The organism is Agromyces sp. GXS1127, assembly GCF_050565425.1.
In the GTDB taxonomy this organism is placed as follows: Bacteria; Actinomycetota; Actinomycetes; order Actinomycetales; family Microbacteriaceae; genus Agromyces.
Genome location: NZ_JBOCIG010000009.1, coordinates 1 through 57671 on the forward strand (window position 1 = coordinate 1; position 57671 = coordinate 57671).

At 71.5% G+C, this 57671-nt stretch carries 47 protein-coding genes and 3 tRNA genes (1 of these 50 running past the window's edge); 40 read left to right on the forward strand and 10 right to left on the reverse strand.

Translation table 11 applies throughout. The features are described from left to right. Positions 1-525 precede the first annotated feature (525 nt). A complete protein-coding gene (gene mobF, locus ACQ393_RS15470) occupies positions 526-3159 on the reverse strand; it encodes a MobF family relaxase (RefSeq protein WP_430647770.1) in 2634 nt (877 codons plus the stop codon). A 188-nt stretch (positions 3160-3347) separates the two neighbouring features. Between mobF and ACQ393_RS15475 the strand changes: the two genes are divergently transcribed. Together ACQ393_RS15475 and ACQ393_RS15480 are read left to right on the forward strand one after the other, a co-directional pair. Continuing rightward, positions 3348-4196, forward strand: coding sequence for a hypothetical protein (locus ACQ393_RS15475; RefSeq protein ID WP_430647771.1), 849 nt, complete (start codon positions 3348-3350; stop codon positions 4194-4196). A 233-nt stretch (positions 4197-4429) separates the two neighbouring features. Continuing rightward, positions 4430-6412, forward strand: coding sequence for a UvrD-helicase domain-containing protein (locus tag ACQ393_RS15480; RefSeq protein ID WP_430647772.1), 1983 nt, complete (start codon positions 4430-4432; stop codon positions 6410-6412). A gap of 44 nt (positions 6413-6456) precedes the next feature. Here ACQ393_RS15480 and ACQ393_RS15485 read toward each other — a convergent pair whose 3' ends face one another. Then, positions 6457-7170 carry a hypothetical protein gene (locus tag ACQ393_RS15485; RefSeq protein WP_430647773.1) on the reverse strand — a complete coding sequence of 238 codons (714 nt, stop codon included), beginning with the start codon at positions 7168-7170 and terminating at the stop codon, positions 6457-6459. Positions 7171-7308: 138 nt separating this feature from the next. Between ACQ393_RS15485 and ACQ393_RS15490 the strand changes: the two genes are divergently transcribed. Beyond that, positions 7309-7506, forward strand: coding sequence for a hypothetical protein (locus ACQ393_RS15490; protein WP_386898437.1), 198 nt, complete (start codon positions 7309-7311; stop codon positions 7504-7506). Next, positions 7506-8693: a tyrosine-type recombinase/integrase gene (locus ACQ393_RS15495; RefSeq protein WP_430647775.1), complete on the forward strand. Its 1188-nt coding sequence runs from the start codon at positions 7506-7508 to the stop codon at positions 8691-8693. Before ACQ393_RS15490 ends, ACQ393_RS15495 begins: the two co-directional genes overlap by 1 nt. 89 nt (positions 8694-8782) lie before the next feature. Here ACQ393_RS15495 and ACQ393_RS15500 read toward each other — a convergent pair. The 3 genes from ACQ393_RS15500 to ACQ393_RS15510 all read right to left on the reverse strand — a co-directional run bounded on the left by ACQ393_RS15500 (position 8783) and on the right by ACQ393_RS15510 (position 9114). Continuing rightward, positions 8783-8855, reverse strand: a tRNA-Phe gene (locus ACQ393_RS15500). Between the two features lie 73 nt (positions 8856-8928). Beyond that, positions 8929-9002 (reverse strand) — tRNA-Asp (locus ACQ393_RS15505). A gap of 39 nt (positions 9003-9041) precedes the next feature. Continuing rightward, positions 9042-9114: transfer RNA gene (locus ACQ393_RS15510), tRNA-Glu, on the reverse strand. Between the two features lie 245 nt (positions 9115-9359). On the opposite strand from ACQ393_RS15510, the gene ACQ393_RS15515 reads away from it, so the two are divergent. Continuing rightward, entirely contained in the window at positions 9360-10682 is a 1323-nt protein-coding gene (locus ACQ393_RS15515; protein WP_430647776.1) for a peptidoglycan DD-metalloendopeptidase family protein, read from the forward strand. Positions 10683-10800: 118 nt separating this feature from the next. Here ACQ393_RS15515 and ppa read toward each other — a convergent pair whose 3' ends face one another. Beyond that, entirely contained in the window at positions 10801-11286 is a 486-nt protein-coding gene (gene ppa / locus ACQ393_RS15520; protein ID WP_430647777.1) for an inorganic diphosphatase, read from the reverse strand. A 110-nt stretch (positions 11287-11396) separates the two neighbouring features. Between ppa and tilS the strand changes: the two genes are divergently transcribed. The 21 genes from tilS to ACQ393_RS15625 all read left to right on the forward strand — a co-directional run bounded on the left by tilS (position 11397) and on the right by ACQ393_RS15625 (position 34023). Beyond that, positions 11397-12452 (forward strand): tRNA lysidine(34) synthetase TilS, encoded by a 1056-nt coding sequence (tilS, locus tag ACQ393_RS15525; protein ID WP_430647778.1) that lies wholly within the window; start codon positions 11397-11399, stop codon positions 12450-12452. Positions 12453-12509: 57 nt separating this feature from the next. Continuing rightward, positions 12510-13061 (forward strand): hypoxanthine phosphoribosyltransferase, encoded by a 552-nt coding sequence (gene hpt / locus ACQ393_RS15530; RefSeq protein ID WP_430647779.1) that lies wholly within the window; start codon positions 12510-12512, stop codon positions 13059-13061. Positions 13062-13092: 31 nt separating this feature from the next. Beyond that, positions 13093-14772 carry an MFS transporter gene (locus ACQ393_RS15535; RefSeq protein WP_430647780.1) on the forward strand — a complete coding sequence of 560 codons (1680 nt, stop codon included), beginning with the start codon at positions 13093-13095 and terminating at the stop codon, positions 14770-14772. A gap of 149 nt (positions 14773-14921) precedes the next feature. Beyond that, a complete protein-coding gene (ftsH, locus tag ACQ393_RS15540; RefSeq protein WP_430647781.1) occupies positions 14922-16937 on the forward strand; it encodes an ATP-dependent zinc metalloprotease FtsH in 2016 nt (671 codons plus the stop codon). Between the two features lie 29 nt (positions 16938-16966). Next, entirely contained in the window at positions 16967-17563 is a 597-nt protein-coding gene (gene folE / locus ACQ393_RS15545) for a GTP cyclohydrolase I (RefSeq protein ID WP_430647782.1), read from the forward strand. A gap of 64 nt (positions 17564-17627) precedes the next feature. Then, positions 17628-18428: a dihydropteroate synthase gene (gene folP, locus ACQ393_RS15550; RefSeq protein ID WP_430647894.1), complete on the forward strand. Its 801-nt coding sequence runs from the start codon at positions 17628-17630 to the stop codon at positions 18426-18428. Then, positions 18412-18783, forward strand: coding sequence for a dihydroneopterin aldolase (folB, locus tag ACQ393_RS15555; RefSeq protein WP_430647783.1), 372 nt, complete (start codon positions 18412-18414; stop codon positions 18781-18783). The genes folP and folB overlap by 17 nt, the downstream gene beginning before the upstream one ends. Continuing rightward, positions 18780-19265, forward strand: coding sequence for a 2-amino-4-hydroxy-6-hydroxymethyldihydropteridine diphosphokinase (gene folK, locus ACQ393_RS15560; RefSeq protein ID WP_430647784.1), 486 nt, complete (start codon positions 18780-18782; stop codon positions 19263-19265). Before folB ends, folK begins: the two co-directional genes overlap by 4 nt. Beyond that, a complete protein-coding gene (locus ACQ393_RS15565; protein WP_430647785.1) occupies positions 19262-19729 on the forward strand; it encodes a DUF3180 domain-containing protein in 468 nt (155 codons plus the stop codon). Before folK ends, ACQ393_RS15565 begins: the two co-directional genes overlap by 4 nt. Positions 19730-19898: 169 nt before the next feature. Then, positions 19899-20381 (forward strand): PH domain-containing protein, encoded by a 483-nt coding sequence (locus ACQ393_RS15570; protein ID WP_430647895.1) that lies wholly within the window; start codon positions 19899-19901, stop codon positions 20379-20381. Then, on the forward strand, positions 20378-22018 hold the full coding sequence (locus ACQ393_RS15575) for a PH domain-containing protein (protein ID WP_430647786.1): 1641 nt from the start codon (positions 20378-20380) through the stop codon (positions 22016-22018). Before ACQ393_RS15570 ends, ACQ393_RS15575 begins: the two co-directional genes overlap by 4 nt. Further along, positions 22008-22769 carry a Rossmann-like and DUF2520 domain-containing protein gene (locus ACQ393_RS15580; protein ID WP_430647787.1) on the forward strand — a complete coding sequence of 254 codons (762 nt, stop codon included), beginning with the start codon at positions 22008-22010 and terminating at the stop codon, positions 22767-22769. The genes ACQ393_RS15575 and ACQ393_RS15580 overlap by 11 nt, the downstream gene beginning before the upstream one ends. Positions 22770-22894: 125 nt before the next feature. Next, entirely contained in the window at positions 22895-23722 is an 828-nt protein-coding gene (gene panC / locus ACQ393_RS15585; protein WP_430647896.1) for a pantoate--beta-alanine ligase, read from the forward strand. A 110-nt stretch (positions 23723-23832) separates the two neighbouring features. After that, complete coding sequence (gene lysS / locus ACQ393_RS15590; RefSeq protein WP_430647788.1) at positions 23833-25341, forward strand: lysine--tRNA ligase; 1509 nt, start codon at positions 23833-23835, stop codon at positions 25339-25341. 43 nt (positions 25342-25384) lie between these two features. After that, complete coding sequence (locus tag ACQ393_RS15595; RefSeq protein WP_430647789.1) at positions 25385-25534, forward strand: hypothetical protein; 150 nt, start codon at positions 25385-25387, stop codon at positions 25532-25534. Positions 25535-25561: 27 nt separating this feature from the next. Continuing rightward, positions 25562-25741, forward strand: coding sequence for a hypothetical protein (locus ACQ393_RS15600; RefSeq protein WP_430647790.1), 180 nt, complete (start codon positions 25562-25564; stop codon positions 25739-25741). A 6-nt stretch (positions 25742-25747) separates the two neighbouring features. Beyond that, positions 25748-27214: a cardiolipin synthase gene (gene cls, locus ACQ393_RS15605; protein WP_430647791.1), complete on the forward strand. Its 1467-nt coding sequence runs from the start codon at positions 25748-25750 to the stop codon at positions 27212-27214. Positions 27215-27449: 235 nt separating this feature from the next. After that, positions 27450-30035 (forward strand): M14 family zinc carboxypeptidase, encoded by a 2586-nt coding sequence (locus tag ACQ393_RS15610; protein ID WP_430647792.1) that lies wholly within the window; start codon positions 27450-27452, stop codon positions 30033-30035. Positions 30036-30220: 185 nt separating this feature from the next. Continuing rightward, the gene (locus ACQ393_RS15615) at positions 30221-31009 is read left to right on the forward strand and encodes a DeoR/GlpR family DNA-binding transcription regulator (RefSeq protein ID WP_430647793.1); all 789 of its coding nucleotides are present in this window, start codon (positions 30221-30223) and stop codon (positions 31007-31009) included. Continuing rightward, positions 31006-31977, forward strand: coding sequence for a 1-phosphofructokinase family hexose kinase (locus ACQ393_RS15620; RefSeq protein ID WP_430647794.1), 972 nt, complete (start codon positions 31006-31008; stop codon positions 31975-31977). The genes ACQ393_RS15615 and ACQ393_RS15620 overlap by 4 nt, the downstream gene beginning before the upstream one ends. Positions 31978-31986: 9 nt before the next feature. Further along, positions 31987-34023: a PTS fructose transporter subunit IIABC gene (locus ACQ393_RS15625; RefSeq protein ID WP_430647795.1), complete on the forward strand. Its 2037-nt coding sequence runs from the start codon at positions 31987-31989 to the stop codon at positions 34021-34023. 139 nt (positions 34024-34162) lie between these two features. Here ACQ393_RS15625 and ACQ393_RS15630 read toward each other — a convergent pair whose 3' ends face one another. Beyond that, positions 34163-35179, reverse strand: a complete 1017-nt coding sequence (locus tag ACQ393_RS15630; RefSeq protein WP_430647796.1) for a pirin family protein — start codon at positions 35177-35179, stop codon at positions 34163-34165. 71 nt (positions 35180-35250) lie between these two features. Between ACQ393_RS15630 and ACQ393_RS15635 the strand changes: the two genes are divergently transcribed. After that, on the forward strand, positions 35251-35772 hold the full coding sequence (locus tag ACQ393_RS15635) for a hypothetical protein (protein WP_430647797.1): 522 nt from the start codon (positions 35251-35253) through the stop codon (positions 35770-35772). Between the two features lie 47 nt (positions 35773-35819). Here ACQ393_RS15635 and ACQ393_RS15640 read toward each other — a convergent pair whose 3' ends face one another. Next, positions 35820-36347 (reverse strand): glycine cleavage system protein R, encoded by a 528-nt coding sequence (locus ACQ393_RS15640; protein ID WP_430647798.1) that lies wholly within the window; start codon positions 36345-36347, stop codon positions 35820-35822. 202 nt (positions 36348-36549) lie between these two features. Between ACQ393_RS15640 and ACQ393_RS15645 the strand changes: the two genes are divergently transcribed. Beyond that, positions 36550-39072 carry an ATP-dependent Clp protease ATP-binding subunit gene (locus ACQ393_RS15645; protein WP_430647799.1) on the forward strand — a complete coding sequence of 841 codons (2523 nt, stop codon included), beginning with the start codon at positions 36550-36552 and terminating at the stop codon, positions 39070-39072. A 231-nt stretch (positions 39073-39303) separates the two neighbouring features. Further along, positions 39304-41016 (forward strand): PucR family transcriptional regulator, encoded by a 1713-nt coding sequence (locus ACQ393_RS15650; RefSeq protein ID WP_430647800.1) that lies wholly within the window; start codon positions 39304-39306, stop codon positions 41014-41016. Positions 41017-41034: 18 nt separating this feature from the next. Here ACQ393_RS15650 and menC read toward each other — a convergent pair whose 3' ends face one another. Next, a complete protein-coding gene (gene menC, locus ACQ393_RS15655) occupies positions 41035-42159 on the reverse strand; it encodes an o-succinylbenzoate synthase (RefSeq protein WP_430647801.1) in 1125 nt (374 codons plus the stop codon). Next, positions 42156-43127, reverse strand: a complete 972-nt coding sequence (locus tag ACQ393_RS15660) for a hypothetical protein (protein WP_430647802.1) — start codon at positions 43125-43127, stop codon at positions 42156-42158. Before ACQ393_RS15660 ends, menC begins: the two co-directional genes overlap by 4 nt. 116 nt (positions 43128-43243) lie before the next feature. Here ACQ393_RS15660 and ACQ393_RS15665 point away from each other — a divergent pair, with 116 nt between their 5' ends. From ACQ393_RS15665 to ACQ393_RS15715, 11 genes are all read left to right on the forward strand, one after another. After that, entirely contained in the window at positions 43244-44674 is a 1431-nt protein-coding gene (locus ACQ393_RS15665; protein ID WP_430647803.1) for a serine hydrolase domain-containing protein, read from the forward strand. Between the two features lie 87 nt (positions 44675-44761). Continuing rightward, complete coding sequence (locus ACQ393_RS15670) at positions 44762-46357, forward strand: ABC transporter substrate-binding protein (RefSeq protein ID WP_430647804.1); 1596 nt, start codon at positions 44762-44764, stop codon at positions 46355-46357. Positions 46358-46443: 86 nt separating this feature from the next. Then, on the forward strand, positions 46444-47490 hold the full coding sequence (locus ACQ393_RS15675) for an ABC transporter permease (protein ID WP_430647805.1): 1047 nt from the start codon (positions 46444-46446) through the stop codon (positions 47488-47490). After that, entirely contained in the window at positions 47490-49508 is a 2019-nt protein-coding gene (locus ACQ393_RS15680) for a dipeptide/oligopeptide/nickel ABC transporter permease/ATP-binding protein (protein ID WP_430647806.1), read from the forward strand. Before ACQ393_RS15675 ends, ACQ393_RS15680 begins: the two co-directional genes overlap by 1 nt. Further along, positions 49505-50254, forward strand: a complete 750-nt coding sequence (locus ACQ393_RS15685) for an ABC transporter ATP-binding protein (RefSeq protein WP_430647807.1) — start codon at positions 49505-49507, stop codon at positions 50252-50254. The genes ACQ393_RS15680 and ACQ393_RS15685 overlap by 4 nt, the downstream gene beginning before the upstream one ends. Then, positions 50251-51717 carry a serine hydrolase domain-containing protein gene (locus tag ACQ393_RS15690; protein WP_430647808.1) on the forward strand — a complete coding sequence of 489 codons (1467 nt, stop codon included), beginning with the start codon at positions 50251-50253 and terminating at the stop codon, positions 51715-51717. Before ACQ393_RS15685 ends, ACQ393_RS15690 begins: the two co-directional genes overlap by 4 nt. Further along, positions 51714-53231, forward strand: coding sequence for an amidohydrolase family protein (locus ACQ393_RS15695; protein WP_430647809.1), 1518 nt, complete (start codon positions 51714-51716; stop codon positions 53229-53231). The genes ACQ393_RS15690 and ACQ393_RS15695 overlap by 4 nt, the downstream gene beginning before the upstream one ends. Further along, positions 53228-54385 carry a M20 family metallopeptidase gene (locus ACQ393_RS15700; protein ID WP_430647810.1) on the forward strand — a complete coding sequence of 386 codons (1158 nt, stop codon included), beginning with the start codon at positions 53228-53230 and terminating at the stop codon, positions 54383-54385. Before ACQ393_RS15695 ends, ACQ393_RS15700 begins: the two co-directional genes overlap by 4 nt. A gap of 82 nt (positions 54386-54467) precedes the next feature. Continuing rightward, positions 54468-56417 (forward strand): GMC family oxidoreductase N-terminal domain-containing protein, encoded by a 1950-nt coding sequence (locus ACQ393_RS15705; RefSeq protein ID WP_430647811.1) that lies wholly within the window; start codon positions 54468-54470, stop codon positions 56415-56417. Positions 56418-56465: 48 nt separating this feature from the next. Continuing rightward, entirely contained in the window at positions 56466-56975 is a 510-nt protein-coding gene (locus ACQ393_RS15710) for an amino-acid N-acetyltransferase (protein ID WP_430647812.1), read from the forward strand. Positions 56976-57049: 74 nt separating this feature from the next. Next, positions 57050-57671, forward strand: partial view of a hypothetical protein gene (locus tag ACQ393_RS15715; RefSeq protein ID WP_430647814.1) — the 5' portion only. It continues 68 nt past the right edge of the window; the window shows 622 of its 690 coding nt (coding positions 1-622); the start codon lies at positions 57050-57052; the stop codon falls past the right edge of the window.

Sequence of the window (57671 nt, forward strand, 5' to 3'; positions counted from 1 at the left end):
AGTTCGAGGTCATCATGAACACGCCAGCCGCACTGGCTGCGTGACTAAAAACTGTCACCTATCCGTGCAGCAGACCCAATCGCTTCCAGCTCAGCTGATAGTCGACCTTCCAGATAGCCGACGTCTGCCGATGTGAAGCCGTTCGTGGTGTCCCTCTTCACGAGAACGGCGCGGGACCAGTTTGGAACCTGGGAGTTCTTCGACTTGTGCTGGAGCACTCGGCCACGGAGGCCAGTACTCTTCCCCACGTAGACGCTACGAGTGCCATCGTCAGTCACTAGCAAGTAGACGCCTGGCGCGGTCCATTCTGCTTCCGACAGCCGGACGGCATCCCTCCGCGCGACATACGCGACGCGAATCGCATGCTCAGCAAAATCAGCAATGATCGGCGCCGTCGCGGATGACGGTACCTGGACATTGACCGCGGCGATGGCGCTCGTACTCATTGGATAATCATGACGCCGCATGAGTGAATATCGGCTCCGCCGGGATTGCCATGTTGGTGGATCTGGTCGGATCAGTGGGTCACCAACGGCTCAGACCGGCTTCCGGCGATCTTGTGGATGCGCTGCTGCACGCGAGACCGCGCACTGAGGCCCGCGCGGTAGTCGTCGCGTGCGCGAGCCCGCGATCGGCGCGATCCCGATCCGTCGCGACGACGAACTGCTCGCGCGCGTCATCCGTATCCGCCGCCACAAGGTGCACCTGGTTCACGTCTCGCCCGCGCGTCATCCCCACGTACACATTCGCCGCACCCATCGCATCGCCGACCAACGTGTGCGACACGTCAACCGTCATGCCTTGCACCCCGTGTGCCGTCGCGGCGTACGCGAGATGCGTGTGCCCGGCGACGTACTTGGCCGGCAGCCGTACCGATCGCGGCCGATGGCCAGCGGCAAGCTCCGTCGCCCACACGGCGCCATCCTCATCCACGCTCCGCACGACCCACATCTGCCGATTCGCCACCCGCAGCGCAGAGTCGTTCCGCCGCGTCTGAATCACGTCGCCTCGCCCGATGCTGATCCCGTCGCTCCCGATCACCGTGCGGCCGTCGTCGACATCGCCGGCTCGCACTCGCGCTTCACGTATCTGCGCGTTCAGCTCGCGCGCCTCGTCGTTCGTCGCAACGGTCATCGCGCAGCCCTCGCGCCATTCGCGCGCGAGCGCCTCGAGCTGCGCATCCGGGCTCTTATGGATCGCAACGAGGCCGAGCGCGCACAGCCGATCGAAGACCGCCTCCGGATGGTCCCCGCGCCGCATCTGCACAGTGAGTGCGGCGTACTCGGAGTCGACGAATCGGTGCACGGCTGTCAAGCGGTGCACGCGGGGGAGTAGTTGCGCCGCCATGTCGAGCACGCCCCCTCGGCCGACCGCCGCGAGCTGCGCCCGGTCGCCGATCAGAGCAACAGTGGCGGCCGCCTCGTCGGCAACGGTCAGCAACGCGAGCGCGGTGTCCTGATCGAGCATGCCCGCCTCGTCGACGACGATCCGCTCGCCGAGCGTGAGCCGAGCGGATGCCGCAGGGCCGGCGTACGCGGCACCCGTGTCGGGGTCGTGGTCGCCGATGGCGAGCCGCGTCCACACCCCATCGCGATTCCACCGCCACCCGTGCTCGTGCACGAGCTTGGCGACGCTGTCGGCCGCAACCGCGAGCTCCTGATGCGCAACGTCTGCCGCCTTCTTCGTCGGCGTGACCACGCGGGTCTTGCGCCGATATCTGGCGGCCGCCTCGATCGCGGCGGCGAGCATCGTCGTCTTCCCCGCCCCGGCCGCACCCTCCACGACCACGAGCGATTCAGCGGATGCCACGACCGCGGCCGCGCGCGCCTGTTCCGGGTCGAGTCGGAGTCGCTGTGCGATGCGCGATATGTCCGGCGTGCGTTGTAGAGGCCGCTCGGCACGGATGGTCAGCAGATCGCGCAGCCGGGTCTCGACGGCGATGACGTGCACGCTCGTGAGGTGTGGGACGTGCTCGGGATGCGGCCCATCGGGCGGCAGCACCGACAGGCAGTTCTCTTCGGCGAGTTGCGTGGTGACCGTCACGAATTCGCGCAGCGGCTTCGGATCAGCACGCACGCCGGCCTCGGTCAGGAGGTGCGCCACGTGCTCCTGGATGTCATGCACCGTCCACGTCGACGCGGCGGCCGCGCATCGATCGAGCGCGCGGGACGCGACATCCTGCACGCTCAGCTCATCGAGCGCGACGCATCGATCCGTCGGCACGCGCTCGACGTCAGGTCCATAGCCGGATGCCTTGAGCTCGCGTCGCCACGCATCCTCGCTGCCGAGCCGGGTCGGCTTTTTGTGCGGCCGCTCGTGATCCCAGGCCATGGCGATCAGTCGCGACATAGCGGCGGGCCCGGGTTCCTGATTCGGATGCGAGGCGCGCCAGTCCTTCTCGAACTGTGCCAGGTTGCGCGCAACCTGCTCGGCGCGCTTGCTCATCGCCGCGTTGAACGGCTGTAGTTCGGTGACCTCGGCCGTCACAGGATCGAGCGTGAGGCCATGCGCATCGAGCGCGGCCGCGAGCCGAGGGTGTGCCGCGATCACGGCTGTGCCGAGCGCGCGGATCGCGCCCTGCTGCCGGAACAGCGCCGCCGTGTCGAGACCTCGCGATGCGGCATCTGCCCACACTCGAGTGCCGATCTGGAAGTGGATGTGCCGGTGCGGGTCGCCGGCCCGCGAGGTCTTGTGCGAGACGGCGACCGTCTCGAGTTGCTCGACCGGCACCACCCGCTGCGCGCCGCGCGGACCGACACGGGTGACCGAGTGCTGGCCGAGCCAGGTGCGGATCTCGGCGACCGCGTCGCGCTGCGCCGCATCGAGGGCATCGGATACCTCGGAGTGCAGTGCCGCGGCGATCGACAGCGATTTCGGCGCGTTAACGACCATCTCGGCGATCCGCGGTGATCCGTGGCGAGCGCCGCCGGCATGCCGGGGCGTGCCCATCGACTCGCCGGTCAGCGGGTTGATCCAGTCGACCCACTGGGCGTACTGGTCGGGAGTGAGCACGCCTTCGCCGATCAGGTCGCCGTTGCCGTCGACGACGGAGTACTCGGCCAGCGCCGTGCCGCCCTCGAGGTAGTAGTCGTCGGCGCGGGAGCGATCGGACTCGAGGTACCGGCGCGCGTCGGCCCCGGAACCTCGGTACAGGATCACTCCACCGCGCATCGGCTTCCTCCGAGCTAACTCAGGTTCTTGCAACTATCTACGGTAGCATACGTCCATTCGGACTTGACGGGCCATTCCATGGGGACAGAACTTGCAACCAATCACTAGTGGGAGCTGGGCGATCTACTAACGTGTTGCCGAGCGCCAGTGCTCGCCGATGAAGTTGTGGAGGGTGCGTGACGGTCACCATTGACGGCAGCTCTGAGTTCAAGGAGTACCGCCTACTTTCCGCTGGCGAGCCTCTCCGTCAAGGCGATGTCCTCGAGTCTGTGGACACCGAAGTATCCAAGTGGCAACGAAGATTGCTCGTTCTTACTGCCGACTGTGACTTCGCTCACGGAAAACACCAAGGCCGGGTGACCTGCGTTCCCATCCTGGAGAGCCGCGACTATCTCCTTGAGTTTCAGCTCCCTTCCCTCCGCGCGAGCTACTCCAAGAAGCCGCTTGCTGCGATCCAGGCTCAACTGGCTCGGGCAGGCTCCAGTGGAGTCACAACGGATCGGCTCATTGAGTGGATCGGCGAGCAAACGACTACCGAAGTCGTGGCCGGCCTTGGCGTTGCTACGGCCAGTGTTGACGAGATGTCGGCCCACATCGATGCGCTGAGGACTCTGTACTCGTCCTACCCTGCACTGGATGCAGGAATCGCAGCTTTCGCCACCGCAATTGAGAAGACCGGACTCGCAAAGTCGAGGGACGAAGCGCTGGCGCGGGTGAGGAACGACCTTCGCACGCGCTTCAACAGCCTCCCGGGCGACGCGATGTTTCTCGGCTCCGTAGGTCCGGGAAACTCGGACGGCTACTGCGCGTACTTGCGGCACATCGAACAAGTATGGGAAGCAGACGTCGCGATTGCTCCAACGCGGTCTGCAGTTACTCATCGACGGCTGGCGCGACTTGAGGACCGATTCACGGTTGCAGTGGCGCAACAGTTTGGAATGGTCTTCATGTCAATCGGCCTGCCGGCTAGGTATGACGAAGGCCGGAAGCGGCACGGCGAGAAGCTTGGCGAAGGGATCCTTTGATGTTGCACATTACGACTTCTCGAGCGCTCCGGGAGCTAGCGACAGGAATCTCGGCAGAGACCATTTCGACATCCGCTGTGCTTTTCTCCGAGCAGTACGGCGACGTGGTTGTAGTTCTTACGAATGAAGATGCGGTTGACTCGCCTCGAGTTGTAATCGAATCAGGAGGATCCGACCTCTTGTCATTCGTTCCTCGTCATCTTTGGGGGCGCCGCGGCGAGATGCTCAGTCGGATGGCGTCTGCCGCAGACCGCGCCCGGACCTTTCCCGTGACGTTTCCGCGGGGATGGAATCTGTTCAAGCGGGACAACCTGCTCTCTTTCTTTGCGGTACCTCGCTCCGATGATAATTCAACTCGTTGGATCGCCGAGATCGGTGCTCCAAAGTCAAACGACTTCATCTTCCGTAAGCTCACCTCCGCGGCATCGGAAACGAACTTGGACGATTTCGCCGCGGAGCGTCGACCGCTCCCGAGTATCGAAGGCCACTGGACACGAGCGCTGGAAGCGGCGGAACAGCACTTTGCCTTGGCTAAGCGGCCCCCTCTCGCTGACATTGAGATTGACCTTCCGCCGCTCGTTCCCGGCCCGGATCGGGCCCGCAGCTACGAGCAGTGGCTTGAGGCGGTGAGCGCTGATCAACGGGCCTTCATTGAAGCCGACACTGGTCAGGCAATTCGATTGCGGGGACCCGCCGGATCAGGCAAGACCCTTGCGATCACCCTCAAGGCAATCAGGGAGGCGATCCGGGCAGGAGACTCGGGGACCGACGCGGCCATCCTTGTCGTTACACACAGTTGGGCGCTGGCCGCTCAAATCTCCGATGCTGTTGATCTGCTCGGCGCAGGTCGAAACCTACGCATTGATGTCCTGCCGCTACTCGAAGTTGCCGAGAGCATTCTGCCTAGCGAACGGCGGGACCCGAGTGGCCTCGTTCTGATCGGTGATGACAGCTTTAGTGGAAAGCTGGCACAGCTGCGACAGATCCTTGAGGTGCTGGACGATTTCCGTCAAGGTGAATGGATAACGTTCCGAAGCCAAGCAAGCGCGAGCCTTCGAGAGCGCTTGGATGCAGAAGACGACGAGGCGCGGTTCGCGCTTGCCTGGGACCTCCTTATCGAGTTCGGTTCGGTGATAGGCGCGTCGGGCATCTTCCCCGGGGCGGGCGCCGAGCTCCGATACATGCAGCACTCACGTGCGCAATGGATGCTTCCCCTTGAAGCGCCGGGCGATCTTCGCATTGTGTATCGGGTCTACATGAAGTACATGGCGGCGCTCGATGATCGCTCTCTGATGACCTCCGATCAGCTACTCGCGGACTTCTTGAACTACCTCGAGACACATGCGTGGAACCGCCAGCGTCGACTGGAAGGCTGGGATTTGGTCTTCGTTGACGAGTTTCACCTGTTTAACCCGCTCGAACGCGAGGTCCTGCATTTCCTCAACCGCGACGTCTCGACCTTTCCGCGGGTCTTCATGGCGTTCGATCCTCGTCAATCCCCATCGCAGGCTTTCATCGGTGGGGCAGCTGACGATACGCGCTCAACGGCACCGCAGTTGCAGGACGGTGGGGAGGACGTTCGCAATCTTGAACTGACGACCGTGCACCGATTCACGCCGCAGATCCTGGAGCTCATCAAGCACGTTCATCTTGCATTTCCGACCCTTGACCTTGGGCACGACTGGGACATCGACTTCGCGGCCGTGGAGTCTGCCTCAGAGGATGGGCCTCGGCCAATTTCTTTCACGGCGACGTCCCGCGAGGGCGAGGAGATCGACATTTTCAACTCGATGCAGGAGGTGTACACCAAGGGGCGGGTCGCTCTGGCGGTGGTCGATGCGCGCCAATGGCGGCGATACGACGAGCTTGCAGCACGCATCGCGAGTTCAGGGAAGTACCATGTGACGACAATCACCGGGCGGACTGACATCGAAGGACTCGGTTACCGGAACAAGGGCTTGGTTGTTGCTCAGGCTGAGTATCTCGCCGGACTTCAGTTCGAGACCGTGCTTGTGGCTGGCATGCCCGCGCTGGTTCATGGTGCTGTCAGTGCCAACGACAAGACACGTATTCTGTCGGCCCTCTACCTCGCAATTAGTCGTGCTGAATCGCAGGTTCGGTTGTTCTCGAACGAAGAGGACGGTGGCGCCGCGGAGGTTATCGACTCAGCAATCTCTCGAGGCATCGTGGTTCGGCGTGCGGGAAGCACCTCGTAGGCCCTCTCCCTTGTGCATCACCACTTGCGAGCGATTCGCTGAGTTCATCCCGCCCGGCCGCGCCGCCCTGGCGGCAGCAACCGTCGTTCGCGGGCCTTCGTGATCCAGCCCTGGGCCGTCGACAGCGCGACGCCGTTGATCTGCGCCATGCTCGCGCTCGGGTTGGCGTCGCCCTGCTGCGTGAGCCGGCCGTGCTGCAGGGCGACCCGTTCGTAGAAGTCGGGCACCTTCTTCGGGTCGCCGAGTGGCTTGAGCAGGTCGCGCTCGCTGACCTTGCGCCCTGAGGGCAGCACGATCTTGCCGCCGGTGATCGTCTCGGTGCGCTTCATCGCGAAGAGGCGCTTGTTGATCGCAGCCTCGATGCGTGCGGTCGGGAGCTCGCGCAGGAGCTGGCTCGTGATCGGATCGCCCGGGCGCCAGGGGAGGTAGATCACGCCCGTTATGCGGACCTCCTCGGGCACGGCGAACAGCTGCCGCTGCAGGCGGATCATCACGCGAGTCTGCGTGGCCTCGTGCTCGAGGTATCGCCAGCCTCCGTCGATCGTCTCGTTCTGGTCGGACTCCTGCTGCCCTTGAACTTCTTCCTCGGTATTCGCCCAGTCGTTGTAGCCGAGGAGTTCATCGATCTGCGCGCTCGCGTCGTCGCTCCGCTCGCCGGGGAAGCGGTTCGGGAGGTGCCACCCGTCGGGCAGGTCGGTCGCTTCGAGCAGTCCGTCTTGCGACTGGTTCGCCCATGGGGACGGTTCGGGAAGGCCCATGGCTCGAGTCTAGCCACCCAACTCAGGTACTTGCCGAAACCCGTGACGCGTGATAATCTCAGGTACTTGCAAATAGCCGCGTGTGGATCGGCATGCATGAGATGCCAGCCGGCGGCCGATGAGTCGAGGGGGAGCGTCATGGCCGACACCGCGTGGAGGGTCGAGTACCTGAGCCGAGTCGAGGCGGCCGAACGGTGTCGCATCCCGGTCTCGAGCTTCGACAAGCTGCGCCACGACGGACTCATCCCCGAGCCCGACGCGCGCATGGGCAAGCACCTGCTCTGGAGCACCGACACGATCGACGAGCTGCTCGCGCGGGGTGGAACGGAACACTGATGGCCGGGCGGCCGACGAAGGACACCCCGTCACGGGTCGATCCGCGCACCGGTCGGCCGCTGCCCGAGGGCATTCGCTGGCGAGCCGACCGGCAGCGCTACCAGATCCGGGTCGTCGGCCCGAGCGTCGAGGGCGGCGCCGCCGAGCGCTCTCGAACCTTTCTGACGCTCGCTGAGGCCAAGCGTGAGCTGGCGAAGATGGTCGCCGGCCGCAACCCGAACGGGTCGATGACGCTGGACCAGTGGCATGAGAAGTACTGGCCAGCGATCGAGGCATCCGTCCGACCGGCCACGGCCCGCAGCTACGGCGTCGCCTGGCGAATTCGCGTGAGGCCGAGCCTCGGCCGTCATCGGCTCGAGGACATCACCTCGCCGATGATCGAGTCGGCGATGGTCGCGTGGTCGGGCGGGGCATCGGCCAAGAACGACGCTCTTGCGGTGCTCTCGCGGCTGCTCGACGGTGCCCGCCGCTCTCGGTTCATCGACTACAACCCGGCGCGCGAGGTGAAGCGGCCGAGCATGCGCGAGTCGATTTCGCCAGTCTCACGTGCGCTGACCCTCGACCAGATCCGCATCATGCTCGAGTTGGTGCCCGATGGAGTCTACCGCCGCTACCTCGCGGCGCTGGTGTACACCGGCATGCGAGCGGGGGAGGCCACCGCTCTTCGGGTCGGCGACGTCGACTTCGGCCGCGGTGTCATCCGTGTCAGTCGGTCGTTGAGCCCCGGCATGCGCGGCGAGCTCATCGAGCAATCGCCCAAGAGTCACAAATCGCGGGACGTCCCGCTGATCGACGCGCTGCGCCCGTATGCCGAGGCTGCAGCACGGGGAAAGCGTGAGAGCGCCTTGCTCTTCGACGGGGTCGACGGCGGACGCCTCACGAGCCACAACGTGCGCCGAGCCGTCGACTGGGACGAGCTGCGGGTCGCGATCGGCAAACCCGACCTGCGCATCCATGACCTGCGCCACACGTTCGCGACGATCCTCTTCGACGCCGGCGCGAGTGCACCCGACGTGCAAGCGACGCTCGGCCACTCGAGCCTCCAGGTCACCGAGCGCTACTCGCGCGCTCGCGAGGGTGTCGCCCTCCGCACTGGCGCGGCCCTGAATGCGGCGCTCGGAGCCGAAGATCGTGATCACAGCGGCGAGCCACGAATGGCACAGAAGCGAGCCCTGCGCCGGGGTTAATGGCACAACAATGGCACACGCTCACCGCGCGCCTGACCCTACCGTCTCCTGAAACGACGAAACCCCCGGTCGCCCGGGGGTTTCACTTGTGGCTCCGACCGGCATCGATCCGGTGACCTTTCGATTTTCAGTCGAACGCTCTACCAACTGAGCTACAGAGCCTCGGGGTGCCGAAACACCTCGATGATAAGGAGAAAGCCCCTTCTCTCGAAAGGGAAAGGGCTTGTCGCCTGAGCGACCCTGACGGGACTTGAACCCGCGACCTCCGCCGTGACAGGGCGGCACGCTAACCAACTGCGCCACAGGGCCTCGTAAAGAAGCTGTTCAATTGTAAACCCATCGTCTGGGTGACCCCAACGGGATTCGAACCCGTGCTGCCGCCGTGAAAGGGCGGTGTCCTAGGCCGCTAAACGATGGGGCCGGAAGGTCGTGCCCCGGGGGCTCGACCGCCGAGAAGAAAGCATACGCATACCTCGGCCAGAATCCAAAACGAGCCGGGGAAGACGCGCCACGCGCGGCGGAAATGCCCGATCCGCGGTCGATCCGAACCTAGTGTGACAGGGCCACTGCCCGCACGCCGGGCAGGCGAGCGCGGTGCTGGCCGGCCCGCGCGGATGGGGAATCATGTCGCGAACCACTGGACGCCGAGCCCCCTGGGGGTCGCGCATGCGCGCGCTCGCGGGCGCGCTCGTGATCGTGTTCGCCGCGACCGCCGGCGTGGTCGCGAACCCCGTCGCCGCGACCGCCGCCGACTACCCCACGTGGGACGAGGTGCAGAAGGCCAAGGCGAACACGAAGGCCGCCGCGCAGGCGGTCGACGAGATCATCGGGCTCATCGCCGACCTCGAGGCGAACGTCGAGGCGGCGCGCGCCGAGGCGCAGCGCCGGACCGAGGAGCTCCTCGTCGCGCAGCAGGAGTACGACGACGCCGTCCGCCGGGCCGACGAGATCCAGGCGCAGGCCGACGAGGCGAAGGCGGAGGCCGACGAGGCGGAGCAGAACGCCGGCCAGCTCGCGGCCCAGCTCTACCGGACGGGCGGGTCCGACCTCGGCGTCAACCTGATGTTCGACGCAGGCGATGCGGCGCGCACCGACGAGCTGCTCGCGAAGCTCGGCTCGATGGAGAAGCTCGTCGAGCGCACCGCCGACATCTACGAGCAGGCGAAGGAGGCGGGCAACACGGCCCAGTCGCTCGCCGACCAGGCGGAGGTGGCCCGCGCGGAGCGCGAGAAGCTGCGCGTCGCCGCGGAGCAGGCGCTCGCCGCGGCGCAGGCGGCGCAGGCCGCCGCCGAGGAGGCGCTGGCCGAGTCCGAGCAGAAGAAGATCGAGCTCGACCAGCAGCTCAAGTTCCTGAAGGACAAGGAGGCGAAGACCGCCGCCGCCTACCAGGAGGGCGAGCGCAAGCGCAAGGAAGAGGAGGAGCGTCGACGTCGTGAGGCGGCCGCGCGGGCGGCGGCGGCAGCGGCAGCGGCCGCGGCGGCAGCGGCGGCAGCGGCGGCCGCGGCGGGCGGCGGAGGCGGCGGAGGCGGCGGAGGCGGCGGAGGCGGCGGCGGTGGCCAGACCGTCTCGTCCGGCTGGTCGAAGCCCGCCTACGGCTGGATCTCCGGCAGCTACGGCCCCCGCCAGGTGATCTGCAGCGGCGGCTACTGCTCGAACTCGTTCCACTACGCGACCGACCTCGCCACCGGCTGCTCCGCGCCCATCTACGCGGCGAACTCGGGCACCGTCGTCTACGCCGGCTGGTCGGGCAGCTACGGCAACTTCATCAAGATCGACCACGGCGGCGGCATCTCGACCGGCTACGCGCACATCCGCGAGGGCGGCCTGTTCGTCGGCTACGGCCAGCGGGTGAACTCGGGCCAGGTGATCGCGTCGAGCGGCACGACAGGTGCGTCCACCGGATGCCACCTGCACTTCGAGGTGTACAGCGGCTGGAGCCGCATCGACCCGGTGCCGTTCATGGCGGCCCGCGGCATCTACCTCGGCTGACTCCGGCCGGGCGGCCGCGCGGCCGGACTCAGCCGCGGCGAGACGCGACGAAGGGGGCGAGCCGTCAGGCTCGCCCCCTTCGCTGCGTGCAACGGATGCCGCGGCATCCGCCCGATCGTCAGTGGCCCGGGTACGCCTCGATCGCCTTCGCGATGAGCGACTCGGCCTCGGCGGCGTTCGCCCAGCCCTCGGTCCTGACCCACTTGCCGGGCTCGAGGTCCTTGTAGTGCTCGAAGAAGTGCTCGATCTCCTTGCGGGTGTACTCGGGGATGTCGTCGACGTCCTGGATGGAGTTCCAACGCGGGTCGCCCGCGGGCACCGCGAGGACCTTCGCGTCGCCGCCGCCGTCGTCGGTCATGTTGAAGACGCCCACCGGGCGCACCGTCACGCCGACGCCGGGGAAGAGCGGGTACTGGGTGAGCACGAGCACGTCGAGCGGGTCGCCGTCGTCGCCGAGCGTGTTCTCGAAGAAGCCGTAGTCGGTCGGGTAGACGAAGTTCGTGTAGAGCACGCGGTCGAGGAACACCCGGCCGGTCTCGTGGTCGACCTCGTACTTGTTGCGGCTCCCCTTGGGGATCTCGATGACGGCGGCGTACTCGCCCATGTGCTCTCCTCGTTTCGGATGGTGGAGTCTCGAAGGTCTCGCGGGCCGTGACGGCTCCGGCGCCGATGCGCGCCCGATGGGCGCCGCTTTCGACGGAATAAGGTTACGTGATGCCCCACGAGCGCCGTCCCCGCCTGACGCCGCCGATCGCCGACGTGCGACGCGCGGTGCGCGGGGCGCTCGTCTCGCGCGGTCTCGATGCGCCGCGGGCGGCCGCGCGACCACCGCTGCTCCTCGTCGCGCTGTCGGGCGGTCCCGACTCGCTCGCGCTCGCCGCGGCCGCCGCGTTCGAGGCCCCGAGGGCCGGATGGCGCGCCGGCGCGATCGTCGTCGACCACGGGCTTCAGCCGGGTTCGTCGGAGCAGGCGGATGCCGCGGCATCCGTCGCCCGCGACCTCGGCCTCGACCCGGTGCTCGTCGAGCGGGTCGAGGCGGGCGCCGCACCCGGTGGCGAGGGTCCGGAGGGCGCCGCGCGCGCCGCCAGGTACGCCGCCCTGGACGCCGCCGCACGCGCGACCGGGGCCGAGGTCGTGCTCCTCGGCCACACGCTCGACGACCAGGCCGAGACGGTGCTGCTCGGGCTCGCGCGCGGGTCGGGGTCGGCGAGCCTCGGCGGCATGGCCGCCCGCTCGGGACGGTACGCGCGGCCCCTGCTCGGCATCCGTCGAGCGACGACCCGCCAGGCGTGCCTCGACGCGGGCCTCGCGCCGTGGGACGACCCGCACAACGCCGATCCCGCGTACGCGCGCGTGCGTGTGCGGGAACGCGTGCTGCCCGTGCTCGAGGCCGAGCTCGGTCCCGGCGTCGCCGAGGCGCTCGCGCGCACCGCCGAGCAGCTCCGCGAGGACGAGCAGGCGTTCGCCGACCAGATCGAGGAGTTCATCGAGGAGATCTGCGAACCCGCCGAGGCGGGCATCGCGATCTCGTCGGCCGCGCTCGCCGCGAACCCGGCCGCGCTGCGGCAGCGCGTCATCCGCCACGTCGTGGACAGCGAGTTCGGGGTGTCGCTGAGCCGCGTCCAGACGCTCGAGGTGGCCCGACTCGTCACCGACTGGCACGGGCAGGGGCCGATCGACCTGCCCCGCGGCATCCGGGCCACCCGCGCCGGCGCGCACGTGGTGCTCTCGACGACGGGCTCTACCGAGGTGCTGCCGCACGATCACTGACTCGCGGCGTAGGCTCGTGGCATCCGTTCGCCCAGACGCACGCAGGAGGACCTCGGGATGGATTCGCGCGAGATCGACGCCGACCTGACGGAAGTGCTCGTGACCGAGCAGCAGATCCACGACAAGCTCGCCGAACTCGCCCGACGCATCGAGGCGGACTACGAGGGGAAGGACCTGCTCCTCGTCGGCGTGCTGAAGGGCGCGGTCATGGTCATGGCCGACCTCGCCCGCGAGCTGCGCACGCACGCGACCATGGACTGGATGGCGGTGTCCTCGTACGGCGCGGGCACCCAGTCCTCGGGCGTGGTGAAGATCTTGAAGGACCTCGACTCCGACCTCTCCGGCCGGCACGTGCTCATCGTCGAGGACATCATCGACTCGGGCCTGACGCTCAGCTGGCTCACCGGCAACCTCGCCTCGCGCGGCGCGGCCTCGATCGAGATCTGCGCGCTGCTGCGCAAACCGGATGCCGCCAAGGTCGAGATCGACGTGAAGTACCTCGGGTTCGACATCCCGAACCAGTTCGTCGTCGGCTACGGGCTCGACTTCGCTGAGCGGTACCGCAACCTGCGGGACGTCGCGATCCTCGCGCCGCACGTGTACAGCTGAGGCCCGGCCGGCGCGCCGATCGGAGTCGCCGATGACTCAGCCCGGACGCCGGACCAGGCTCGCGGACGCGGGAGCCGCCTTCGCGAGCAACTGGCGCAACGCCGACCTGCGTCGCGCCCAGCTGAGCTTCCTCGGCGCCTGGACCGCGGAGTGGGCGTTCACCGTTGCGCTCGGCATCGTCGCGTACCGCGACGGCGGGGCCGCGGCCGTCGGCCTCGTCGGGCTGCTCCGGATGCTGCCGTCCGCGCTCCTCGCGCCGCTGCTCTCGCCCATCGCCGATCGGGGACGCCGGGAACGCGTCCTCATCCTCGTCTCCGGGGTACGCGGCGCCGCGACCCTGGGTGCGGGCATCGTCGTCGCGGTCGCCGGTCCGGCGGCGCTCGTCTACGCGCTCGCGGTCGTGTCGACGATCGCCGCGACCCTCTACCGGCCCGCGCACTCGGCCCTGCTGCCCTCGCTCTGCCGGACGGGGTACGAGCTCGCGAGCGCCAACATGGTGCGTGGCCTCCTCGACTCGGCGGCCACGGTCATCGGACCGCTGCTCGCGGCCGTCCTCCTCGGGTTCGCCGGGGTCGACGTCGTGTTCGGCGTCGCCGCCGCCGCGTCGTTCGCGGCCGCCGTACTGCTCGTCGGGCTCCGGTACGACGCCCCGCCGCGGCCTCCGGCACCGGGGCGTCCGAACATCGGCCGTGAGGCGATGGACGGGCTCCGCGTCGTCGGCCGCGACCGCGACCTCCTCCTGATCCTCGGGCTCGCCGCGGCGCAGTCGCTCACCCGCGGGGCCCTGACGGTGCTCTCGGTCGTGGTCGCGATCGAGCTCATCGGGACCGGGGAGCCCGGCGTCGGCGCGCTCATGACGGCGGTCGGGGTCGGCGCCGTGCTCGGCTCGCTCGCGGCCTCGCTGCTCATCGGGACGGGGCGCCTCGGCGCGTGGTTCGCCGTGGGGGTGGGGCTGTGGGGGCTGCCGATCGCGCTCGTCGGCGTCTTCCCCCAGCAGGCGCTCGCCCTCGTGCTGCTCTCGTTCGTCGGCGTCGGCAACGCCCTCATCGACATCACCGGATTCACGCTCATCGGCCGCATCGCGCCCGACGAGGTGCTCGGCCGCGTGTTCGGCGTGCTCGAGAGCACCGTCGCGATCTTCGTCGGCATCGGCGGCGTCGTCGCGTCGGCCCTGATCGGATGGCTCGGCATCCAGCCGGCCCTCATCGCGATCGGTCTCCTGTGCCCCGTGCTCGCGGCGTCCTCCTGGTGGCGCCTGCGGCGGCTCGACGGGGTCGTGGCCGCGCTCGACCGCGAGATCGCGCTGCTGCGCCGCGTCGACATGCTCTGCATGCTGCCCCTCCCGTCGGTCGAGCAGCTCGCGCGCGGCCTCGAGCCCGTCTCCGTGGCATCCGGCACCACCGTCTTCGCGCAGGGCGACCCCGGCGACCGGTACTACGTCATCGAGTCGGGCGAGGTCGACGTCGTCCACGACGGACGTCGCGTGGCGGAGCTCGGGCCGGGGGAGGGCTTCGGCGAGATCGCGCTCCTGCGCCCGACCGGACGGATGGCGACGGTGGTCGCCCGCAGCGACCTCCGCCTGCACGCGCTCGCCTCCGACCGGTTCCTGCCGGTCGTGATGGGGTACACGCCGAGCGCGGCCGAGGCGACGGCGACGGTCGACGGCATCCTTTCGCAGTACGAACCGGGGGAGCGGGCGGAGGAGGACTGAGCGCTGCGCGCTCTCAGCGGCTGTGCCCATGGTCCGCTTCGCGCGCTGCGCGCTTTCAGCGGCTGTGCCCATGGTCCGCTTCGCGCGCTGCGCGCTTTCAGCGAACAGGCAGCGGGTGTCCAGTGGCCAGAGGGTAGCCTGCTAGCACCATGAACATGAAGAAGATCCTGCGCGGGCCGGTCCTCTACATCCTGCTGGCCATCGTGGCGGTCTGGATCGGGTCGACGCTCATCACCCAGTCGGGCTTCCGTGAGGTGTCGACCCAGCAGGGGCTCGAGCTCCTCGACGACGGCAAGGTCGCCGCGGTGAAGATCGTCGACGTCGAGAACCGCGTGGACCTCACGCTCACCGAGGCCGAGGAGGATCTCGGCACCCAGGTGCAGTTCTACTACGTGACCCCGCGCGGCGACGACGTCATCGCGGCGGTCGACGCGGCGAACCCGGCCGACGGCTTCGACGACGAGGTCCCCCAGCCGAACTGGTTCCTCTCGATGCTCGGCATCCTGCTGCCGCTCGTGCTCATCGGCCTCTTCTTCTGGATCATGCTCTCGGGCATGCAGGGCGGCGGCAACCGCGTCATGCAGTTCGGAAAGTCGAAGGCCAAGCTCGTCTCGAAGGAGAGCCCGAAGGTCACCTTCGCCGACGTCGCCGGTGCCGAGGAGGCCATCGAGGAGCTCCACGAGATCAAGGAGTTCCTGAAGGAGCCGGCGAAGTTCCAGGCCGTCGGCGCGCGGATCCCGAAGGGCGTCCTGCTCTACGGCCCGCCCGGAACCGGCAAGACCCTGCTCGCGCGCGCGGTCGCCGGTGAGGCCGGCGTGCCGTTCTACTCGATCTCGGGCTCCGACTTCGTCGAGATGTTCGTCGGCGTCGGCGCGAGCCGGGTCCGCGACCTCTTCGACCAGGCCAAGCAGAACGCGCCGGCGATCATCTTCGTCGACGAGATCGACGCCGTCGGCCGTCACCGCGGCGCCGGCCTCGGCGGCGGTCACGACGAGCGCGAGCAGACGCTGAACCAGCTGCTCGTCGAGATGGACGGCTTCGACCCGAAGACCAACGTCATCCTGATCGCGGCGACCAACCGCCCCGACATCCTCGACCCGGCGCTGCTGCGCCCCGGCCGCTTCGACCGCCAGATCGGCGTCGACGCGCCCGACCTCAAGGGCCGGCAGAAGATCCTCGAGGTGCACTCGAAGGGCAAGCCGCTCGCCAACGGCGTCGACCTCGAGGTGCTCGCGCGCAAGACCCCGGGGTTCACCGGCGCCGACCTCGCCAACGTCCTCAACGAGGCGGCGCTGCTCACCGCCCGTTCGAACGCGCAGCTCATCGACAACCGCGCGCTCGACGAGGCCGTCGACCGCGTGATCGCCGGTCCGCAGCGGCGCACGCGCGTGATGAAGGACAAGGAGAAGCTCATCACGGCCTACCACGAGGGCGGTCATGCGCTCGCTGCGGCGGCGATGAACCACACCGACCCCGTGACGAAGATCACGATCCTCCCGCGCGGCCGCGCCCTCGGGTACACGATGGTGCTCCCGCTGGAGGACAAGTACTCGGTCACGCGCAACGAGCTGCTCGACCAGCTCACCTACGCGATGGGCGGCCGCGTCGCCGAGGAGATCGTCTTCCACGACCCGTCGACGGGTGCCTCGAACGACATCGAGAAGGCCACCGCCACGGCCCGCAAGATGGTCACCGAGTACGGCATGTCGGCGAACGTCGGCGCCGTCAAACTCGGCCAGTCGCAGGGCGAGGTGTTCCTCGGCCGCGACATGGGCCACCAGCGCGACTACTCCGAGGAGATCGCCGAGAAGGTCGACGTCGAGGTCCGCACGCTCATCGAGCAGGCCCACGACGAGGCGTGGCAGGTGCTCAACGACAATCGCGACATCCTCGACCGCCTGGCGTCCGAGCTGCTCGAGCACGAGACGCTCGACCACAACCAGATCGCCGAGATCTTCAGGGACGTGCGCAAGCTCCCCGAGCGGCCGCTCTGGCTCTCGAGCGACCGGCGCCCGGTCTCCGACCGCCCGCCCATCCAGTTCCCGAGCCAGAAGGCGCCCATCGACCAGGGCGCCGTCGACGGCGGCGTCGACTCCGGCACGCCCGTCGAGGAGGCGAAGGCGTCGCGCACGCCGAGCACGAAGCCGCGTCCCGCCACGGCGTGAGCCGCGGTGCGGGCGCAGAGGAGGGTGCCATGACGGGGGTCGACGCCGGCCGCATCGAGCGCGCAGTCCGCGAACTGCTCCTCGCCATCGGCGAGGACCCTGAGCGGCCCGGGCTCGAGCGCACGCCGCAGCGCGTCGCCGAGGCGTACGCCGACTACTTCAGCGGCGTCGGCGCCGACCCGCTCGTGCATCTCGCCGACACGGTCGCCTCGGGCGACACCGCGGCGGGCGTGCCCGCGACCTCCGACGCCGTGGTCCTCCGCGACCTGGCGTTCCGGTCGGTGTGCGAGCATCACCTGCTGCCCTTCACGGGCACGGCGCACGTCGCGTACGTCCCGGGCGACCGGATCGTCGGGCTCGGCCGGATCCCCGCGGTCATCGACACGATCGCCAGCCGCCCGCAGCTGCAGGAGCGCATCGCCGAGGAGGTCGCCGACGCGATGGTCGCCGGGCTCGACCCGCGGGGCGTCCTCGTGGTGATCGACGCCGTGCACGGCTGCGTCACGGCCCGCGGCGCCCGGCAGGAGCGCAGCTCAACGGTCACGGTCGCCAGCCGCGGCGAGCTCGCGGATCCCGCGGCCCGCGCCGAGATCATCGCGCTGATCGGGTCCGGCAGCAGTGCCTGAGTCGACCGCGGGAGGGCGGGGCGCCGTGCCCGGCGCGACGCCCGCCGCGGCGCGGCCGCTCATCATGGGCGTCGTCAACGTCACCCCCGACTCGTTCAGCGACGGCGGGCGCTGGTTCGACGCGGATGCCGCGGTCGCGCACGCGATCGAGCTCTCGGCCCAGGGTGCGGACGTGCTCGACGTGGGCGGCGAGTCGACGCGGCCCGGTGCCGCGCGCGTCGACCCCGACGAGGAGCTGCGCCGGGTCGTCCCCGTCGTCCGCGACCTCGCGGGTCGCGGCCTCCGGGTGAGCGTCGACACCATGCGCGCCTCGACCGCCGCGGCCGCCGTCGAGGCCGGAGCCGAGATCATCAACGACGTCTCGGCCGGGCTCGCCGACGACGACATGGCGCGCATCGCCGCCGACTCGGGCGCGACGTACGTCGCCATGCACTGGCGCGGCCACTCCGACCGGATGGACGACCTCGCCGACTACGACGACGTCGCCCGCGACGTCCGCGACGAGCTCGCCCGGCGCGTCGAGGAGCTCGTCGCCGCGGGGGTCCGGACGGAACGGCTCATCCTCGATCCCGGCCTCGGCTTCTCCAAGCGCGCCGACCAGAACTGGGAGCTGCTGGCGAACCTCGACGTCCTCGCCGGTCTCGGCCTGCCCGTGCTCGTCGGCGCGTCGCGCAAGCGGTTCCTCGGCGCGCTGCTGCCCGAGGAGGCGTCCGTCGAGGACCGCGACCTGCCGACCGCGGTCGTCAGCGTCCTCGCCGCGCAGGCCGGCGCCTGGGGCGTGCGCGTGCACGACGTCGCGGGCACCCGTGTCGCGCTCGACGTCGCCGGCGCATGGCAGAGTGGACGACGTGGCCAGCACTCGTGATCGGATCGCCGTCACCGGCATCCGCGTGCGCGCGAACCACGGCGTGTTCGACTTCGAGCGCGAGCAGGGCCAGGAGTTCGTGATCGACGTCGAGGTCGCCGTCGACCTCGCCGCCGCGGCATCCGGCGACGACCTCGGGCGCACCGTGCACTACGGCGAACTCGCGGTCGCGGTCGCGCGGGCCGTCGAGCGCGACCCGGTCGACCTCATCGAGACGGTCGCCGAGCGGGTGGCGTCGGTCGCACTCGGCTTCGACGGCGTCGAGCAGGCGACCGTCACCGTGCACAAGCCGCAGGCGCCCATCGAGGTGGCCTTCGACGACGTCGCCGTCACCGTCGTGCGGAGTCGCGCATGACCCGGGCCGTCATCGCGTTCGGCGCGAACCTCGGCGACCGCGAGGCCACGATCGCCTCCGCCACGCGCGAGATCGCGGAGGCGGAGGGCAACCGCCTCGTCGCCGTCTCCCCCGTGTACGAGAGCGCGGCCGTGCGACTCGACGGCGTGGACCCTGACGCCCCGCGCTACCTGAACGGCGTGATCGTCGTCGAGACCGAGCTCGCGCCGCACGCCCTGCTCGAACTGCTCCAGCGGGTGGAGGGCGAGCACGGCCGCACGCGCGAGACCAGGTGGGGCGATCGCACCCTCGACCTCGACCTCATCGACGTCGGCGGGCTGCGGCTCGCCGACGACCGGCTCGAGCTGCCGCACCCCCGCGCGTGGGAGCGGGCGTTCGTGCTGCAGCCCTGGCTCGACGTCGAGCCCGACGCCGAGATCGCCGGTCGCGGACCCGTCGCGAGGCTCCGTGCCGCGGCGCACGACGAGGTGGTGCGCCGGTGAACCGCACGCACGCCTCGACCGTGGTGGCGTTCACGGTCGTCGGCCTCGCCCTGGGCTACCTCGGCGAGCTCGCGCTCGTCGCCGGCGGATCGACCGCCATCGTGCCGCCGATCTCGCTCGCGGTCACGCTCGTGGGCGTCGGCGTGATCGTCGTGCTCGTGGCGTGGCCGATCCGGCAGGCAGTGCGCGGCGACCGGAAGCGGCGGGTCGATCCGTTCCGTGCGGCGCGGATCGCCGTGCTCGCCAAGGCGAGCAGCGTCACCGGCGCCCTCGTGCTCGGCGTCGGCCTCGGCATCACGGCGTTCCTGCTGAGCCGCAGCGTCCTGCCGCCGGCCGCGACGATCTGGATGGGGCTCGCCACGGCGATCGGGGCGGCGCTGCTCCTCGCCGGCGGCCTCGTCGCCGAGCACTTCTGCACCCTCCCGCCCGACGATCCCGAAGAGGAGGGTTCGGCGCATGCCTGACCCCGACGAGGCCGCATTCGACGCACCGGTGCCGGTGCGGGTCCCCGTTCCGCCCGACGTGCCCGACCGGCCCGGCCTCGCCGACGTGCCGCTCGCACCCGTCGTTCCCGACCACCTCGCGGCTTCCGAACCGCCCGACGACTCCGACCGGAGCGCCGCGGTCGCCGAGCTGCGGCCGGCGGCGCACGTCGACGACGACTGGCGGCGCGTCTCACCGAGGCACGTCGTCGTCGAGGTCGTGGGGTCGGTCATCGGCGCGGGCCTCACCGTCGCCGTGCTCCTCGTGGTCGGCGCCTGGTTCGAGCTGCCGTGGGCGACGTGGGCGGGCATCGCGGTCGGCGCGATCGCCCTGGTCTCGATCGCGTTCGAGCCGCGCCGCGTGCGATCGATCGGCTACCGGCGGCGCGCCGACGACCTCGTCTTCCGCCGCGGGATCATGTTCCAGCGCCAGGTCGCGGTGCCGTACGGGCGCATGCAGCTCGTCGACATCATGCGCGGACCGGTCTCGCGCGCGCTCGGCCTCGCCGACCTCAAGTTCGTCACCGCCGCCGCCGCGACCGCCGTGACACTGCCCGGGCTGCCGCTGGAGGACGCCGAGCGCCTGCGCGACGAGCTCGTCGCCCTCGCCGAGACCCGCCGGGCGGGCCTGTGACCGAGCGCGCGGTGCGCGCACCGATCGGCCCGCTCGCCGACGGGGAGTGGCACCGGCTGCATCCGGCGAGCCCGCTCCTGCGCGGTGGCCTGGTTTTCCTCGCCGTGCTCGGCTTCGTGATCGCGAACCTGCGGGAACGCGTGGTGGAGGTCTTCGTGCTCCTGTTCGCCCCCGGCGCCGAGGCGCCAGGCGGGCCGCCGGAGTTCAGCGGCGACTGGGGCGAGGACCCGATCACGGGCATCGTGACGCACGGGCTCGTGGGCTGGGCCCTGCTCGCCCTGGCGGTCGTCATCGTGCTCGTCGTGCTGGGGTTCTGGCTCGCGTGGCGCATGCACACCTTCCGCGTGACGGACGAGGCGCTGGAGGTGCGCAGCGGCATCCTGTTCCGGTCGCACCGGAGTGCGCGGCTCGACCGCATCCAGGGCATCAACGTCGCCCGGCCGCTGTTCGCCCGGCTCTTCGGCGCGGCCAAGCTCGACGTCTCCGTGGCCGGCCAGTCGGGCAACGTCGACCTCTCCTACCTCGGGTCGGCGCAGGCCGACCGACTGCGCGGCGACCTGCTGCGCCTGGCCTCCGGCGCACGTCGTCACGAGGGGGCTGCGGCCGGCGACGGCGGCGTCGCAGTGGCGGGGGCGGATGCCGCGTCCCGCGCGCAGTCCGCAGCAGGCGCGACGTCGGTGGTCGATCGTGCCGGCGCGGTCGTCGGCCGGCGCGTCGACGAGTTCCTCGCCCCGGAACTCGATCCCGACCTCGCGCCGCCGGAGTCCGTCGTCCGCATCCCGCTGCCGCGGGTGATCGCCTCCGCGCTCCTCGGCGGCTCGATGGTCTGGTTCGTCGCCCTCGTCGTGATCATCGTCGTGGCGCTCGCGACGGGCGCGGTGTGGATGCTGTTCACGTTCATCCCCGCCGCGATCGGCGTGGTCAGCTACCTCTGGTCGCGGATCACGGGCTCGCTGCGCTACTCGATCGCGGGGACCGCGGACGGCGTCCGCATCGGGTCGGGACTGCTCTCGACCGCCAACCAGACCATCCCGCCGGGTCGCGTCCACGCCATCGAGGCCTCGCAGTGGCTGCTCTGGCGGGCATTCGGCTGGTGGACCGTCCGCGTCAACGTCGCGGGGCAGTCGCTCTCGCAGGCGGCGGAGTCCGCTCGACGCACGCTCGTGCTCCCCGTCGGCACCGCCGACGACGTCCGCCGCGTGATCGGGCTGCTCGCGCCCGACGCGCTCGACGAGCTCGCGCCGCTGCTGGAGGCCGGGCTGGCCGGGAGCGGACCGGCGGCCGGCTTCACGTCGGCCCCGCGACGTGCGGCCTGGATCCGGCCGTTCTCGTGGCGCCGGATCGGCATCGCGGTCGGCGGCGGCACGGCGGTGCTCCGCGGCGGGTGGCTGCTGCGCCGGCTCGTGTTCGTCCCGCTCGCCCGGATGCAGTCGGTCGCCGTCGCGGCCGGGCCGGTGCGCCGCGGACTCGGGCTGGAATCGCTGCGCATCCACACGGTCGCCGGACCCGTCACGCCCGAGGTCGCGGCCCTCGATCGCGACGACGCGACCCGGGCGTTCTCGGCGATCGCGGCGGAGGCCGTCGACCGCGCCCGGCGCGACGGCAGCGAACGGTGGGGGGCCGCTCATGCGTCCTGACCAGCGCGCCGGACGACTCGGCGTGGGCACGATCGGCGCCGGGCGGGTCGGGGCCGTGCTCGCGTCGGCACTCGGCGGTGCGGGCCACGCGCTGACCGGCGTCGCCGCCGTGTCCGAGTCGAGCCGGGAGCGCGCGGCGGTCATGCTGCCAGGGGTGCCGGTGCTGCAGCTCCCCGACATCGTCGAGCGCAGCGAGCTCGTCCTGCTCGCGATGCCCGGCGACGAGCTCGGCGCGCTGGTCGACGGGCTCGCGACCGCCGGGGCCTGGCGCCCGGGCCAGCTCGTCGTCCACACCGCTCCCGCCCACGGCGTCGGCGTGCTCGAACCGGCGATGCGCTCCGGCGCGATCCCGCTCGCCATCCACCCGGCCATGTCGTTCACCGGGACGAGCGTCGACCTCGGCCGGCTCGCCGGCACCTGGTTCGCCGTCACCGCGCCGGCGCCGGTGCTCCCGATCGCCCAGGCGCTCGTCGTCGAGATGGGCGGGGAGCCCTTCGTCGTCGCCGAGGCCGACCGCCCGGCGTACGCCGAGGCGATCGACACGGCGGTCTCGTTCTCGACCGCCATCGTCGACCAGGCGACCGGCATCCTCGAGGGCATCGGGATGCCGCGTGCCGGGGCCGTGCTCGCACCGCTCGTGCGCAGCGCCGTCGAGAACGCGCTCGTGCGCCACGACCCGGGGCCGCTGATCGACGGGGCGGCTACGATCGACGGGGCCGACGACGAGCGGCCGTCGGGAGGTACGGCGTGACGGACGACGACGAGCGGGAGCCGCGCACCGCGGCCGGCGCCGCGGCGACGGCCGACCCCGACACCGGCGCCGCGGCGCCGCCGTCGAGCGGGGCGACGCCCGCCGCACCGGTCGTCCACGACACCATCGACGGCCTGCGCGACGCCGTCGCCGCGCTCCGCGCGAGCGGCCGGACGGTCGCGTTCGTCCCGACCATGGGCGCGCTGCACGCGGGCCACCTCGCGCTCGTGCGCCGGGCGCGGGAGATCTCCGACGCGGTCGTCGTGTCGATCTTCGTGAACCCCCTGCAGTTCGGTGCGGGCGAGGACCTCGACCGCTACCCGCGCACGCTCGAGGCCGATCTCGCAGCGCTCGCCGGCGAGGGCGTCGAGTTCGTGTTCGCGCCGACCGCCGCCGAGATGTACCCGGAGGGCGCCGTCGAGACGAGCGTGACCGCCGGTCACGTCGGTACCCTGTACGAGGGCGCCTCCCGGCCCGGCCACTTCGACGGCATGCTCACCGTCGTCGCGAAGCTCTTCCACATCGTCCGGCCCGACCGGGCCGTCTTCGGGCAGAAGGACGCGCAGCAGGTGTTCCTCGTGCGCCGGATGGTCGACGACCTGAACGTGCCGCTCGCCATCGAGGTCGTGCCGACGGTGCGCGAGTCCGACGGCCTCGCCCTGTCGAGCCGGAACCGGTACCTCGACGCCGGCGGCCGGCGCACCGCGCTCGCCCTGTCCGAGGCGCTCGCCGCCGCCGAGGCCGCAGCGGGGGAAGGCCTGGACGAAGTGCTCGCCGAGGCCGCCGGAGCGTTCGGCGATCACGACGGCATCGAGCTCGACTACCTCGTCGTCGTCGATCCGGCCACGTTCCTCCCCGTCGACGAGGGCGCGACGGGTCGTGCGACCGTGCTCGTCGCCGCCCGCGTGGGCGGCACCCGGCTCATCGACAACGCCGACATCGAACTGGGCTGAGCCCGCGGCATCCGGCTGCCCTTCAGGTCGGCACGACGCGGCGGGATACGCTGGTGGGTGGCATCCGCTCGGATGCGCACCCCACCGACCACCCCCACACCGGAGACGCCATGGCCGACGAGACCACGCACGAGCCGACCGCCGAGGAGATCTCGGAGCAGAAGGCCGTGCGACTGGCCAAGCGCGAGCGGCTCATCGCCGACGCCGCCGATCTCGGCGACGGCGCGTACCCGGTCTCGGTGCCGGTCACCACGACGATCCCCGAGGTGCGTGCGCGCTTCGTGGGCCTCGGCGTCGACGAGCAGAGCGGCGAGACGGTGGGCGTCTCGGGTCGCGTGGTGCACCTCCGCAACACCGGCAAGCTGTGCTTCGCGGCGCTGCAGTCGGGTGACGGCAGTCGGATCCAGGCGATGATCTCGCTCGGCGAGGTCGGCGATGAGGCGCTCGCGGCATGGAAGGACCTCGTCGACCTCGGCGACCACGTCTTCGTCTCGGGCGAGGTCATCACGAGCCGACGCGGCGAGCTGTCGATCATGGCGACGGAGTGGCGGATGGCGGCCAAGTCCATCAACCCGCTGCCGAACCTGCACAACGAGCTCTCGGAAGAGACGCGCGTGCGCAGCCGCTACCTCGACCTCATCGCGCGCGAGCAGGCGCGGCGCAACGTCATCGACCGCGCGAAGGTCAACGCGAGCCTGCGCTCGACGTTCACCGGCCTCGGGTTCGTCGAGGTCGAGACCCCGATGCTGCAGGTCATGCACGGCGGCGCCTCGGCCCGCCCGTTCGTCACGCACTCCAACGCGTTCGACACCGAGCTCTTCCTGCGCATCGCGCCCGAGCTGTACCTCAAGCGCGCCGTCGTCGGCGGCATCGAGCGGGTGTTCGAGATCAACCGCAACTTCCGCAACGAGGGCGCCGACTCGACGCACAGCCCCGAGTTCGCGATGCTCGAGGCCTACCAGGCGTACGGCGACTACCACTCGATCGCCGACCTCACCCAGAAGCTCATCCAGGACGCCGCGTACGCGGTCGCCGGTTCGCACGTGGTCACCTGGGCCGACGGCACCGAGTACGACCTCGGTGGGGAGTGGGACCGGCTGTCGATGTACGACTCGCTCTCGGCAGCGGTCGGCGAGGAGGTCACGGCCGAGACGCCCATGTCGCGGCTACAGGAGCTCGCCGACGCAGTCGGCATCGAGGTCGACCACCCGCTGCCCGGCAAGTACGTCGAGGAGCTGTGGGAGCACCACGTGAAGTCCGGGCTCACGCGCCCGACGTTCGTCATGGACTTCCCGCTCGACACGTCGCCGCTCGTGCGCCAGCACCGCTCGATCCCCGGCGTCGTCGAGAAGTGGGACCTCTACGTGCGCGGCTTCGAGCTCGCCACCGGGTACTCCGAGCTCGTCGACCCCGTCGTGCAGCGCGAGCGCTTCGTCGAGCAGGCCCGCCTCGCGGCGGGCGGCGATCCCGAGGCGATGCGCCTCGACGAGGAGTTCCTGCGGGCGCTCGAGTTCGGCATGCCCCCGACCGGCGGCATGGGCATGGGCATCGACCGCCTGCTCATGGCGATCACGGGCCTCGGCATCCGTGAGACCATCCTGTTCCCCCTGGTCAAGTGACCGGGGATCGAGGAGCGAAGCGTATCGAGTTCAGGAGCCTCCCGTGAACGACTACCTCCCGAAGCACGAGCTCGAGCCCGAGCGCGACCCCAAGCAGCCCTCCTTCGCGCGGATCGCGATCTGGGTGATCGTCGGTGCCGTCGGCCTGTACCTGCTCGGGTCGGGCATCTGGGGCATCGTCACCGCCGGCTGAGGAATCCGCGGGTATTCTGGAACGGCTATGGACGACTTCTGGCTGAACGCGATCTGGTCGCTCGCGCCGACCGTGCTGATCGGACTCATCTTCTGGTTCGTGATGCGCTCCCTGCTGCGCGCCGACCGCACCGAGCGCGACGCCTACGCCAAGATCGAGGCCGAGGAGCGCGCGAAGCTCGCCGACGAGCAGCACCGAACCGCGTAACCCGGCATGACCCCGGCGCAGGTCACGGCGATCATCGCCCTGCTGGTGCTCGTCGTCGACATCGTCGTGCGCGTCATCGCGATCATCGTCGTGCCGCGCAACCGCCGTCCGACGGCGGGCATGGCGTGGCTGCTCGCGATCTTCTTCATCCCCTACCTCGGTGTGCTGTTCTTCCTGCTGATCGGCAACCCGAAGCTGCCCAAGGAGCGGCGCGCCAAGCAGGCCGAGGTGGACCGGTTCATCCGGGAGAGCACCCACGGCGTCGAGCAGGTCAGCGACAAGTCCGACTGGCCGGACTGGTTCGAGGGCGTGGTCCGCCTGAACCGGAACCTGGGTGCGATGCCGCTGATCGGCCACAACAGCGCGCGGCTCATCGGCGACTACCAGGCCTCGCTCGACGCGATGACGGCCGCGATCGCCGGCGCCCGCCGGTACGTGCACGTCGAGTTCTACATCTTCTCCCGCGACGCGACGACGGCCGGCTTCTTCGATGCGCTCGGCGACGCGGTGGCGCGGGGCGTCGAGGTGAAGGTGCTCCTCGACCACATCGCGTCCCGGCGATCGAAGGGCTACCGGCGCACCATCCGCCGGCTCACGAGCATGGGCGTCGACTGGCGGCTGATGCTGCCGGTGCAGCCGCTCCGCGGCAGGTACCAGCGGCCCGACCTGCGCAATCACCGGAAGATCCTCGTGGTCGACGGCGAGATCGCGTTCATGGGGTCGCAGAACATCATCGATCGCAGCTACAACAAGCGCAGCAACATCCGTCGCGGCCTGAAGTGGCAGGAACTCGTCGCCGAGGTCGAGGGCCCGATCGTGTCGGGCCTCGACGCGATCTTCGCGACCGACTGGTACCTCGAGACGGGCGAGGCGCCGTCCCGCGAGGAGCTGCTGCCGTTCGCGCAGCCGCCCGCCGAGCAGAACCTCGACTGCCAGGTCGTGCCGAGCGGTCCGGGCTACCAGAACGAGAACAACCTCAAGCTCTTCCTCGCGCTGCTGTACGCCGCGCGAGAGCGCATCATCATCACCTCCCCGTACTTCGTGCCCGACGAGGCGATGCTCCGTGCGATCAGCGGCGCCACGCAGCGGGGCGTGCACGTCGAGCTCTTCGTCTCCGAGCTGGGCGACCAGGCGCTCGTCTACCACGCCCAGCGCTCGTACTACGAGGCGCTGCTGCGGGCGGGCGTGCGGATCTACATGTACCGGGCGCCGTACATCCTGCACGCCAAGCACTTCACGATCGACGACGACGTCGCGGTGATCGGCTCGAGCAACATGGACATCCGGTCGTTCGAGCTCAACATGGAGGTGTCGCTGCTCGTGCGCGGCGCCTCGTTCGTGCGCGAGATGCGCGCGGTCGAGGACGGCTACCGGCGCGACAGCCGCGAGCTGACGCTCGAGGAGTGGATGCGGCAGCCGCTCCGCTCGACCGTGCTCGACAACCTCGCGCGGCTCACCTCGGCGCTGCAGTAGGCGGCGGGGCGTGCTCCGCGCAGCGCACGGAGTCGTGCGGAAACGCGCACGATTCTTCACAGGAACGCAACACATCGCTCTGGAGTGCGCGGTACCCCGCGTGCGAGGCTGGCTGGTACCGCTTTCCAGCGCACGATTCCACCGGAACCCCGTGTGCGGTTCGTGCGCGACGGCGAGACCCGCCGTGCGTCGGCGCGAGCCGGTCCGATCCGAACCCGCAACCCTACGGAGCACCATGTCGATGCAACGCACCCTTGCGGGCGCGGGCGTCGCGGCCGTCCTGGCCACGACGCTCGTCGCCGGTTCCACCCCAGCCGTCGCCCTCGAGGGCGACCCGGCCGTCCCCGTCGTCACCCCGATCTCCCCGCTCGTCGCCCCGCCCACGAGCTATCCGTCCCAGCCGCTGCTCCCGACCGTCGCCGACGACCCGACCGATGCGTCGATCAACCGCGGCGTCATCCCGTACGACGAGATCGCGCCGATGCTCAACGAGCTGACGGCCATCAGCGACCGCATCTCGGTGCAGGTCGTGGGGCAGTCGGCGCTCGGCCGCGACATCCACCTGGTCACGCTCACGGCGCCCGAGAACGTGGGCGAGACGAAGCGCCAGGCGACGTTCCGCGAGATGATCAAGCACAATCCCACGGCGGCGGCGAAGAACGCGTCGCTGATGAAGCACTACAAGGTGCCGATCTGGTTCAACGCGAACATCCACGGCAACGAGTGGGAGGGCACCGACGCCGTCCTCGAGTACATCGAGCACCTCGCGACGGCACCGTACGCCGAGGTGGCGGAGGTCCTCGAGCACAATCGGCTCTACTTCACGGTCACGAACAACCCCGACGGTCGCGCGCTCGGCCAGCGCGCGACGGCCGACGGGTTCGACGCCAACCGCGACATGATCACGGGCGCGACGAGCGAGGCCCGCATCATCCGCGACCTGTCGGGCGTCATCCAGCCGACGTTCTACGTCGACCTGCACGGCTACACGAGCGTGCTGCAGGTCGAGCCCTGCGGCCCGCCGCACGGCGAGAACTACGAGTACGACCTCTTCCTCCCGCACGCCTACGCCGCAGCGCTCGAGATCGAGGAGGCCGTGACCGCGGCCGACATCCCGGGCAACACCTACCTCGACCGCACGACGAACCGCGTGACGACCGAGAACACGGGCAACATCCGTATCCCGTACCGCGACATCCGCTCCGGATGGGACGACTGGCCCCCGATCTTCACGCCGCAGTACGTGGCGTACCAGGGTGCCATCACGAACACGGTCGAGCTGCCGCTCGGTCGGGTGAACCCGCCGACGAACCCGACGAACGCCGCGAACTCGGCCGTGAACATCGAGGTCGCCGGCGTCGTCATCGACAGCTCGGTCGACTACGTGATCGAGAACGCCGAGGCGCTCCTGTCGAACCAGATCGAGATCTTCCGCCGCGGCGCCGCGGGCGAGCCGCTCGTCGAGATCCCCGCCGAGGTCGACCCGGCCGAGGTGGCCGAGCCGAGCCAGTGGGCCGAGATCTGGGACGAGACCGATGTCTACACGGCCGAGTTCCCGCGGGCGTACGTGATCCCGGCCGGCGCCGCGCAGCGTTCGGCGACGGATGCCGCGAACCTCGTCGACCAGCTGATCGCCAACGGCGTCGAGGTGCAGCGGGCGTCCGCGGCCTTCACGGCCGGGGGGACGACGTACGAGGCCGGCTCCTACGTGGTGGACATGCACCAGCCGCTCCGCGGCATGGCGAACGTGCTGCTCGCCGACGGCTCGGACATCTCGGAGCGCGTGCCCGACATGTACGACATCTCCGCGTGGAGCCTCGCCCTGCTGTGGGGCGCCGACGTGGACGCGGTCGGATCGACGGGCGACCCGGCGCCGAAGGCCAAGCTGAAGGACGTCGTCGAGGCGGCGCCGACCGGCTCGGTCCCGGCGGACGCCGCGTACCTCGAGCTCGCGACGCCCGGCGTGGCCGAGTACCAGGCGGTCAACGCCCTGCTCGACTCGGGCGTCCCGGTGTCGGCCTTCGCCGACGGCTCGGTCGTCATCGAGGCGGATGACGCGGGGCGCGCCGCCGCCGCCGAGGTCGCCGACGTGTACGGCGTCGCGTTCACGGCGTCGGACGGCTCGCGCCTCGCCGCAGAGGAGAGCTCCGGACTCGACGACCTCACGGTCGCGTACTCGGGCGGCGGCGAGGAGCTGCAGACCCTGCGGAAGCTCGGCTTCGACGACCCGGTCGCGATCTCGTCGGCGACGCTGACGAGCGGCGCGGCGAGCCTCGACGACGTCGACGTGATCTGGATCGGCGGGACGCTGAACTTCTCGGGCTCGCAGGCCGCCGGCCGGGCGGAGGTCGAGCAGTACCTCGCGGCGGGCGGCGGCGTGGTCGGCGAGGGCACGGCGATCGCGGGCTTCGCGAACGCGTTCGGCCTCGTGAGCGCCACCGCGACCTCGGGCACGAGCGGGTCGAACGGCATCGTGTCGGTCGATCCCGTCGAGGGGGGCCTCCTCGGCACCTATCCGCAGGACACCGCGTTCGTCTACCCGGCGGTCTGGTACTCGAACCTCGGCGAGAACGCCGTGGTCGAGCAGACCTACGCGGCCGACCCGTTCATCTCGGGCCACTGGCGCGACTCGGCCGGCCGCGCGACGGAGGATGCCGCGGGGCAGGCGTCGGCCGTCTCGGCCGAGACCGACGCGGGCAACCGGGTGCTCATGTTCGGGACGTCGATGAACTTCCGGACCCACCCGGTCGGGCAGTTCGGCCAGATCGCCCGCGGGCTCTTCTGGGCCGGCGCCGAGGGCGCGGAGGTTCCCGCTCCGTAGACGACGGATGGCGCGGCGCCGGTCGGGACACGTTCCCGGCCGGCGCCGTCGCGTGTGCGCGGACGCCGATCGGCGGCATCCAATGTGGGCATCTGTGGGAATTTCTGTGAAACAGTTGCTTTGAGTGGGGATTGCGAGGTAAACTCACACGAACGCAGGTGATCGAAGATCGGCAGGGAGGCCGCATGTACGCGATGGAGCGACACGAGCACATCCTCGACGCGCTCGCCCGCTCGGGGCGCGTCTCCGTCGCCGGCATGGCCGACGAACTCGACGTCACCGCCGAGACCATCCGCCGCGACCTCGACACCCTCGAGCAGGCCGGTCACCTCCGCCGCGTGCACGGCGGCGCGGTGAGCGCGGGCCGCGCGAGCCTCGCGGAGACGACCGTCCTCGAGCGCACCGGCCAGCACGCCGACGCCAAGCGGGCGATCGCGCACGAGGCGATGGCGCTCGTCCCGTCGACGTTCACCGGCTCGATCCTGCTCGACGCCGGCACGACGACCGGGGCGCTGGCCGACGCGCTCGCCGGCTGGCAGCCCGCCCCGGGCACGCCGCCGCTCACGGTGTACACGAACTCCGTCCCCATCGCCGCCCTGCTGCACGGCAGCCGCGACCTCGTCGTTCGCATCGTCGGCGGCACGATCCGCGGCGTCACGAGCGCCGCGGTGGGGCCGTCGGCGATCGCGCAGCTCGCCGAGATCCGCCCGGACATCGCCTTCATCGGGGCGAACGGGGTCAGCGCCGAATTCGGCCTCTCGACGCCCGACGAGCTCGAGGCGCAGGTCAAGCGGGCGATGGTCGACCGCGCGCGGCTCGCCGTCGTGCTCGCCGACTCGTCCAAGCACGACGATGAGGCCCTGCAGCGCTTCGCGGCACTCGACGAGGTCGACGTGCTCATCACCGACGCGCAGCCCGGGCCGGCGCTCGCCGTGGCGCTCGACGAGGCCGAGGTCGAGGTGCGGGTCGCATGATCGTCACGCTGACCGTCAACCCGTCGCTCGATCGCACCGTCGAGCTCGATCGGGAACTCGCCCGCGGCGAGGTGCAGCGCGTCGCGCGCAGCGTCGAGGAGCCGGGCGGCAAGGGCGTCAACGTCACCCGCGCGCTCGTCGCCTCGGGCGCCGAGTCGGTCGCCGTGCTGCCCGGGCGCGCCGACGACCCGCTCGTTCTCGCGCTCGCCGCCGCCGACGTGCCCGTCGCGACCGTGCCGATCGGGGGCCGACTCCGCTCGAACATCGCGATCACCGAGCCCGGCGGCGTCACCACCAAGCTCAACGAGCCGGGTCCGGCCCTCGACGACGACGAGCAGCGCGCCCTCATCCGCGCGGTGGTCGAGCGATCGACGGACGCCTCGTGGCTGGTGCTCGCCGGCTCCCTCCCGCCGTCGCTGCCCGCGGACTTCTACGTGCGGGTCGTCCGCGAGGTGCGCGCCGCGGGTGCGGCCGCGCGCATCGCCGTCGACACGTCGGGCGCACCGCTCGCCGCCCTCGTCGACTCGGGCGAGGGGATCGACCTGATCAAGCCGAACGGCGAGGAGCTCGCCGAGCTCACGGGCGAGCGCGACGCCGACGCCCTGGAGGCCGACCCCGAGCGGGTCGCCGGCCTGGCCGTGCGGCTCGCGCCCCGCGGCATCCGGTCGGCGCTCGTCACGCTCGGCGCCCGCGGCGCCGTCCACGTCGCGGACGGAGGCGCCTGGTTCGCGCCCGCGCCGCGCATCGAGGCTCGCAGCACGGTCGGCGCCGGCGACAGCTCGCTCGCCGGCTTCCTGCTCGCCGTGACCGAGGGGGCGGCGCCCGACCGGGCGCTCGCCCAGGCGGTCGCACACGGGGCGGCCGCCGCGTCGCTCCCCGGGTCGGCCGTGCCCAGCCGGGCGCAGGCCGACGCCTCCGTCATCACCGTCACCAGCATCCGGGGCGCCGTCGCCCCGGCCGTCCACTAGGAGGAATCGATGTCCGTCATCGACCAGCGACTCGTCAGCCTCGACGAGCCGATCGGCGCCGACAAGGCCGCCGTCATCCGGGCCCTCGCCGCCGCAGTCGTCGCGGCCGGCCGGGCCACCGACACCGATGCGCTCTTCGCCGACGCGTGGGCGCGCGAGGAGAAGGACTCCACGGGCGTGCCCGGCGGCATCGCCATCCCGCACGCGAAGTCGGATGCCGTGACCGAGCCCACGCTCGCCGCGGCGCGCCTGCCCGAGGGAGTCGACTTCGGCTCGTTCGACGGGCCGGCGGACCTCGTGTTCCTCATCGCCGTGCCGACCGCGTCGACGCAGGACCACCTCGCGGTGCTCTCGACGCTCGCGCGGTCGCTCATCCGCGAGGACTTCGTGGCGTCGCTGCGCTCCGCGCCCGACCGGGCGAGCTTCGTCGCCCTCGTCGAGGAGGCGCTCGCACCGGAGCCGGAGGCGGCGCCGGCCGCTGCTGCGCCGGCGGGCACGGCGGGTGCCGGAGCGGCGCCCGCTGCGTCCGCCCCGCACCACGACGGTGCGCCCGTGCTCCTCGCGGTCACCGCGTGCCCCACGGGCATCGCACACACCTACATGGCGGCCGACGCGCTCGCCGCCGCCGCGAAGCAGGCCGGCGTCGAACTGCACGTCGAGACGCAGGGGTCCTCGGGCTCGACGCCGCTGGCGCCCGAGGTCATCGCGCGGGCCGACGCCGTGATCTTCGCGGTCGACGTCGACGTCCGCGACAAGAGCCGGTTCGCAGGCAAGCCGGTCGTCGCCGGGCCGGTCAAGCGGGGCATCGACCACCCCGGCGACATGATCGACGAGGCCGTGGCCGCGATCGACGACCCGTCGGCGCCGCGCGTGCACGGAGACGCGGGCGCGGAGGCGGCCGCATCGGCGGTCGCGAACGAGCACTTCGGCCAGAAGGTCAAGCGCGTGCTCCTCACCGGCGTCAGCTACATGATCCCGTTCGTCGCCGGCGGCGGCCTGCTCATCGCGCTCGGCTTCCTCTTCGGCGGGTACGACATCACCGAGAACGCCACCGAGATCGTCACCACGAACAGCCTGCTGAACCTTCCCGATGGCGGGCTCCTGGTGTACCTCGGCGCGGTGTTCTTCCAGATCGGTGCGATCTCGATGGGCTTCCTCGTCCCCGCGCTCGCCGGCTACATCGCCTACGCGATCGCCGACCGCCCGGGCATCGCGCCCGGCTTCGTCGCCGGATCCGTCGCGGGCCTCATGGGCGCCGGCTTCATCGGCGGTCTCGTCGGCGGCCTGCTCGCCGGATGGGTGGCGCTGATGTTCGCGCGGCTCGACGTGCCGCGCTGGCTGAAGGGCCTCATGCCGGTCGTGATCATCCCGCTCGTCGCGTCGATCGTGGCCTCGGGACTCATGATCGTGGTGCTCGGCGGACCCATCGCCGCGTTCTCGACCGCCCTGAACGACTGGCTCGCCGGACTCACGGGAGCCGGGGCGGTCCTGCTCGGTCTGATCCTCGGCGCGATGATGGGCTTCGACCTCGGCGGTCCCGTCAACAAGGTCGCGTACTCGTTCGCCGTCGCCGGCCTCGGCGCCGCCACGGTCGAGAACCAGGCCCCGCTCATGGTCATGGCCGCGGTCATGGCGGCCGGCATGGTCCCGCCGCTGGCCATGGCGCTCGCGACCGTGCTCGACCGCAAGCTGTTCACGCCCGTCGAGCGAGAGAACGGCAAGGCCGCGTGGCTGCTCGGTGCCGCGTTCATCTCCGAGGGCGCGATCCCGTTCGCCGCGGCCGACCTGTTCCGCGTCATCCCCGCGATGATCCTCGGCGGCGCCGTCGCCGGCGCGATCTGCATGGGCATGGGCGTCACCTCGCAGGCGCCGCACGGCGGCATCTTCGTGTTCTTCGCCATCGGCAACCTGCTCTGGTTCGTCCTCGCGATCGTCGCCGGATCGGTCGTCGGCGCGCTCGTCGTCATCGCGCTCAAGCGCTGGGCGCACCGCCGGTCGATCCGCGAGGAGGTCGCGGAGGGCGAGCCCTCGACCGTGGCCGCCTGACCGGCGCCCCACTCCGACGGCCGGCACCTGATCACGGGTGCCGGCCGTCGGCCGTGCGCGTCGGAGGGTCGCCGGCTGCTCGGTCCGCCGGGCGGTCGCCGGCGGCGCGGCCGCGAGCGAGGCGAGCGGATGCCCCGGCTCAGCGCCGCGGCTTGAGGCGAACGGTCGGGAGTTCGGGCGCGGGCAGCGGGTCGCCGTCGTAGCCGTCGACCGTGCCGAACGGGCCGTCGGGATCGTTGCGCGCGATGACGTCGGACTGCCAGCGGCGGCGGAACTCGACGACCTCGTCGTGCGAGCGGCCGATGAAGTTCCACCACATGACGAGCTCCTGGCCGAACGGCACGCCGCCGAGGAGGACGACGCGCACGGGGTCGGCGTCCGCACGCAGGCGCACGCGCTCGTGCCCGCGCTCGAGGTGCGCGAGCTGCGCCCACGGCACCTCGGTCGCGGCATCCGTGCCCGGAACCTCGACCCGCACCGGGCCCGCGTCGACGAGGAGGCCGTGCTCGAACGCCGGGTCGAGCGCGAGCTCGACCGTGCCGCCCGCGGGCATGTCGACCTGCGCGCCGAGGAGCGGGGTGAACACCGTGACCGGCGCGGCCGCGGCATCCGTCACGTCACCGTCGTTCGCGAGCTCGCCGACGAAGACGCGGACCGTCGCGTCGCCGACCCGGAACGGCGTCGTGTCGGCGTGCTCGAAGAACGGCGCGATCCCGCGGGCGTCGTCGGGCAGGACCACCCAGAGCTGCACGCCGTGCAGGCGCGTCGTGCCGGGCGTCGACACCTCGGAGTGCGAGATGCCGCGGCCGGCCGTCATCAGGTTCACCCCGCCCGGGCGGACCAGTTCGTGGCTGCCCGTCGAGTCGCGGTGCTCGATCTCTCCCTCGAAGAGCCAGCTCACGGTCTGGAGCCCGGTGTGCGGATGCGGCGGCACGACCATGCCGCCCGTCTCGGCGACCTCGTCGGGCCCGTAGTGGTCGGCGAAGCACCACGCGCCGATCGTCGTGCGCCCGCGCTGCGGGAGTGTGCGGCGGACCGGCATCGCGCGGGGTCCGCCGAGCGGCACCTCGCGGTACCCGTAGACGACGACGCCGGGGCCCGTCGCATCGTCGGGCGGGCAGAGCAGTTCGACGGGATCGCGCTCGAGGTTGCTCATTCCCGAATCCTACGCGCGCGGTAGGGCCGGAGGTCCCGATCGCGCGACAGGGCTCGTGGCAGCATGACGCCATGACCGCGCTCGCCGATGTCCGCCGTGTCCGCCGCCTCGCGCTCGCCGGGGCGGCGATCGCCTCCGCCCTGCTGCTCACCGCGTGCAATCCCGGGAACACGCCCGTCGAGGACTTCCCGGGCCTGCCCGTCGCCGAGGAGGAGGCGACCCAGGAGGCCGGCGGCGAGGAGACCGAACTCGGCGGATCGACCGAGGAGGAGACCGACGAGGAGGACGTGGTCGAGACGCCCGAACCGACCGGCGACGAGCCCTACGTGCAGTACCTCGACGACGGCGGCAGGCTGGCGATCACGATCTGGGGATCCTCGACGTGCCCGGTGGTGCCGACCCGGATCGAGGTGCTCGCCGAGGCCGGCGAGGGCAACGCGGTCGAGGCAATCCTGCCCGAGCCCGAGACGGGGCCCTGCACGATGGACTTCGTGCCGCACACCACGGTGTTCTGGACGCCCGTGTTCACGACGACGACCGAGCCGCTCGAGGTCACGATCGGGGACCAGACCGTCACCGTCCCGGTCAAGTAGCCGCGGGGCGAGCGGTCGGGGCCGGATGGCGCGCGGCCGCCGTGCGATCAGTCGTGCCCGAGCGTCAGGTCGACGAAGAGCTCGCTCGCGACGCGCTCGAGGTCGTCGCGCACCTCGGCGGCATCGCCCCCGGGCGGCACGCGCACGACGAGGTGCGCCTCGAAGAGCCGGCCGCCCGCCATCGGCGCATCGCGCTGGCCGGTCGTGATCGTCTCGATGCTGAGCCCGTGACGCGCGAGCACCGCCGAGATGTCCCGCACGATGCCCGGGTGGTCGTTGCCGATCAGGTCGATGCGGAACGGCGTCCACGAGGCGGATGCCTCCGCCGCCGCGTGCGCCTCGGAGCCGGGGTGCGCCGAGACCTCCATGAGCCCGTCGAGGCCGCCGAGCGCCGCGCGCAGCGCCGTCTCCTGCTCGGCGGGGACCTCGACCACCACGATGCCGGCGAACTGCCCCGCGAGCTCGGCCATCTGGCTCTGCTCCCAGTTGCCGCCGTGCTCGCCGATCGCGTCGGCGAGGGCCTCCACGAGTCCGGCGCGGTCGTCTCCGATGACGGTCAGCACGAGTCTGGGCATGCGTGCATCCAACCACGCGCCGGGCGGCGCGGTCGAGCCCGCGGCATCCGTCGCCGGCGGCAGCCGGAGGCATCCGCTCGCCCTGCCGCGACGAACCACGTCACGCGGCGTGCGCCCATGGCGAACAGCGGCCCATCGCCGAGCACCGGTCGTTACCGTTGAACGTAACGACGCCCCTACCCGGCGTCGGCGAGGAGTTGAGATGTTCGAGAGATTCACGGACCGAGCCCGTCGTGTCGTCGTCCTGGCGCAAGAAGAAGCCAAGATGCTGAACCACAACTACATCGGCACCGAGCACATCCTGCTCGGCCTCATCCACGAGGGTGAGGGCGTGGCCGCGAAGGCGCTCGAGTCGCTGGGGATCTCCCTCGATGCCGTCCGCGAGCAGGTCCAGGACATCATCGGGCAGGGCCAGCAGCAGCCGACGGGGCACATCCCGTTCACGCCGCGCGCCAAGAAGGTGCTCGAGCTGAGCCTCCGCGAGGCCCTCCAGCTCGGCCACAACTACATCGGCACCGAGCACATCCTCCTCGGCCTCATCCGCGAGGGCGAGGGCGTCGCCGCCCAGGTGCTCGTCAAGCTCGGCGCCGACCTCAACCGCGTGCGCCAGCAGGTCATCCAGCTCCTCTCTGGCTACCAGGGCAAGGAGCAGGTGCAGGTCGGCGCGAACGAGCAGCAGCAGCCGCAGGGCGGCTCGCAGATCCTCGACCAGTTCGGCCGCAACCTCACGCAGGCCGCGCGCGAGTCGAAGCTCGACCCGGTCATCGGCCGCGAGAAGGAGATCGAGCGGGTCATGCAGATCCTCTCGCGCCGCTCGAAGAACAACCCGGTCCTCATCGGCGAGCCCGGCGTCGGCAAGACCGCCGTCGTCGAGGGCCTCGCGCAGGCGATCGTCAAGGGCGAGGTCCCCGAGACGCTGAAGGACAAGCAGCTCTACTCGCTCGACCTCGGCTCGCTCATCGCGGGTTCCCGCTACCGCGGCGACTTCGAGGAGCGCCTGAAGAAGGTCACCAAGGAGATCCGCACGCGCGGCGACATCATCGTCTTCATCGACGAGATCCACACCCTCGTGGGTGCGGGCGCCGCCGAGGGCGCGATCGACGCCGCCTCGATCCTGAAGCCGCTGCTCGCCCGCGGCGAGCTGCAGACGATCGGTGCGACGACGCTCGACGAGTACCGCAAGCACTTCGAGAAGGACGCCGCGCTCGAGCGCCGCTTCCAGCCGATCCAGGTCGCCGAGCCCTCGCTCCCGCACGCGATCAACATCCTCAAGGGCCTCCGCGACCGCTACGAGGCGCACCACAAGGTGTCGATCACCGACGGTGCGATCGTCGCGGCGGCGAACCTCGCCGACCGCTACATCAGCGACCGGTTCCTGCCCGACAAGGCCATCGACCTGATCGACGAGGCCGGCGCACGCCTCCGCCTGTCGATCCTGTCGTCGCCGCCCGAGCTGCGCGAGTTCGACGAGAAGATCGCCGTGGTCCGCGCCGCGAAGGAGACCGCGATCGAGGAGCAGGACTTCGAGAAGGCCGCGTCGCTGCGCGACGAGGAGAAGAACCTGCTCGGCGAGCGCCTCCGCCTCGAGAAGCAGTGGAAGTCGGGCGAGGTCAAGACGACCGCGGTCGTCGACGAGGGCCTGATCGCCGAGGTGCTCGCACAGGCCACCGGCATCCCCGTCTTCAAGCTGACGGAGGAGGAGTCGTCGCGGCTCGTCTTCATGGAGAAGGCGCTGCACGAGCGCGTCATCGGCCAGGAGGAGGCGATCTCCGCCCTCTCCAAGACGATCCGCCGCACGCGTGCGGGCCTCAAGGACCCGAAGCGCCCCTCGGGGTCGTTCATCTTCGCCGGCCCCACGGGCGTCGGCAAGACCGAGCTCGCCAAGGCGCTCGCCGAGTTCCTCTTCGACGACGAGTCGGCGATGATCTCGCTCGACATGTCGGAGTACGGCGAGAAGCACACGGTCTCGCGCCTGTTCGGCGCCCCTCCCGGCTTCGTCGGCTTCGAGGAGGGCGGCCAGCTCACCGAGAAGGTGCGCCGCAAGCCGTTCTCGGTCGTGCTCTTCGACGAGATCGAGAAGGCCCACCCCGACATCTTCAACTCGCTCCTGCAGATCCTGGAGGAGGGTCGTCTCACCGACGGCCAGGGCCGGGTCGTGGACTTCAAGAACACCGTCATCATCATGACGACGAACCTCGGCACGAAGGACATCTCGGGCGGCCCCGTCGGCTTCCAGATCGAGGGCGACACCCGCACGGGCTACGACCTCATGCGCGCGAAGGTGAACGAGGAGCTGAAGAAGCACTTCAAGCCCGAGTTCCTGAACCGCGTCGATGAGATCATCGTGTTCCCGCAGCTGTCGAAGGAGGAGCTCCTCCAGATCGTCGACCTGTTCATCAAGCGCCTGGGCGAGCGCATGCTCGACCGCGACATGACGGTCGAGCTCACGACCGCGGCCAAGGAGCGGCTCATCGAGGTCGGGTTCGACCCGGCGCTCGGCGCCCGTCCGCTGCGTCGCGCGGTGCAGCACGAGGTGGAGGACCGCCTGTCGGAGAAGATCCTGCACGGCGAGCTCAACTCGGGCGACCACGTGCACGTCGACTTCCGCGACGGCGAGTTCGTGTTCACCACGACCCAGCGGGCGCTGCCCGTCGGCGTCGGCGTGAACACGGGCGCGGCGATCGGAACGGGTCCGGCGACGCCCGACCTGGCCGCCGGCCAGTAGCCCGGGTTCTCGACGAAGGGCGGATGCTGCGGCATCCGCCCTTCGTCGTTGTCATGCTCGACACCGCTCATCCGTTCTCAGGAACAGGCGGCCCGATCGCGCGTTTCTCAGGACGACACGCGCCGCGCGGCGGGCCGCCGCGGCGTGTCGTCCTGAGAACGGTATTTCGATCTCGTGACGACCTCGACCTCGATGACGGACCCGCGAGCCGCCGGACGTACGGTGGAACGCATGTTCGGCACGTTCCCCGGTTCCACCCGCGGCGCGGCGGGCGGCGGAGGACGCGGTGCCACCGGTCGTCCCGATGCGCTGCGCGCGCTTCCGACGGTCGAGCGATTGCTCGACGACCTCGGTTCGACGTTCCTCGCGCCGCTCGCGCCGATCCCGGCCCCGCATCGACGGATCGGCGGGGTGATCGTGTTCGACCCACTCGACGAGCAGGCGGTCTCCGACGGCGCCGTGGTGCTCGGCGTCGGGCTCTCGGGCGGTCCCGACCTGCACGCCGTGCTCGATCGGCTCGGTGCCGACGGTGCCGGTGCGCTCGTGCTGCGCGAACCGGTCGTGCTGGACGACGAGACGGCGAGGCTCGCGCGGGAGCGCGGGCTCGCCCTGCTCGGACTCACCCGCGGCGCATCGTGGGCGCAGCTCAGCGCCATGGTCAGCGCCATGCTCACCGAGCCCGACGACGAGACCGCTCACGAGACGATCGGCGGCCTGCCGAGCGGCGACCTGTTCACGCTCGCCAACGCGATCGCGGCGCTCCTCGATGCGCCGATCACGATCGAGGACCGCAACTCGCGGGTGCTCGCGTTCTCGAGCCGGCAGGACGAGGCGGACGCGTCGCGGATCGAGACCGTCCTCGAACGACAGGTCCCCGAGCGCTATGCGCGGCTGCTGACCGAGGCCGGCGTGTTCAAGCGGCTCTACTCGAGCACGGACCCCGTGTACGCGCAACTGACGTTCGACGGGACCGAACTGAAGACCCGCTGCGCGATCGCCGTGCGCGCCGGTGGCGAGATCCTCGGCTCGATCTGGGCGGCGGTACCGGAGGAGTTGAACGCCGAGCGCACGGCCGCCCTCCGCGACGCGGCCAAGGTCGTCGCACTGCACCTGCTGCGACTGCGGGCCGGTGCGGACGTCGGTCGCCGCTTGCGGGCCGACCTGCTGAGCACGGCGCTCGAGGGAGCGGACGGCGCCGTCTTCGCACTGGAACGACTCGGCCTCGACTCGTCACCGGTCGTCGTGCTCGCGGCCGCGGTCGGGCCGGGAACCGGCGACGGCATCGAGGGCGAGGGGGAGCGCCAGGCGCAGTCGCAGCGCATCGCCGACGCCGTCGCCATGCACCTCGCTGCCGTGCACCCCAAGGCCTCCGCGGCGCTCCTCGGCGGAACCGTCTACGGACTCCTCCCCGTCAGGGCCGGTGAGGCCGGCGAGGCGCAGGCCGCTCGGCTCGCGAACGACTTCCTCGCGCGCATCGGGTCGCGGACACCGGTCCGCATCGGCATCGGCCGGGTCTCGAGCGGGCCGCGCGGGGTCATGCAGTCACGAGAGAACGCCGAGCGCGCGCTGCGCGTCAGGCTCGAACACGGCGGTGCCGAGTCATCCGTCGCGCTCTTCAGCGAGGTTCACGTCGAAGCCATGGTGCTCGAGTTGCGCGACCGGGTCCGCGCCGGCGGTGAGCAGCTGACCGGCGCGATCGGGCGACTGCACGAGCACGACCGCGAGCACGACACCGCCTTCGTCGACACGCTCCGCGCCTGGCTGGATCACCTGGGGGACGTGTCGGCGGCGGCCGACGCGCTGCACGTCCACCCGAACACGTTCCGCTACCGGCTCCGCCGCCTCGCCGGGGTCGCGGAGATGGACCTCGCCGATCCGGAGGTGCGCTTCGCCGCGCAGCTGCAGCTCCGGATCTTCCCCGAGCTCGCCGACCGGCGCCGTTGATCCCGGCCCGGCGCCGGGTCAGGCCGGGATCTCGACGAGCGCGGTCCGGAACCGCTCGAGCTTCGCGGGATCGACCTCGACGCCGAAGCCCGGTCCGGTGGGCACGTCGACCACGCCGTCGTGCATCCGGACGGGCTCGGTCGTGATGTCCTCGGAGTAGAAGCGGTCGGAGCCGGAGATGTCGCCGGGCAGCGTGAAGCCGGGCAGGGCGGCGAGCGCCGCGTTGGCCGCACGGCCGATGCCGGTCTCGAGCATCCCGCCGCACCACACCGCGACGCCGTTGGCGCGCGAGAGGTCGTGGATCCGCCGGGCCTCGAGGTAGCCGCCGACACGTCCGGGCTTGACGTTGATGACGGATGCCGCGCCGAGCGCGATCGCATCCGCCGCGGCCTCCGCGGAGACGACGGACTCGTCGAGGCAGATCGGCGTGCGCATGAGTCGCGCCAGCTGGGCGTGCTGCCGGATGTCGGCCTCGCCGAGCGGCTGCTCGATGAGGAGCAGGTCGAACTCGTCGAGGCGTCGCAGGTGCGCGGCGTCGACCAGCGTGTAGGCGGCGTTCGCGTCCACTTGGAACGGCAGGTCGTCGCCGAACTCGCGCCGCACGGCGGCGACGTGGGCGACGTCCGCGCCCGGCCGGATCTTGAGCTTGATCCGCGCGTAGCCCTGGTCGAGGTAGCCGCCGACCGCGCCGACCGTCGCGGCGACCGAGTCCTGGATGCCGACCGAGACGCCCGACGGCACCGTGCGCTCGACGGCGCCGAGGTACGACGCGAACGACCGGCCCTCCGCGCGCAGTTGCGCATCGAGCACCGCCATCTCGACCGACGCCTTCGCCATCGGGTTGCCCACGACCTTCCGGAGGACATGGCCGACGGTCTCGGCCGTCAGGTCGTCGGCGGCGAACAGCAACGGTGCGAGCCAGCGTTCCACGACGTCCGCGGCGCCGTCGAGGTACTCGGACGAGTACATCGGTCGGTCGAGTGCGACGTTCTCGCCCCAGCCGGTGACGACCTCGCCGGCGTCGGTCTGCAACTGCGCCTCGACGAGGAAGCAGCGCTTGGCGGTCTGCGTTCCGAACGAGGTCGTGAACGGGGCGACGAGCGGCATCTCGAGGTGGTGCAGGCGCAGGCTCAGGAGCTTCATTCGGGCGTGGGTCCTTCCGGGGCGGGGCGGTGGGCTCTACGGAGCACGTACTGGCCGGATCGGGTGACGTCGGTGATCGACCATCCCGATGCCAGCAGGTCGGTGAAGGCCGCGCGCGTCTCGAGGCGCCAGCGGCGGGCGAGGGCCGGGTCGGTGCCGCGCAGCCGCTCGACGTCCGCGGGCACGGCGACCGTGACGGGTCGCGTCGGATCGGTCGGCGGGACGTAGGTCGTCGGTGCGCCGTCGAGGTCGGCCACGGCGGCCGCCGCCCCGTCGAGCAGCGGAGCGGGCGAGGCGGCGGCTCCGGGTGCGGGAGGAGTCCGGAGGAGATCCCATCGGATGAGCACGCGGTCGGAGTGCTGTCCGGCGTTGATCGCGTCGGTCATGACGCCGTAGAAGTCCGGCAGGTAGGCGAGCGCGGCCGCGCCCAGACGCCGGACGTTGAAGTAGGCGTTGCGCGCGACCAGGGGATCGTAGGTCCAGGTCATGGCCTCGATTCCGCGCTCCAGGCACCACGCGCGCTGCGCGAGCTTGACCGCGCGCCCCCGCCCGCGGCCGACCGCGTCGGGCAGCAGGCCCACGATGTGGGAGTGGAAGGGCATGCCCGGCGGCCCGCAGAAGCCGACCGCCGCGCCGAGCGGCGCATCGGCGGCGACCTCCGGCGCGCGATCGGCCGGCACGACGAGCCCGACGGGGTTGCCGGCGTGCGCCATCGCGACGAGGAGCGCCGGGTCGATCATCCCGTCGTCGCGACCCCAGATGCGGGAGAGGACGTCCGCCACCCGCTCGGTCGCGGGCTGGTCGTGCGCCTCGAGGATGCGGATGCCCGCGCTCGCGAGCGCGTCGTCCGCCGCCCGTCGCGCCGATGCGGCGACCGACGGCACGGCGGCGACGCCGGTCAGCGCGTCGGCGGCGAACGCGGCGTCGCCGATCGCGACGGCGGCCGTCGGGCGGGCGGTCGTGTGCATAGGGACAGCATTCCCGGCACGGTCGGCCCTCGTGCTGTGCGATCGGACGAACGCGAAGCTCGAACGTCGTCGATTCGGACGAACGACCCGCGGCGCGCGGCTCGTACCGTCGTGCCATGGCGAACCCCACCACCGCACCAACCGCCCCGCTCGCGACGGCAACCGAGATCCGCGAGTGGCTCGAGGCGGAGCTCCCGCGCCTCATCGACACGCACGGCGTGCCTGCAGCGGCCGCCGGCGTCCTCGTCGGCGATGACGTCGTCGGCACCGCCGCCGGCATCCTGCACCTCGGCACCGGCGTCGAGGCGACGGACGACGCGCTCTTCCAGATCGGCTCGATCACGAAGGTGTGGACCGCCACGCTCGTGATGCAGCTCGTGGACGACGGGCTGGTCGACCTCGACGTGCCGATCCGCACCTACCTCCCCGAGTTCCGCATCGCCGACGAGTCGGCCGCGGCGGCCATCACGACCCGGCACCTGCTCTCGCACCAGGCAGGCTTCGAGGGCGACCTGTTCACCGACACCGGCCGCGGCGACGACTGCGTCGAGAAGTACGTCGCGACGCTCGCGGACACCCCGCAGCTCTTCGAGCCCGGGACGCAGTTCTCGTACAACAACGCCGGGTACGTGGTGCTCGGTCGGCTGGTCGAGGTCCTGCGCGGGAAGGCGTACGACGACGCGCTCACCGAGCACCTCATCCGGCCGCTCGGGCTCGCCCACGCGGCGCCGGGACCGTACGAGGCGATCATGCACCGCGTCGCGCAGGGCCACCTTCCCGGGCCCGACGGCGCGCTCGTGCCCGCGCCGATCTGGTCGCTCGTGCGGTCCAACGGCCCGGCGGGCTCGACGCTCGCGATGCGGGTCGCCGACCTGCTCGCGTTCGCCCGCATGCACACGGCCGGCGGACTCGCCGCCGACGGCACCCGGGTGCTCTCCGAGGCATCCGTCTCCGCCATGCAGCAGATGCAGGTGTCGGTGCCGGACATCGGACTGATGGGCGAGTCGTGGGGCCTCGGCTGGGAGCTCGACGAGACCCCGGCCGGCCCGATGGTCTCGCACGACGGCAGCACGATCGGGCAGAACGCGTTCCTGCGCGTGCTGCCCGAGCTCGGCATCGCAGTGGCGCTCCTCACCAACGGCGGCGACGTCATGTCGATCTCGCGCGAGCTGTTCGACACGCTCTTCGAGCGACTCACCGGCGGATCGGTGCTGAAGGCGCCGCAGGTGCCCGCCGACGCCGAAGCGGTGGTCGATGCCGCCGCGGCCGCGCGCTTCGTGGGCACGTACTCCGCCTCGGTCATGGACGTCGTCGTCACGCTCGACGAGGACGGCCGACTGTGGGCGCAGGACGTCGGCAAGGGCGAGTTCGCCTCGCTCGTGTCCGCCGCTCCGCCCGCTCGCGTCGTCCCGCACGGCGACGGATCGCTCATCACGACCGAGCAGAAGATGGGCACCCACTGGATCTACGTCTTCCTCGGCGACGACGGCCAGGGCCGCGCGGCCTTCCTGCACACCGGCCGCGCGATGCCCCGAGCCGGCGTCTGAGCGCTCGCCCGTCCATCCCCCTTGCGCCCTGCACCACCCCTGCACCGCGCGGACCACCCCGCCGCGCCCGATCCCGAAGGACACCGCATGACCCTCCGCGACCTCCCCCGCGGCCGACGCGGCGCCGCAGCCATCGGGCTGCCGCTCGTCGGCGTGCTCGCGCTCGCCGGCTGCGCCGGCGGCTCGAACGCCGAAGCCGAGTACGCCGACGGCGGCACGTTCGTCTACGCCATCGGCACCGACATCGGCTCGCTCGACCCCCACCTCGGGGCGACGAGCGCCGCCTTCGCGGCGTCGAAGTTCACCTACGACCCGCTCGTGAACATGGACTCGGAGGGCGACCTCTCGTCGGGTCTCGCCGACGAGTGGGCCGTCGACGGCACGACGGTGACGTTCACGCTGCGCGACGACGTCACCTGCTCCGACGGCAGCGAGTTCACGGCGACGACGGCGAAGGGCAACATCGAGTTCATCGCCGACCCGGCGAACGCGAGCCCGTTCCTCGGTGCGTTCGTGCCGGTGGGCGTGACCGCGGAGGCGGATGACGCGGCCGGCACGCTCACGCTCACCCTCGCGACGCCCGCACCGTTCGTGGTCGAGGGCCTCGCACAGGTCGGCATGGTCTGCGATGCGGGCCTCGCCGACCGGTCCCTCCTCGTCGAGGGCGCCGACGGCACCGGTCCGTACACGGTGGCCGAGGTCGCCTCCAACGACCACTACTCCTACGACGTGCGCGAAGGGTACGACTGGGGCCCGGACGGAGCCACGACGGCCGAACCGGGTACGCCCGCCGTGGTCGAGCTCCGCGTGGTCCCGAACGAGACCACGGCGGCGAACCTCCTGCTCTCGGGCGACGTGAACGCCGCCCTCGTGATCGGCCCGGACGCCGAGCGGCTCACCGGCAAGGAGGCGTTCGACAACCAGGCGATCACCGGCGAGGCGTGGTTCAACCAGGCCGACGGCCGGGCCACGGCGGATGTCGCGGTGCGCACGGCGCTCGCCCAGGCGCTCGACCTCGACGAGCTCGCCAACGTCATCACCTCCGGCACCGGCACGCGGGCCACGCAGCTCGCGGTCGCCGCGCCGGCGGCGTGCGTCGGCGGCGACCTCACGTCCGCTCTGCCCGAGTCGGGCGCGGAGGACGCCGCGGCGAGCCTCGAGGCGGCGGGCTGGACGAAGTCCGGCGACGGCTGGGAGAAGGACGGCGCGCCCCTCGCCATCACGTTCATCCACGACTCCGCACTCGGCACCGGCGGCGCGGCCGCCGCGGAACTCGCGGTCGCCGCGTGGACCGACCTCGGCGTGCAGGTCGAGGCGTCGACCATGCCGACCGACGAGGTGTCGGGAGTCATGTTCGGCGGCGGCGACTGGGACGTGATCTGGGAGCCGCTCAACGTCAACACCCCGGACCAGCTGCTCGGGTTCCTCACCGGCGCCGGCCCGGCCGACGGCGGCGTGAACTTCGCATCGATCGCCAACGCCGACTACGAGGCCGCCGCGAACGAGGCCATGGCGCTCGTCGGCACCGACAGCTGCGACACCTGGTTCGAGGCCGAGCAGGCGCTCGTGTCGAACGTGGACGTCCTGCCGTTCGCGAGCAGCGTGCTGACGGTCTTCGGATCGGGCGCCGAGTTCGAGGGCACCGACTCGATCGAGCCCACGAGCATCCGCCTCCTGCAGTGACCCACGTCCCGGGCGCTCCCTCCGATGCCGGGGGAGCGCCCGGGACCGTTCCACCCGATCGACCAGACGGAAGCGACGGACCGACCGTGACGACCACCCAGCCCGCCGGCACGACGGTGCCCGGGCCGAGCGCGCCCGGCGTGCGGAGCGCCCCGCCCCGCAGCTGGACCCGGAACCGCTGGGCCCGGTTCGCCGTCCGCCGCGGCGGACGACTGCTCATCTCGCTCTGGGTGCTCGTGACCGCGGCGTTCCTCATGATCCACCTGGTTCCCGGCGACCCGATCCGGGGTGCGCTCGGGCCGAAGGCCACCCCGGAGCTCATCGAGCAGACCCGCGCCAACCTCGGCCTCGACGCCCCGCTCTGGCAGCAGTACCTCGACTTCATCGCCGGGATCTTCACCGGCGACCTCGGCGTCTCGATCCAGTACCGCCTCCCGGTCTCCGACATCATCGCCGACCGTCTCCCCGCGACGCTCGCCCTCGGCATCGCGGGCTTCATCGTCGCCGTGCTCGTGGCCATCCCGCTCGGGGCCCTGGTCGCGGTCGCCACCCGACGAGGACGGCGTCGGTTCCTCGAGGCGGGCTTCGCCTCGACGAGCATCGTGCTCGCCACCATCCCCGACTTCCTCCTCGGCGTCGCGCTCGTCTGGATCTTCGGGGTCACGCTGCAGTGGCTGCCGGTCGCGGGCATGGACGGCGTCGACAGCTTCGTGCTGCCGGTCCTCGCGCTCGCGGTCGGGCCGGCCATGATCCTCGCGCGCATCGTGCGCGTCGAGCTGCTCGCGGTGCTCGACGCCGATCACGTGCGCACCGCCCGGGCGAAGCGGCTGCCGCCGGCAAGGGTCGTCTGGCGGCACGCCCTGCCGAACGCCGTGACGGCCTCCCTCACCCTCGGCGGGCTGCTGCTCGGCGCCATGGTCGCGAGCACCGTCCTGGTCGAGAACGTCTTCGCGTGGCCGGGCATCGGGTCCACGGTGACGGGGTCGATCCTCGGCAAGGACTACCAGCTGGTCCAGGGCATCGTGCTCGTGTACGGCGTCGGGGTGCTGCTCGCGAACACCGCGGTCGACGTCGCGCTCGCCGTGCTCGACCCGCGTTCGACGGTCCTCGACGACGCGGAGGGCGGCCGCTGATGCGTGCGATGCGTATCCTCCGGACGCCCGTGGGCCTGACGGCGGCCGTCCTGCTCGGGCTCGTCCTCCTGGTCGCCATCGTCGCGCCGATCCTGTGGGGCGAGGCGGCTGAGGTCACCGACACCTCGGACATCAACGCGGCGCCGTCCCCCGAGCATCCGATCGGCACCGACGCGCTGGGCCGCGACCTGCTGCTGCGCACGCTCGTCGCGACCCGGCTCACCGTCGTGCTGGCGCTCGGCGCGACGGGCATCGCCCTCGTCATCGGCATCGTGCTCGGAGCGGCACCGCTGCTGCTCGGCCGCCGGCTCGGCCGGCCGGTCGTCGCCGGCGTGAACATCGCGGTCGCGTTCCCGGGCATCCTGCTCGCACTCTTCCTCGCCACGGTGCTCGGCGTCGGCGAGTTCGCGGCCATGTTCGCCATCGGCATCGCGGGCGCGCCGAGCTTCGCCCGGTTCTGCCAGACCCTGATCGCCGGCATCGCCGAGCGCGACTTCATCGCCGCGGCACGGCTCGCCGGCCAGGGGCGCTTCCGCATCCTGGTGCGCCACGTGCTGCCGAACATCGCGGAGCCGCTCATCGTCAACGCGACCATCGCCGCCGGCAGCATGCTGCTCGCGTTCGCGGGCCTGTCGTTCCTGGGGCTCGGCGTGCAGGCGCCCGCCTACGACTGGGGGCGGCTCATGATGGAGGGCCTGAGCCGCATCTACCTGAACCCGCTCGCCGCGCTCGCGCCCGGCATCGCGGTCGTCATCGCGGGCCTCGCGTTCAACCTCACCGGCGAGGCGCTCGCCAAGGGGTACTCGATCTCGGTGATGCCCGGCATGCTGCTCGGCGTCCGCGGTCGCGGGCGGCGCACCGCTGCGGCCCCTGACGTCGCGCCGGTGCATGAGACGAATGCCGCGCCGGGCGCCGACGACCTCGTGCTCGACGTGCGCGGCCTCCGCACCGTCGTCCCGGGCGCCGCCGGCGACGTCGCCCCGGTCCGCGGGGTCGACCTCCGCATCCGCGCCCGCGAGGCGGTCGGCATCGTCGGCGAGTCCGGCTCGGGCAAGTCGCTCACCGCGCTCTCCGTCGCCCAGCTCGTCGAGGAGCCGATGCGGGTCGAGGCCGATCGGCTCGACTTCCTCGGCGTCGACCTGCAGGAGGTGCCGCGGACGCCGGCCGCGGCCGCCGAACGACGTCGGCTCCTCGGCACCTCGCTCGCGATGGTCTTCCAGGACCCGATGACCTCGTTCAACCCCGTGATCCGGATGGGCGAGCAGCTCGCCGAGGTGTCGCGCTTCCACGGCGGGATGTCGCGGGGCGACGCCCGCGCGCACGCCGTCCAACGGCTCGGCGCCGTGAGCATCCCCCATCCCGCGCGCCGGGCGAAGCAGTATCCCCATGAGTTCTCCGGCGGCATGCGGCAGCGGGCGATGATCGCGATGGGCGTGATGGCCGAGCCGAGGCTGGTCATCGCCGACGAACCGACGACCGCGCTCGACGTCACGGTGCAGAAGCAGGTGCTCGACCTGCTCGGTCGCGTCCGCGACGAGAACGGGGCGGCGATCCTGCTCATCAGCCACGACGTCGCCGTGGTGCGCGAGGTCTGCGACCGGATCCTCGTGATGTACGCCGGTCGCGTCGTCGAGGAGATCGCGTCGGACCGCCTCGCGGAGGACGCGCGGCATCCGTACACGCGTGCCCTGATCGCCGCCGTGCCCGACATGCGCACCGGACGCGGCCGTCCGCTCTCGACCATCCCCGGTCGCCCGGTCGACCCGTCGCAGGTCCCCGCCGGGTGCGCCTTCGCCGCTCGGTGTCCGTTCGCGACCGCCCGGTGCCTGGAGGAGGACCCGGTGCTGCGCGAGGTCGAGCCCGGGCAGCGCGTGGCGTGCTGGAACCCGGTCACGGCCTCGGTCGACGTCGAGCGCACCGAGGACGCCGACGCCGTCGAGGCATCGCTCGGAGGGCTCGAACCGGTTCCGGCCGGGCGCGGCGCCGCGCCCTCCGGGCTCGAGGAGGCGGACCGATGAGCGAACTGCGGATCGAGGACCTCGTCGTGCGGTACGGGCACGGTGCTCACGCGCACATCGCGGTCGACGGCGTCTCCCTGACCGTGCCGGACGGCGAGATCGTCGGCCTGGTGGGGGAGTCGGGGTCCGGCAAGTCGACCATCGCCCGGGCGACCGTGGGCCTCACCCCGATCGCCGGCGGGCGCATCCTGCTCGACGGCGAGGACGCGCCGCACCGGGGCCGGCGTCCCGTCCAGATGGTGTTCCAGGATCCGCAGTCGTCGCTGGACCCGCGCATGAGCATCGGCCGCTCGATCGCCGAGGCGCTGCCCCGCAGCGTGCCGCGGGCGCAGCGCCGCACGGAGATCGAGCGTCTGCTCGACCTCGTGCACCTCGACCCCTCGCGACGCGACGCTCGTCCGGGCGAGCTCTCGGGCGGGCAGCGACAGCGAGTCGCGATCGCCCGCGCGCTCGCCGCCCGCCCCGACGTCGTCGTGGCCGACGAGATCACGTCGGCGCTCGACGTGTCGGTGCAGGGCGCCGTGCTCAACCTGGTGCGAGAGCTGCAGCGGGAGCTCGGCCTCTCGATGCTGTTCATCTCGCACAACCTGGCGGTCGTGCGCTACGTCGCCTCCAGCGTCGCGGTGATGCGCGGCGGCCGTATCGTCGAGCACGGTCCCGTCGACCGCGTGCTCGAGTCCCCGGAACACCCGTACACCCGCGAGCTGCTCGCCGCGGTCCCCGATCCGATCTGGAGCCCAGCATGACCGACACCGTCACCGCCCCGACCACCGACTCCGACGCCACGGGCGCGGCCGGCGCATCCGCCGGCATCCGTCCCACCGTCGACGCCGCGCACTGGGAGCGCCGCCTCGGCGAGCTCGCCGCCCGCCACGGCGTCCCCGGCGCGCAGCTCGGCATCCTCCGCCTCGGCGAAGACGGCGAGCGCGACGATCTCGTCACCGCCGTGCACGGCTACCTGCACGTGCCCGCGAAGATCCCGGTGTCGCCCGAGGCGGTCTTCCAGATCGGCTCGATCTCGAAGGTCTGGACCGCCACCGTCGTCATGCAGCTCGTCGACGAGGGGCTCGTCACGCTCGACACGCCGATCATCGAGGTGCTGCCCGACTTCGAGCTGGCCGACATGGACGTCGCGCGCCAGGTCACCCTGCGCCACCTCCTCGCGCACACGAGCGGCATCGACGGCGACGTCTTCACCGACACGGGCCGCGGCGACGACAACCTCGAGAAGTACGTCGCGCTGCTGAAGGAGCAGACGCAGAACCACCCGATCGGCGCGACGTGGTCGTACTGCAACGCGGGCTTCTCGCTCGCGGGCCGGGTGATCGAGGTGCTCACGGGCACGACGTGGGATGTCGCGATGCGCGAGCGCCTGTACGCGCCGCTGGGCCTCGCCGCGACGGGCACCCTGCCCGAGGAGGCGCTGCTGCACCCCGCGGCCGTCGGCCACGTCGACGGACCCGACGGCGAGCCCAAGGTCGTGCCGGTCTGGGGTCTGCCGCGCCCGCTCGGCCCCGCCGGGCTCATCACCTGCCCCGTTTCGGACCTGCTCGCGTTCGCCCGGATGCACCTGAGCGGCGGCGTCGCCGCCGACGGCGCGCGCGTGCTGTCCGAGGCATCCGTCGCCGAGATGGCCTCGAAGCAGGCCGAACTCCCCGACCCGTACACGCTCGGCGACTCGTGGGGCATCGGCTGGATCCGCTTCGACTGGAACGGGCACCGCCTGATCGGGCACGACGGCAACACGATCGGGCAGGCGGCGTTCCTGCGCCTGCTGCCCGAGCAGGGCTTCGCGGTCGCGCTGCTGACGAACGGCGGTCACACGCGCGACCTGTACATGGACCTCTACCGCGAGATCTTCGCCGAGGTCGCGGGCGTCGAGATGGCCGAGCCGCTCGGGCCGGTCGAGGGCGCCGAGGGCGACATCACGCCGCACCTGGGCGTGTACGGCCGCGCCTCCGTGCGCATCGACGTGACGGCCGGAGAGGACGGAGGTCGGCCGGTGCTGCGGATGACCCCGCTGGGCCTCCTCGCCGAGCTCGAGGACGACCCCGGCACGGACTACCCGCTGCACCCGGTCGGCGAGGACCTCTGGGTCACGCGCGCCCCCGGCACCGAGACGTGGATGGCCGTGACGTTCTACGAGCTCGAGGACGGCCGGAAGTACGTGCACCTGGGAGCCCGCGCGACCCCCAAGCTGGACGCATGACCGACGTGCTGCTCGCCGGCGGCCGGGTCGTCGACCCGGCCACCGGCACCGATCGCATCGCCGACGTCCTGGTCCGCGACGGCCGGGTCGCCGAGGTCCGGCCGCGATCCGATGCGGCCGCGCCGGGCGGTCCGGATGGCGCGGGCGGGGAGGCAGCCGCGGGACCGATCGTCGTCGACGTGACCGGCAGGATCGTCGGACCCGGCTTCGTCGACCTGCACAGCCACGTGCACTCGATCGCCGGGCAGCGCCTGCAGGCGATGGACGGCGTGACCACGGCCCTCGACCTCGAGATGGGCCTGATGCCCGTCGATCGCGCCTACGCGCGCGCCGCCGATGAGGGCCGACCGCTCAACCACGGCTTCTCGGCGTCGTGGACGATGGCCCGGGCCGCCGTGCTGTCGGGCCGAACCAGCGACGCCGACCCGTTCGGCGACCTCGACATCCTGAACGACCGGGCCTGGCTCGGCGACTCGACCCCGGCGCAGCTCGACCGCTGGATCGGCCTGCTCGAGGATGAGCTCGCACAGGGCGCGCTCGGCATCGGCGTGCTCATGGGCTACGCGCCGCGCACCGACCCGGCCGAGTTCCGCGCGGTCGCGCAGCTCGCGGCCGCGGCGGGCGCACCGACGTTCACGCACGTGCGCGAGATCGTCGAGGCCGACCCGACGACGCCCATCGACGGCACCCTCGAGGTCGCGCGCGCCGCGATGGACTTCGGCGGCGCCGCCCACCACTGCCACGTCAACAGCACCTCCCGACGGCACGTCGATCGCACGCTCGGCACGATCGAGGCGGCCCGCACGGGCGGCGCCGCGGTCACGGTCGAGGCGTACCCCTACGGCGCCGGGACGACCGGCATCGGCGCCGCGTTCCTGGCGCCCGAGGCGCTCGGCGCGTGGGACCTCACGCCGCAGAACCTCGTGCTCGTCGCCGACCAGGAGCGCATCCGCGACGAGGCGCACCTGCGGCACGTGCGCGCGACCGACCCGGGCGCCCTCGTCATCGTCGAGTTCCTCGACGAGCGCGACGAGCGCGACGCCGCCCTGCTGCGGCAGTCGCTCGCCTTCCCCGACAGCATCGTCGCCTCCGACGCGATGCACGTGACCTGGCCCGACGGCTCCACCGACACCCGCGCGTGGCCGCTTCCGCCCGGCGGGCAGACCCACCCGCGCACCGCGGGCACGTTCGCGCGGTCCATCCGCATGATGGTGCGCGAGCACGGGCTCTGGACCTGGAGCGAGGCGTTCCGCCGATGCAGCTACCTGCCCGCGCGCATCCTCGACGGCGTGGCGCCCGCGGCGACCCGGAAGGGCCGGCTCTCGCCGGGCGCCGACGCCGACATCGTGGTGATCGACCCGACCCGGATCACCGACCGGGCGACCTACCTCGACTCCACGCGTCCGTCGCAGGGCGTCGAGCACCTGCTCGTCAACGGGTGCTTCGTCGTGCGCGACGGGGCTATCGTCGAAGGATCGTTCCCGGGACGAGGACTGCGAGGCGAGCCGAGATGAGCCACGAGTTGCTGGACTGGGCCGAGGCGAGCCTGCCCGGGATGATCGCCGACCTCGAGCGGCTGATCCGGGTCGAGTCGCCGTCGGCCGATCAGGAGGCCGTCGCGCGCTCGGCCGATGCGGTCGCCGCGATCGGCGAGCAGCGACTCGGCTTCGCTCCCGAGCGGATCGTGATCGACGGGTGCACGCACCTCCGCTGGCATCTCGGGTCGCCGGAGCCCGACGCCCCGCGCGTCGTGCTGCTGGCACACCACGACACCGTGTGGCCGATCGGCTCGCTCGAGACGCATCCGTACTCCCTGCAGGACGGCGTGATCCGCGGACCCGGATGCTTCGACATGCTGACCGGCCTCGTCATGGCCGTCCATGCGGCCGCCCGGCTCGGGCACCTGCCCGACGCGGCCGTCACGCTGCTCGTGACCGGCGACGAGGAGCTCGGGTCGCCGAGCTCGCGCGAGCTGATCGAGCAGGAGGCCGAGGGGTGCGTCGCCGCCCTCGTCCTCGAGGCGAGCGGCGACGGGGGAGCGCTCAAGGTCGGGCGCAAGGGCACATCGAACTACACGGTGGCGATCACCGGCCGCGCCGCGCATGCCGGCCTCGAGCCGGAGAAGGGGCTCAATGCGACGGTCGAGCTCGCGCACCAGATCGGCGTGGTCGTCGGATTCGCCGACGCCTCGGTCGGGACCTCGGTGACGCCGACGCTCGTGCGCGGCGGCACCACGGTGAACACCGTTCCCGCGCACGCCTCCTTCGAGGTCGACGTGCGGGCGCTGACGGCGGCCGAGCAGTACCGCGTCGACGAGGCGTTCCGTTCGCTCGTCTCCGTCACCGGGGCGCGCGTCGCGGTCCACGGCGGGATCAACCGTCCGCCGCTCGAGATCGCGGCCACCGAGGGCGTGTGGCGCCATGCACGCGCGGTCGCCGACGAGCTCGGCCTGGAGCTGCCCGAGGCGATCGTCGTCGGCGGCGCCTCCGACGGGAACTTCGCCGCGGGGGTCGGCACGCCCACGCTGGACGGCCTCGGGGCCGTCGGCGGCGGCGCCCACGCCGACCACGAGCACGTCATGGTCGCCGACATCCCGATCCGCAGCGCGCTCCTCGTGGGCCTCATCCGCGACCTCCTCGGCGTGGAGGCGATGGCTCGCCAGGCGTGAATCCGGATTCACTTCATCCTTGCCCTGCGCCTGTGGATCGTGCATGCTTGGCGCACGACAACGACGTCAGGAGTGAGTCCCCGTGAACTTGACCGACACGCAGCGCGCCGCCCTCGCCTCGATCTGCGACACCTTCGCCCCCGGCGACGGGAACGGCATCCCCTCCGCCAGCGCGATCGGCGCGGTCGCGATCGCGGAGGGCATGGCGGCGCACAACCCGCGGAAGTCGGAGACGCAGCAGCTGACCCGCATCCTGTCGCTCTGGAACACGCGCATGTGGGGCATGTTCCTCGGCATCGGACCTCGGCGGTTCTCGCAGCTCTCCCAGGCGCAGCGCGAGGCCGCGCTCATCGCGCTCTCCGATTCGGACTCGTCGCTCAAGCGCGCGATGTTCCAGAGCCTCAAGGGCGCCGCGACGCTGTCGTACTACCTCGCCCCTGGCCCGACCGGGATGTCCCCGCTCTGGGATGCGATGGGCTATCCGGGGCCGCTCGGGCTGCGAACCGATACCGCGGCGCCGCCCCTGTCACCGGTGACGCCGACGACCGACCTCGACCTCGACTGCGACGTGGTCGTCGTCGGCTCCGGGGCGGGCGGTGGCACGGCGGCCGCGGTGCTCGCCCAGGCCGGCTACGACGTCGTCGTGCTCGAGAAGGGCGGCTACTACGACGACCGGGACTTCGACGGCAGCGAACTCACCGGGCTCACGCGGCTCTACGCACCGGGACCGAACGCGACCGCCGAGGGCCAGATGAGCCTCATGTCGGCGCAGTGCCTCGGTGGGGGCACGGTCGTGAACTACTCGACGTCCTTCCGGACGCCCGGGCACGTGCGGGAGGAGTGGGCGGCACTCGGCGCGACCGGGTTCGCCGGCCGCGAGTACGACGAGGCGATGGACGCCGTCTGGGCCCGCATCGGCGTCAACGGCGAACACAGCCAGGTCTCGTCACGCGACGCGATCATGGAGCGCGGCCTCCGCGCGCTCGGCTGGCATGTCGGATCGCTCGAGCGGAACGTGATCGGCTGCGACGCCGCCATCGAATGCGGGCGCTGCGGCTCCGGATGCCGCCTGGGCGCCAAGCAGTCGACGGCGAAGACCTGGCTCGTCGACGCCGAGGGCGCCGGGGCTCGCCTGTTCACGGGCGTCGACGTCCGCGAGGTCGTGATCGTGAACGGCCGCGCGACGGGCGTCCGCGGCCGCACCGCCGACGGGCATGCCGTCACCGTCCGAGCGCGCGCCGTCGTCGCCGCGGCGGGCAGCGTGCAGACCCCCGCGCTCCTGCGCCGGTCCGGCCTCGCGAACCCGAACATCGGGAAGCACCTGCGCCTGCACCCGGCCACGGCCGTCTGGGCCGAGTTCGACGAGGAGGTGCGCCCCTGGGAGGGTGGCATGCAGACCCGGTACTCGTCGGAGTTCTCCGACATGGATGGCACGGGCTACGGCTCGGTCTTCGAGACGGCCGCCGCGAACCCGGCCCTCTCGGTTGCCTTCCTGTCGTGGCGCGGCGCGACCGCGCAGCTCGACCGGATGCGCCGGCTCGCGCACATGGGCAGCGTCGGCGTGATCACGCGCGACCAGGACTCCGGCGAGGTCCGCGTCGGCAAGGACGGCGAGCCGTCGCTGCACTACGCCCTCTCCGGCCGCGACGCCGCTCGCGTGGCGCGCGGCGTCGGCGGTGCCGCGCGCGTGCTCGAGGCGGCGGGAGCGACGTCGATGTTCTCGGGGCACCAGGCCGGCTTCACGTGGGAGCGCGCATCGGGCGCGCCGATCGACGACTTCATCGCGAAGTGCGATGCGGCGGGCTACGGACCCGGCCGGTGCGCCATGGCGGCGCTGCACATCATGGGCACCGCGCGCATGGGCGGCTCCGCCGAGATGAGCGCCGTGAACCCGGACGGGGCCACGTGGGAAGTGCCGAACCTCGTCGTCGCCGACGCCTCGACGTTCCCGACCAGCTCCGGCGTGAACCCGATGGTCACGATCGAGGCGATCGGGTACCTGAACGCCCGGAAGCTGGTCGCGACGCTCTGACCGCGGCCCGTGGTCGGGCGGGTCCAGTACGCCCAATACGATGAGCGGATGACGCAGCCTCCCATCACCGTGCGCCGGGCGCGCACGCCCGACGTGCCGAAGATCGTGGAACTCGTCGAGCCGCTCGTGGCCCGACGCATCCTGCTCGGCAAGGAGCGCGTCGACCTGTACGGCGCGGTGCAGGAGTTCCGCGTGGCGGAGACCGCCGACGGCGCCGTCGTCGGGTGCGGCGCGCTGCACGTCATGTGGGAGGACCTCGGCGAGGTCCGGACGCTCGCGGTGCATGACGACTGGCTCGGCCACGGGGTCGGCCACGCGCTGCTCGCGGCGCTCGAGGCCGACGCGCGTGAGCTCGGACTCAGCCGGCTCTTCTGCCTCACCTTCGAGGTCGCGTTCTTCGGCCGGCACGGCTTCGAGGACATGGGCGCGGAGACGGTCGATCCCGGGCTGTACGCCGAGCTCGTGCGCTCGCACGACGAGGGCGTCGCGGAGTTCCTCGACCTCGCCCGCGTCAAGCAGAACACCCTCGGCAACACCCGGATGCTGAAAGTCCTCTGAGCGTTCCTCAGCCGCCTGGGGGCACGCCGCGCGGCCGCGCGGGCATGCCTCACGACCCGCCGTACCCTGAGCCCATGTCGACCAACCGTCCCGCGCCCGGGCGCCTGCCCGCCTCCGTGTACCGACGCCGTCGGCTCATGGTGCTGCTCGGGCTCGTCGCGGTGGTCGTGGCGGTGGTGCTCGTCTTCGTCCGTCCGGGTGCGAGCCAGGGCGACGACGTGGCGACGACCACGCCCCCCACCGTTCCCTCGACGTCCGCACCGGACGCCACCGACGTTCCGACGGCGACGGATGACGCGGGGCCGCCGGCGACCGACGAGGCGGACGCGGCCGAGGCGGCCGAGCCCGCGACCGACGGCGACCCGTGCCGGGCCGAGCAGATCACGGTCGAGGCGGTGACCGACCAGGCCGTCTACGCTGCGGGCGAGCAGCCGAAGCTCTCCGTCACGATCACCAACACGGGATCGAACGTGTGCGTGCTGAACGTCGGGACGGCGGCGCAGGTGTTCACGATCACGAGCGGTGCCGACACGTACTGGTCCTCGACGCACTGCCAGGTCGATCCGGTCGATGCCGAGGTCTCGATCGAGCCCGGCACGCCCGTCTCGTCGAGCGAGCCGATCACGTGGGATCGGACGCGATCGAGCGCCGACACCTGCGGCGGCGAACGGGCGACGGTTCCGGCCGCCGGGGCGT

Bases quoted from the DNA above. Each gene is read 5' to 3' on its own strand.
- ACQ393_RS15645 (WP_430647799.1), top strand. From the start codon at position 36,550: ATGTTCGAGAGATTCACGGACCGAGCCCGTCGTGTCGTCGTCCTGGCG.
- ACQ393_RS15480 (WP_430647772.1), top strand. From the start codon at position 4,430: ATGGCGTCTGCCGCAGACCGCGCCCGGACCTTTCCCGTGACGTTTCCG.
- ACQ393_RS15620 (WP_430647794.1), top strand. From the start codon at position 31,006: ATGATCGTCACGCTGACCGTCAACCCGTCGCTCGATCGCACCGTCGAG.
- ACQ393_RS15695 (WP_430647809.1), top strand. From the start codon at position 51,714: ATGACCGACGTGCTGCTCGCCGGCGGCCGGGTCGTCGACCCGGCCACC.
- lysS (WP_430647788.1), top strand. From the start codon at position 23,833: ATGGCCGACGAGACCACGCACGAGCCGACCGCCGAGGAGATCTCGGAG.
- hpt (WP_430647779.1), top strand. From the start codon at position 12,510: ATGGATTCGCGCGAGATCGACGCCGACCTGACGGAAGTGCTCGTGACC.
- ACQ393_RS15630 (WP_430647796.1), bottom strand. From the start codon at position 35,179: ATGAGCAACCTCGAGCGCGATCCCGTCGAACTGCTCTGCCCGCCCGAC.
- ACQ393_RS15670 (WP_430647804.1), top strand. From the start codon at position 44,762: ATGACCCTCCGCGACCTCCCCCGCGGCCGACGCGGCGCCGCAGCCATC.
- ACQ393_RS15535 (WP_430647780.1), top strand. From the start codon at position 13,093: ATGACTCAGCCCGGACGCCGGACCAGGCTCGCGGACGCGGGAGCCGCC.
- ACQ393_RS15600 (WP_430647790.1), top strand. From the start codon at position 25,562: ATGGACGACTTCTGGCTGAACGCGATCTGGTCGCTCGCGCCGACCGTG.
- ACQ393_RS15635 (WP_430647797.1), top strand. From the start codon at position 35,251: ATGACCGCGCTCGCCGATGTCCGCCGTGTCCGCCGCCTCGCGCTCGCC.
- cls (WP_430647791.1), top strand. From the start codon at position 25,748: ATGACCCCGGCGCAGGTCACGGCGATCATCGCCCTGCTGGTGCTCGTC.
- ACQ393_RS15490 (WP_386898437.1), top strand. From the start codon at position 7,309: ATGGCCGACACCGCGTGGAGGGTCGAGTACCTGAGCCGAGTCGAGGCG.
- ACQ393_RS15685 (WP_430647807.1), top strand. From the start codon at position 49,505: ATGAGCGAACTGCGGATCGAGGACCTCGTCGTGCGGTACGGGCACGGT.
- ACQ393_RS15515 (WP_430647776.1), top strand. From the start codon at position 9,360: ATGCGCGCGCTCGCGGGCGCGCTCGTGATCGTGTTCGCCGCGACCGCC.
- ACQ393_RS15690 (WP_430647808.1), top strand. From the start codon at position 50,251: ATGACCGACACCGTCACCGCCCCGACCACCGACTCCGACGCCACGGGC.
- ACQ393_RS15625 (WP_430647795.1), top strand. From the start codon at position 31,987: ATGTCCGTCATCGACCAGCGACTCGTCAGCCTCGACGAGCCGATCGGC.
- ftsH (WP_430647781.1), top strand. From the start codon at position 14,922: ATGAACATGAAGAAGATCCTGCGCGGGCCGGTCCTCTACATCCTGCTG.
- folK (WP_430647784.1), top strand. From the start codon at position 18,780: ATGACCCGGGCCGTCATCGCGTTCGGCGCGAACCTCGGCGACCGCGAG.
- ACQ393_RS15615 (WP_430647793.1), top strand. From the start codon at position 30,221: ATGTACGCGATGGAGCGACACGAGCACATCCTCGACGCGCTCGCCCGC.
- folE (WP_430647782.1), top strand. From the start codon at position 16,967: ATGACGGGGGTCGACGCCGGCCGCATCGAGCGCGCAGTCCGCGAACTG.
- ACQ393_RS15700 (WP_430647810.1), top strand. From the start codon at position 53,228: ATGAGCCACGAGTTGCTGGACTGGGCCGAGGCGAGCCTGCCCGGGATG.
- ACQ393_RS15665 (WP_430647803.1), top strand. From the start codon at position 43,244: ATGGCGAACCCCACCACCGCACCAACCGCCCCGCTCGCGACGGCAACC.
- ACQ393_RS15680 (WP_430647806.1), top strand. From the start codon at position 47,490: ATGCGTGCGATGCGTATCCTCCGGACGCCCGTGGGCCTGACGGCGGCC.
- ACQ393_RS15610 (WP_430647792.1), top strand. From the start codon at position 27,450: ATGTCGATGCAACGCACCCTTGCGGGCGCGGGCGTCGCGGCCGTCCTG.
- ACQ393_RS15710 (WP_430647812.1), top strand. From the start codon at position 56,466: ATGACGCAGCCTCCCATCACCGTGCGCCGGGCGCGCACGCCCGACGTG.
- ACQ393_RS15650 (WP_430647800.1), top strand. From the start codon at position 39,304: ATGTTCGGCACGTTCCCCGGTTCCACCCGCGGCGCGGCGGGCGGCGGA.
- ACQ393_RS15485 (WP_430647773.1), bottom strand. From the start codon at position 7,170: ATGGGCCTTCCCGAACCGTCCCCATGGGCGAACCAGTCGCAAGACGGA.
- ACQ393_RS15580 (WP_430647787.1), top strand. From the start codon at position 22,008: ATGCGTCCTGACCAGCGCGCCGGACGACTCGGCGTGGGCACGATCGGC.
- ACQ393_RS15660 (WP_430647802.1), bottom strand. From the start codon at position 43,127: ATGCACACGACCGCCCGCCCGACGGCCGCCGTCGCGATCGGCGACGCC.
- ppa (WP_430647777.1), bottom strand. From the start codon at position 11,286: ATGGGCGAGTACGCCGCCGTCATCGAGATCCCCAAGGGGAGCCGCAAC.
- menC (WP_430647801.1), bottom strand. From the start codon at position 42,159: ATGAAGCTCCTGAGCCTGCGCCTGCACCACCTCGAGATGCCGCTCGTC.
- ACQ393_RS15495 (WP_430647775.1), top strand. From the start codon at position 7,506: ATGGCCGGGCGGCCGACGAAGGACACCCCGTCACGGGTCGATCCGCGC.
- tilS (WP_430647778.1), top strand. From the start codon at position 11,397: ATGCCCCACGAGCGCCGTCCCCGCCTGACGCCGCCGATCGCCGACGTG.
- ACQ393_RS15640 (WP_430647798.1), bottom strand. From the start codon at position 36,347: ATGCCCAGACTCGTGCTGACCGTCATCGGAGACGACCGCGCCGGACTC.
- folP (WP_430647894.1), top strand. From the start codon at position 17,628: ATGGGCGTCGTCAACGTCACCCCCGACTCGTTCAGCGACGGCGGGCGC.